Origin of the sequence: Porcincola intestinalis, assembly GCF_009696445.1 — a bacterium.
Taxonomy (GTDB): Bacteria; Bacillota; Clostridia; order Lachnospirales; family Lachnospiraceae; genus Porcincola; species Porcincola intestinalis.
In genome coordinates this window covers 57672-109118 of sequence record NZ_VULZ01000012.1, presented here as the reverse complement: position 1 = coordinate 109118, position 51447 = coordinate 57672, and the positions used below count along the sequence as shown (strand labels likewise).

Genomic DNA, 51447 nt, shown 5'->3' with positions numbered 1-51447 from the left:
GAATAAAATTTGATTCGGATCAAAGATGTTACTGACATCTCTTATCCCTTTTACTGTTTAAAGGTCAGTTCCTTAAATAAAACTTTTCAGAACTTTCAAGGTTGTTTCACTGTTCAGTTATCAAGGTGCTCATAGCCCCGATCAAGCTTACTTGTTTAATGAAGTTTGCTTCTCATCGGCGACTTGAACATAATACCATCCTGCAATACGGATGTCAACACATTTTTTCATTTTTTAAAATATTTTTTATGTCGATTTTTCTGTCCTGTTTTCAGTCCCTTTTGATGACTGCGATCAGCTTTCACTTTTGAATGCATCCAGAAACCGGGAAGGCTTCTGCACCTTGTTGTATCGTTCCCTGACATACAGAATGTGTAGTCTTTTTCTGGCTCTTGTCATCCCGACATAAAAAAGCCTTCGCTCCTCTTCAATCTCCGATTCCAGGGCGGCCTTCTTATAAGGAATCATGCCTTCATTGACATCCACCAGATAAACCTCCTGAAACTCCAGTCCCTTGGCAGAGTGAAAGGTTGACAATGTCACGGCATCCTGCCGCTCTTCATGCATCTTACCTTCCTGATCCTGCAGATCCTGCATCTGCTTCCTGTAGGCTTCAATATGTGCTTCCCAGGCTTCTCCTGTTGAAAAAGGCTTTGAATTCTCCTGGATTTCATTCTCAGTTTCTGTCAGTTCCTCGAGATTCAGTTTCCTTTTCTCCGCATATTCTTTCAGAAAGCGATCGTAGCCGATGCCAAGACGAATATAGTTGAGGGCTGCATAGACTTTCATTCCTGAAATTCTCTCGAGATCCCGCTCCAATGCATCGATCCGGTCTGTCATCCATGGCTTGTCTGAATAATAAGCTCTCAGCGCTTCAAAGGACAGAACAGCCCGTCCATTTGTACGTCTGGATGAGGCTTCCGCTGCCTCGCGGCTGATATATCTGTTAGGGCGGTTGCAGACTCTCAGAAATGTGCCAAGCTCCCTGTCTCCGCCTGCAAGCCGCAGGTAGGCAAGGAAATCTAGAGCTGTAAAATGATCATACAATAGCGGCATGTGGTCGCGCAGATTAACAGGAATCGTAAATTCCATCAGCTTCTCTGCCGGTCCTCTTGCCTGCAGATTCGTACGGGTCAGTATCGCGATCTCTCCCGGGCGGATTCCTTCTTTCATATTGTTTCTGATCGCTGAGACCAGATAAAGATACTCCTCTCCCGGATCTCTGCATTCCAGCACCTCCACCGGGTCTCCCTTTTCCGATACACTCCTCAGATCTTTTTGAAAGCGATGCCTGTTCTGCCTGATCACTGAGAGCGATGCATCTACGATGCATTGGGTAGACCGGTAATTTTCCTGGAGCGTAATGATCCTGGCGTCCGGATAATCCTTAGGAAAATGCAGCATGATCTCCGGCTTCGATCCTCTGAACCTGTAGATCGACTGATCATCATCTCCAACAATGAACAGGTTGTTCTCCGGTGCTGCAAGCTCCCGCACAATTTCGTACTGCAGACCATTGATATCCTGAAACTCATCCACGAGAATATAAGCAAAACGCTTCTGCCAGTTTGCCAAGATATCAGGCCGCGCATGGAACAAATCTGCCGTATAACAGCACATATCATCAAAGTCGATCTTTCGGAGAAGCTGCTTCTGCCTTTCATAATTCCGGCAGATTTTCCGAAAAACCTCTTCCGGGCATGTTGCCGAATAAAAGTAATCCAGATTGATACGTTCCGTTTTCACCTGGGAAATCTCGGCTGACACATCCTGTACCCAGGTTTTGAGATCATCCGTGTCAAGATGAAGACCTTCTGCCATTCCCGACAGGAGGCGAAACTGTTCTTCCTCGCGAAGAATATTTTCTGATGTATAGTGGTAGGCATATTTAAGAATCTGAAAGAATACAGAATGGAAGGTCCCGAAGGTAACTCGCCGGCCCTTTTCCGGAGAGAGCTGTTCAAACCGAGTCCGCATTTGCTGCGCGGCAGCTCTCGTAAATGTGATAACAAGAATCTGTTCCGGCCGTACTCCGGTCTCGATCAGCTGTCTGATCCGGTGGGTAATCACCATGGTTTTCCCCGCACCCGGCCCCGCGAGAATCATCGCAGGGCCGTCCTTCAGATTGACAGCTTTTTTCTGTGACAGACTTAAAGACATATGGTATTAGAAATCCGACAGGTATCTGTCAAGTGCCACATGGATTCTGAGAAGAGATTCGTCTTTCCCGAGAACCTCCATGATCTCCGTTGCTCCTGCAGGCGTCACCTGCCTTCCGGAAACCGCAATCCGGACCGGCCAGATTGTAAAGCCCGGCTTCACTTCCTCACGCTGAGAATAGGCTTTCAAAACCTCATAGAGTGCATCGTTTGACCAGTCCTGCTGAGCTTCCAGAAGCGGCAGAAGGTCTGAGAGGACCTTCTTTGCTTTCTCAGGTGTCACCTTCCATTTTTTATTCTGAAACAGGGAGACATCGTAATCCGGCAAAGCCTCAAAAAATGCGACCATATCGTCGATATCCGGAAAAACTTCAATTCTGGTCTTGACCATATCCGCGATCTTCTTCAGATCCAGGTCCTTTGTGACGACCTTGCGGATTTCCGGAAGCGCACGCTCATAGAAGGATTCCGGGGCCATCGCCTTGATATATTCGCCGTTCATCCATCTCATCTTCTTCATGTCGAAGACCGCTGGCGACTTGCTCATCCTGTGATAGTCAAAGTTCTCAACCAGCTCCTGCAGAGAGAAAATCTCCCGGTCATCCTCCGGGGACCATCCCAGGAGTGCCACATAATTGACAATCGCCTCACTGACAAAGCCAGCGTCAAGCAGGTCCTCAAAGGAAGAATGCCCGCTTCTCTTGGAAAGCTTGTGGTGCTCCTCATCGGTAATCAGCGGACAGTGGACATACGTCGGCACCTCCCAGCCAAATGCCTTGTAAAGCCTGTTGTACTTGGGCGCGGAGGAAAGATACTCATTTCCTCTGACAACATGTGTGATCCCCATCAGATGATCATCCACAACATTGGCAAAGTTATAAGTCGGATACCCGTCGGACTTGATCAGAACCATGTCATCGAGTTCCTCATTCGGGACCTCAATGGTTCCATATATTTCGTCCTCGAATTTCGTGGTACCTTCATTCGGTACATTCTGTCTGATGACAAATGGTTTGCCCGCCTTCAGATTGGCTTCAATTTCCTCTTTTGACAGATGCAGGCAGTGTTTGTCATACATCATGATTTCCTTGCCGTCCACTTCCCTGCGGAGGGAATCCAGGCGTTCCTGCGTACAGAAGCAGTAATAGGCCTCCCCTTTCTCAATCAGCATCTTCGCATATTTCATGTAGATGCCGGCCTTGACGCGCTCGCTCTGAACATACGGGCCGACAGTGCCGGGATTATCTGGTCCTTCATCCGGAATGAGTCCTGTCTCCAGCATCGTCCGTTTGATGATGTCAACTGCGCCTTCCATTTCTCTGTTCTGATCCGTATCCTCGATCCGGAGCATGAACGTTCCTCCGGCGTGTTTTGCGATCAGATAGGAATAAAGCGCCGTTCTCAGGTTACCAACATGCATCCTTCCGGTCGGGCTGGGTGCAAATCTTGTCTTCACGTTACTCATGATTGCTGCCTTTCTTCAATACCAATGTTTACGATTTCTTCCGCTCGATAATCTGGCCGGATATATTCAGGGCGATCCCCATTTCCGCCATCAGGAACCAGAGTGAGGTACCGCCCGAGCTGACAAAGGGGAGGGTGATGCCGGTTGTCGGTATGATGCTCAGCACAACCGCGATATTCAGTACAACCTGAATCGCCACATGCGAAAAAATACCGACCACGATCAGAGCGCCCAGGCGGTCCGGTGCGTTCAGCGCGATGAAAAAAAGTCTGTATAGCAGGTATATAAACAACCCTGTCAGGATGAACGCTCCGACAAGTCCGAGCTCCTCACAAACAATCGCAAAGATCATGTCATTCTCCGCTTCCGGAAGAACGCCAAGCTTCTGCGCACTGTTTCCGAGGCCCTTTCCGAAAAGGCCGCCGGAACCGATCGCATACAGTCCCTGCATGACCTGGTAGCCGCCTTCCTTCTGATATTTCTCAGGATTGAGCCAGGTCAGGATCCGTCTATAGCGGAAACTTGTCGACGATGCCGTCTGAAAAATACTTTTCAGAACCAGATAAACCGGATACACAGCTGCAAGCGCTGCAAAAAACAGCGCGACAAGCCCCCTTGGGTGCGGGTGCGCGACAATTACCATCACAAAACAGATTCCAAAGATAATAATGGCTGTTGACAGATTATCCGTAAATTTGTAGACAAGGAATGCTGTCAGAAGCCCCAGTCCCAGGATTCTTGCCGGCGCCCGTTTGTACTTTCCGAATTTTGTCCCCATCATGGTAATCAGCACAGGGATATACAAAATCACTGCCAGCTTCGCAACCTCAGACGGCTGGAATTGAATAAAGCCAAGGTCAATCCATCTGGTCGCACCATTCACGTTCTTCCCGATGAATCTTGTCGCTATGACAAGCAGGATCGACCCTGCGAACAACAGCCCTGAACCTTTTGCAAGTCCATGATAATCAATTCTGCTGGCCACAATCAGAATCACCATCCCGCCGGCGCAAACCAGAATTTGCTTCATGAAGGGGTGTCCTTTTACCTGCAGCATACTGTACGCCGTCACGGAATACTGCATGACAAGGCCGAACGCTGTCAGAAGAATGACAACAGCCAGCAGGTTGTAGTCAAAATAATCCGCGCCTGCCGCTTCATCTTTCCGGCTGCCTCTCAGCAGGTGAAACCGCCCCCGGGCCGCCCTCACGTTTTCTTGTCTATGTGTCATTCTTCCTCCCGGGCAGCTGAATCTGCCGCACGCATTGGTTCATGGTGCTTTCTCAGTTCTCCCGATCTTTCAGTCTCTGGCATTCATGTAAGGGATCAGTCCGCCTGCTTCGATGATTTTTTGCATGAAAGGAGGAAACGCCTCTCCCTTCCAGGACTCGTTTTTCGTATGATCCGTGATGGTACCGCTGTCAAAGTCGACCGTCACATCATCTCCTGCCTCGATCACCCTTGCCGCTTCCGGGCATTCCATAATAGGAAGACCGATGTTGATGGCATTGCGGTAGAAAATCCTTGCAAATGTCTCGGCAATGACACAGGAAACCCCTGCAGCTTTGATCGCGATCGGCGCGTGCTCCCTGGAGGACCCGCAGCCGAAGTTCTTGTTTGCAACGATGATATCCCCCGGCTTGACGCGGCTGACAAATGTCTTGTCGATATCCTCCATACAATGCGCCGCAAGCTCCTTCGGATCCGACGAATTCAGGTACCGGGCCGGAATGATGACATCGGTATCAACATTATCTCCATATTTAAATACTCTGCCTTCTGCCTTCATCCTTCCACCTCCTCCGGAGAACTGATTTTCCCTGTCAGTGCACTCGCTGCCGCAACAGCAGGGCTCGCCAGATAGATTTCCGAATCCACAGCCCCCATCCTGCCGACAAAGTTCCGGTTTGTTGTCGATATGCAGCGCTCCTTTGAAGCCAGAATACCCATATAACCCCCGAGGCACGGTCCGCAGGTCGGTGTTGACACAACTGCTCCTGACTCTATGAAGGTCTCGATCAATCCTTCTCTCAAAGCGTCCAGGTAAATCTGCTGCGTGGCCGGAATGACGATGCAGCGCACATGGTCCGCAACCTTCCTTCCCTTCATGATCGCTGCCGCAGCCCTCAGGTCTGACAGCCTGCCGTTGGTGCACGAGCCGATAACAGACTGGTCGATCCGGATGTCCCCGACTTTGTCGATGGTCTTTGTATTGGATGGCAGATGTGGGAAAGATACCGTCGGCCGGAGTAATGACAGATCGATCGTGTATTCCTCATCATACACTGCATCCGGATCCGCCTCATACACCTGATAAGGCTTGCCGGAATGTTCTCCGATATATGCGAGCGTCTTGTCATCAACCGGGAAGATCCCGTTCTTTCCGCCTGCCTCGATGGCCATGTTGCAGATCGTAAAGCGGTCATCCATCGAGAGGTTCGCGACACCGTCTCCGACAAACTCCATCGACTTGTAGCGTGCTCCGTCGACACCGATCATACCGATAATATGCAGGATGACGTCCTTCCCGGACACATACTTCGGAAGCTTTCCAGTCAGGTTGAAGCGCAGCGCAGACGGGACCTTGAACCAGGCTTTTCCGGATGCCATTCCGGCAGCCATGTCCGTCGACCCCACGCCAGTCGAAAATGCGCCAAGCGCACCGTACGTGCAGGTATGGGAGTCTGCGCCGATCACGACATCTCCTGCTGTAACAAGTCCCTGCTCCGGCAGGAGTGCATGCTCAATCCCCATCTTTCCAACATCATAATAATGGCTGATCTCATGCCTGATGGCAAACTCCCGGACACACTTGCAGTGCTCTGCAGACTTTATATCCTTGTTCGGGATAAAGTGATCCATGACAAGCGCGATTTTATCCTTGTCAAATACACGGTCATCCTTCAGGTGATCCATCTCTCCGATCGCAACCGGAGACGTAATGTCATTGCCAAGTACAAGGTCGAGATTCGCCTCGATCAGCTGTCCCGCGTGAACCTCCGGAAGGCCGGCTGCCTGCGCGAGTATCTTCTGAGTCATTGTCATTCCCATATTGATCCTCCATATGGCTGCTATACGAATTGCCCGAAGAACATTCCCATTTTAATCAAATCGCGGCAAGAATACAAGCCGATCCCTGCCCGCGCATCTGTAATTGATCGTCATCTCGTGCTCTGCGATCGATGATGCGCGGTCGCCTTCACAAAAAAACGGGGATCTCCCGTCCGGATGCCCGGCCAGGGAAATCTCCGTTTTCATCATCATGCTGCCGGTATGAGCCGGTTCCGGCTTCTGATCAGTTGTTGATCAGCTTGTCCTCGTCCTTCCAGCTGTAAAGCTTGCGGATTTCCTCGCCGACCTTCTCGCACTCCATCTCCTGGTGATGTCTGCGGAGCGCCTTGAAGTGAACCTGACTGCCGGCTTCACTCATATCAAGCAGGAAGTCCTTGGCAAAGGAACCATCCTGGATATTCTTCAAAACCTTCTTCATAGCCTTCTTCGTCTCGTCCGTCACAATCTTCGGGCCAACCATATACCCGCCGTACTCAGCCGTATTGGAGACCGAATACCACATACCGCCGAATCCGGACTGATAGATCAGATCGACGATGAGCTTCATCTCATGGATGCACTCAAAATATGCATTTCTCGGGTCATACCCTGCTTCCACAAGGGTCTCGAATCCTGCCTGCATCAGGGCAGTAACGCCGCCGCACAGGACAGCCTGCTCACCGAACAGATCGGTTTCCGTCTCGGTCTTGAAGGTCGTCTCAAGAAGACCAGCTCTTGCTCCGCCGATTGCAAGGCCATAGGCAAGCGCCAGGTCCTGTGCCTTTCCGGTATAATCCTGCTGGACAGCGATCAGGCATGGGGTTCCTCTTCCAGCCTGATATTCAGACCGGACCGTGTGCCCCGGAGCCTTCGGCGCGATCATGGTCACATCGACGTTTGCCGGCGGAACGATACAGCCATAGTGAATATTGAACCCGTGTGCAAACATCAGCATGTCGCCTTCCTTCAGGTTCGGTGCGATGTCCTTCTTGTACATGGCTGCCTGTTTCTCATCATTGATCAGGATCATGATGATATCTGCACGCTTTGCTGCCTCCGCAGTCGTGTAGACCTCAAATCCCTGCTCCTCTGCCTTCTTCCAGGACTTGGAACCCTCATAGAGCCCGATGATGACCTTGCATCCGGAGTCTCTCAGGTTCAGTGCATGTGCGTGTCCCTGGCTTCCATAACCGATAATTGCAATTGTCTTCCCGTCAAGCAGGGACAGATTGCAGTCTTCCTGATAGAAAATCTTCGCTCTTTCTGCCATGATAATCGCTCCTCTTTTCCTCTTTAATATCTTCCAGTCTGCCTGGAAGATGGATATATATTTCAAGACAGCTGCCTGTCATGAAACCGCATGAAAAGACCGGTCAAAAAAATCTGACATCATCCGACCCTCTTGAGAGCCCGGTAAAGCCGGTTCTTGCCAGCTCCAGAATCTCATATCCGCTCAGAAGCCGCAGAAACGCTTCCAGCTTGTCATGATTCCCTGTCAGCTCGACAATCAAAGAATCCTGCCCGACATCGACAATCTTCCCTCTGAATACGTCAGACAGTGTGACAACGCTCTGACGCTGCTCCGGACTGACTCGTATCTTCACCAGCACAAGTTCCCGTGTCACGGAATTGTCCGGATCCAGCACCTTCAGATCGACGACGTCGACCAACTTCCTGAGCTGCTTGGTGATCTGCTCAAGGACATCATCATCCCCCTCGGCCACAACTGTAATTCTTGAATACCTTGGATCTGCCGTCTCCCCGCCCGTGATACTCTCTATGTTATAGCCTCTCCTGGAAAACAGGCCTGAGACACGCTGCGTGACACCGGCTGTGTTATCCACAAGAAGGGAAATGACCCTTTTCTTCACCTCTGTCATCCTCCTGAATTCTGACAATTTCCTGCATGATAACAAGTTCCATTCCGGTTGTCAATGCAGGAGCGGCGGATAAAAGAAGAAACTTCACAAGAAATCTGTGGTTCCGCAGATTCTTTGTGAAGTTCCTTGATTACTCGAAATTATTTTCGGTATCAGCCGAACTGATTGACAATCGCCCGGCTGACTGCCTGCGCCATATCATCACAGCGCCGATTATAGAACGTCATGTCGTCCTTGTCATCAATGAAGCAGGTCTCAAGCAGCCCATAGCTGATGCCCATCTCCTGAAAGACCCTTGCATTCAGAAGACCGGATGACCGCCAGACGGCCGGACCGCAGATCGGAAGGCCAAGACCGTTGAGTGCTCCGATGATGCTGGAATCGATGTACGTTTCACTCTTTCTCGAATTGACGTACATGAAGGTACCCTTCATCTTTCCGTCGCCGTTATAATCCTTTCCGGATGTTGCTGAAGCGTCAAAATGGACCTCCAGTACATAGTCATACTGCAGAAGATCCGGCAGTCTTCCGTTGCTGCGGAGGGCATTGTACGCCTGGGCTCCATAGGTTCCCTTCCCCTCGATCCTGGACTGAAGCGTCTTCCCGCTGACAATCACTGCATTGAGCGTGTTCTTGACCTGCGAATAACCATCCAGACTGGTATCCAGCATATCTACTTTCACTCTGCCGCTTGCTGACAGCGCTCTGTAGATTCTCGATCCGAAATCTCTTGTATAGGCCTGTTCCTGGATCCAGCTTCCACCCCACTTTCCGAGCGCACCGGAATCTCCCTGCCCATGCCCGCAGATGATCAGAATACTCGCTTTGCCTGTCGATGCCTTCGTTCCGGCTTTCCTGAGGTTCGATACAGAAGCGGAAGTGCTTCCGGCCGCTCCAGCCGCCTCCGCTGCACTCGCCCTCTTTGTCCGTATGCCGCGTGAATTCACTTTCCAGCCATCTGGCGTCACCGTGCTCCTGTACATATTGCCGTCGGCGCCGAAGAAATAATACTTTTTCTTGTACTTAACCCATCTGTTAACCGCCATCTTCCCGTTTTTCAGGAGATAAATACGTCTTCCATCTGCTGTATCAGCAAAGGTCTTCTTCAGCATCAGGCCGCTGACGCCAGCCCTTCTGGAGGTCGAAAAGTAATACCAGCTGTCTCCCACCTGGCAGAGCCCGCTCAACACAGAGCCGTCTTCAGAAAAACCGTACAGCCCGGCTCTGAGAACCTTTCTCAAACCGGCTGTATACATGCGCCCTCTTACACCGATTTTCCCCGTTGTCCGAAAATAATGATACTTACCATGGATACGGATCCACCCGGTCCTGAGATATCCGCTTTTATTGAAGTAATAGGTATGTCCGTTGATCTGGGTCAACCCCGCAGCTCTAACCTTCTGGCCAGTCTCTGCACTTTCGGATGTGTACCAGATTCTGCTGCCTCTCCGGTGCCATCCGTCAGCAGCCAGTGCACTGAACGCCATTAAAAAAGTCAGCAGCAGCACAAGTATCGCTGCCGCCGGCAGCCTTCTGAAACGGACCCTTTTCATAATCTCCTCCGGGAATTGTCTGATTCTCCGTCCTCCATTCTTCTAAATGGAAGGAACTTTGAAACCATTTCATTACAAATTATGACAAAACTGTTACAGCCATTATATGCACCTGTCCCTGTTCCGTCAAGTCTGTAACGAATTCTCCCCGCTGCTGCCGGCTTTCTTCTCCTCATCCCCCAGTTTCTTCACAAGCTGACACAGCCAGTCTTTCATTTTTTCCTCATCCGGCGGGCACCCCGGAAGGCTCCTCTCAAAGCCGGATGTACAGCTGCCAATCCCGAGGCGTCCTCCTTTTCCCCGGAATCCTTGTCCGATACAGATTCCCCTGAGCCTTTCTACGGACACTCCTTCATCCTCCAGTTCTCTTAAGACGGGTACAAGTCTGCCATAGCAGGCCGAACAAGAATCAACCTCATGAACAAGTTCGCTGACATGAATCAGCCCTGCTGTCTTCTCCTTCATCTGGCTGTGCGTCATTCTCTCCGGGAAAGCCTCTGTATTCTCATAGCATACCTTTCCATCCTCTCCCGCCCCCTCTTTCAGAATCCGGACAAACGCGCGTGAAAGATCAGCCATTCCCACCCCGCACTGTTCCGCAATCCGGATGTATGGGACTTCCGACTCGTCCAGATGCATCAGCTGAAGACAGTATGCATCATTGAGCACCGGGTCGACAGCTGCAAAAATACGGTTCTGAGCGACGGGATTACCGCCATCCTCGAATGTCAGGTCGGAGCAGATGCTGTCCGTCAGAATAAAATCCTGGTGAAGCCCCGCAGATAAATGGCCGATCGGTTCAAACAGTCCGATCTGGTGGAACCGGCGTTTCTCCGGGTTCGGTATACACCCCTTCATATTTTTCAGTGCACAGGTCATCCTTGTCTGGCAGTGTCCCTTCATAACCGGAAGGTTGATCAAAAAGTCCGCAGAGAGCGGTTCTTCACAAATCCGGATCTTCATTCCGGCGCAGTCCACAAGCCTGCTTTTATCCTTCTGAAGATCAACGAAGGGAACCCCCAGACGTTTCAGCATCGTATCATACCCGCAGACAAGAAGCGCATCGTTCGTTTTGTCTCCGACCCAGGATCCTTCACAGACGGAAAGATTCCTGAATCCTGCCTCCTGAAGATAACGGATCACACCCTCCACAATCTCCGGGTGTGTCGTCGCTCCCTCACTGGCAGGAACCGGCCCAAGAAGATTGGGCTTGAGGATGATCTTTGCTTCATAGGACGAACACTTTCCCAGAATCATTTCCTTGAGACCTGCCTGCCTGCAGATCTCGTATGCCATATTCTGAATCTGTTCGCCGTAGATAACGATGATCTCATGGTCTCTCATGAACATACTCTTTCTATGATTACTTTTTCTTTCGATGGATCAGATAACTGACCGCAATGTAGATTACCAGAAGGATCGCCAGCACATAGCCCACAAATCCGAGCGCCGGGATGCCGAACAGCTTCGGTTTCATATCGGTTGTGCACAGGATGCTGGAAGAAACCAGCAGCGCCATCACCCAGATTCCAAGATTGAAATGGCGCGACAGCCTTCCCAGAAGCTCCGTCAGCTCCTCCGATGTGTGCAGATCCAGGTTGATCCGGGTCTGCCCGCTCGAATATTCTCTCAGAAGCTTACCGAGCAGGGTCGGAAAATCTGCGAGGTTCTTCGCAGACCTTAGAAGATTCACAGAACCGCTGCGCAGCTCTTCCTTCCAGTTGATATGGTCAAACACCTCCTGCCGGAGTCTTGCCTGCGCAATTTTCACCATATTGACATCCGGACTCACCTGTGAAAGAACCCCTTCGATATTATTAAGCCCTCTTGCAAGCAGCGTCAGGCCATGCGGCATCTGAACCCCATTCTGCTTCATGACATCCATCATGTCCCCCAGGAAGGCTACAATATTGATATCCCCCAGCCCTTTTCTGCCGTAGGAACGCATCAGGCTGGAGATCCCTGTATGGAGCTTCTGTTTGTCGGTCTTGCCAGAAAACTTTCCTATGGACAAAACTGCATCTTCGATCTTGCCGTTGTCGTCTTCTGCGATCCCCTCAATGGCGAGCTGGATTGCCGAGCGGTCGTGCTCCGTCAGACGTCCCATCAGCCCCATATCAATCCATACAATCTTCCCGTCCCTGATCAGGATGTTGCCCGGATGCGGGTCAGCGTGGAAAAAGCCGTCCACCATGACCTGCCGGATCCAGTTGTCGATCAGCTTCTCACCGATTTCATTCAGATCATAGCCCAGCGCCTCAAGGCTTTTCTTATCCGTGATGTCGCAGCCCCGGATGTACTCCATGACGAGAACCCTTTCCGTCGTATACTCGCGATAGAGCTTCGGGACAGCTACAAACCGGACGTCCTCGTTCAGACAGGCAAACTCCTCCATATTGGAAGCCTCTGCCTGGAAATCCATTTCCTCCTGTGTGACCTTCCACAGCTCATCCAGAACATCGTCCAGATCGACCGTTCCCTTCACGATGACATTCGGGACAAACTTCACAGCGCGGTGAAGAAGCCCGATATCCCGCTTCATCGTACTGTATATTCCCTCCCGCTGCACCTTGACGACAACCTCTTCGCCCGTTGCAAGCACCGCCCGGTGAACCTGCGCAATGGATGCAGCGCCCAGCGGAACCTTCTCTATTTTTTTGAAGACTTCTCCGACAGGACGGCCGTACGATTCCTCGATCACACGGATCACCTCGTCGAACGGCATCGCCGGTACATCCGATGTGAGCTTCATCAGCTCATCACAGTATTCCCGGGGCAGGATGTCCGAGCGCATGCTCATCAGCTGCCCCAGCTTGATAAAGGTCGGCCCAAGGTCCTCGAGGATTTCCCTCAGCTTGACCGGTGTCACCCCCCGGGAAATGCTGTGGGCATGAAGAACCCTTGTGATCTCCCGGAGTCTGCCCGCGTAGCTCTCACTGCCCGAATCAGACTGCGGATTTTTCCCGATCGCATCTTCATTGATGCTTCCGTCGGCATACACCGTTCTGTGACGTTCTGATTCCTTCTCCCGGTAGGACGCAATCCGTTCTGTATGAAACTGCTGCTGTTTTTTCCCTGGTCCTGCACTCACTGGTTTTCTCCTGTATCCGCCGCTTTCCCTGAAAAACAAAACCCCGTCAGACAGCTGACGGGGCAGTATTCTTACAGATTCTCATCCTGCTGCTTGTCATCGGCATCGACCTCGGCAAGCCTCTTCTTCAGCTCTTTCAGGTCATCCTCTGAAAGATTCTTCAAGATGGAGGAAACATCCGCGCCGGCATCCTTCTGATCCCTTTGATGAAGCTTCTGGTCCAGGTTGTGCTTCAGCTCCTCATTGAGCGTCTTCCCCTGTTCCACGGTAATTTCACCCTTTTTAATCATGTCCTTCAGCAGCTGGTCTGCCTTCTCGGTTCCCTCCGCCGCCGCTCCGACGCCTGCAAGAAATGCCTTTTTCATCAGATCAACAATATCCGTCATTCTGTACTCCTTTCCGGGTTTTCCCTCAGTGCAGCACTCCAATCCATCTCAGTCCTTTCGGCAGAAATATTACAAGTCCCGCCGCTGCAGCACAGATCGCAGCAATCAGAACCGCTCCGGCTGCCGTATCCTTTGCCTTTTTTGCAAGAGGCTTCCGTTCCTCCGTCACCAGATCAACGACAGCCTCGACAGCCGTGTTGACCAGCTCCAGGGCAAGCACAAGGCCAAAGAGCGTCAGACATATGCACCACTCCAGCGGGCTGATTTTCAAGAATACACCGAAGAAAATGACCAGCCCGGTGAATGTCAGATGAATCTTGATGTTCCTTTCCTCCCGGATACAGGTTCCAATCCCCTGAAATGCATATCCGAAGCTCCTGGCCAGTGAGCTTCTGTTCACCTTCGACATTCTCAGCCTCCATCCACCATTCTGCGTGCAGCAGCTTAATCCAGATATTCCCGCATCGGGCGGTTTTTCTGTTTCAGCTTTCTGAGCGCCTTTGCCTCAATCTGACGGATCCGCTCTCTTGTAACATTCATCTTTTTCCCGACTTCCTCAAGCGTACAGGGATGATCCCCCTTGAGTCCGTACCGATATTCCAGTACCTCCTGCTCACGGGGTGAAAGCTCCGACAGAATCTTCCGGATCTGTTCATTCATCATCGACTGGGCAGCTTCATCCGCCGGAACAGGGGTGGAATCGTCCCTGATGAAATCACCCAGACTCGAATCATCCTCGTCACCGACCGGCGACTCCATGGAGACCGGCTCACGTGAAATTTTCTGGATCTCGCGAACCCTGTCCGGGGTCATATGGATCTCCTCCGCGATCTCGTCTGTCGTCGGATCTCTCCCAAGTTTCTGTACCAGTTCCCTGGATGCCCGGTTCACCTTATTGATATTCTCCACCATATGCACCGGTATCCGGATGGTCCTTCCCTGATCTGCGATGGCTCTTGAAATCGACTGCCTGATCCACCAGGTCGCATAGGTTGAGAACCGGAATCCCTTGCGGTAATCGTACTTCTCAACAGCCCGGATCAGTCCCAGATTGCCCTCCTGAATCAGATCCATCAGGGACATCCCATGTCCGGTATAGTGTTTGGCAATCGAGACAACAAGCCGCAGGTTTGCCTCCTCAAGTTCCCTTTTGGCAGACTCGTCTCCTTGCTCTACTCTCTTGGCAAGTTCTGTCTCCTGGTCCGGGCTCAGAAGAGGGACCTTCCCGATTTCCTTCAAATACATGTGAATCGGATCGGATACGCCAGAGCCTGAGGCATCCGGAGAAACGTCGAGATCTCTTTCCGCCCCGCCAGTGGGAAACTCATCCTCGCCGTCAGCATCCGCCATCCCATCTTCATCATCGAATGAATCGATACCATCAGTCGTCGGAAGAAGAACCTCGACTCCCTTTCCTGATAAATATTCCACGACAGCTGATAATTCCACTTCAGACGGCTTGAGATCCGAGAAAAAATTCTGTACCTCCGAATACTCCAGCGCGTCATCTTCGTTCTTTGCCGCAGAGATCAGCTCCTTTGCTCTTTTGCGAAGAGTCTCCTTCCTTTTTTCAACAGACGGGTCTTTCTGTTTTCTGACTTCCCCCATACCTGATTCTCCTGCACTGTGCCTATATGACATCCGGTTTGAAATGGGCCTTTCTCATATAATTCACAAGAACATGTTTCAATATGCTTTCAATCTTATCAGATATGCACAATCAGTTCAATATATTTTCTCTGTCAGTGCACCTGTGTCTTCTCAGAGTCCTATCAGATATAGTACATGTCATCCGCATTGACATGGTGCTCACTGTAGTAGGCAATCAGACCCGCCAGCGTCTCCTCTTCCAGAATATTGTCAAATGCCTCATTCAGTCTTTCAATCACACAGACCTGAACCGTCTGCGCAATTCCGTCATCCTGCGACTTCTCCGGCTCAATGTGATACGCACCATCAAGCGCGTGCAAGATCTCCGCAACCGTAATTTCAGATGGATCCTTTGCAAGATAATATCCGCCCTGTGATCCCTTGACGCTCTGGATGATCCCGGCTCTTCTGAGACTTGCGAAAATCTGTTCCAGATACTGAGATGAAATCCGGTTTCTCTCAGCGATGCTGGAAAGTGAGATCCGTCCATTCTCAGAATTCATGCCCAGATCAATCAGTGCCCTGAGCCCGTACCTGCTTTTCCTGGATAAAATCACGTTTCTGCCCTCATAGTTAAACAAAAGTCCCTACTCATAGTATACGCCATGATCAGGGACTTATAAACAACGATTATCAGATTACGTTTCAATCACTGCTGAAAAAGCGGAGTCGAGTAATAGCGGTCTCCGGAATCCGGAAGAAGTGCCACGATTGTCTTTCCCCTGTTCTCCGGGCGCTGCGCAAGCCTGATAGCTGCATCCAGTGCTGCGCCGGAAGAAATGCCGACCAGAACGCCTTCCTTTCTTGCGACAAGCTTGCTGCGTTCAAACGCTGCATCATTCTCGACTGTCAGGATTTCGTCGTAGATCTTCGTATTCAGCGTATCCGGTACAAAACCGGCTCCGATTCCCTGAATTTTGTGCGGTCCGCCCTTTCCCTGAGAAAGAACCGGGGAACCTGCCGGCTCCACCGCAATCACCTTGACCTCCGGCTTCTGACTCTTAAGATACTCGCCGACACCTGTCAGGGTTCCGCCTGTGCCGATTCCAGCCACAAAGAAGTCGACCTGTCCATCCGTGTCATTCCAGATCTCCGGACCCGTTGTTGCTCTGTGTGCTGCCGGGTTAGCCGGGTTGGTGAACTGCCCCGGGATGTAGCTTCCCGGAATCTCCTTTGCAAGCTCATCTGCCTTCGCAATGGCACCCTTCATTCCTTTTGAGCCCTCTGTCAGGACAATCTCCGCGCCATAAGCCTTCAGAATATTTCTTCTCTCAACACTCATCGTCTCCGGCATCGTGAGAATGATTCTGTATCCCTTAGCCGCCGCGATCGAAGCCAGTCCGATCCCCGTGTTCCCGGAGGTCGGCTCGATGATGACAGAGCCCTCCTTCAGCAGCCCCCTCTTCTCGGCATCCTCAATCATCGCCTTTGCGATACGATCCTTGACAGAACCTGCCGGGTTGAAATACTCAAGCTTTGCCAGAATCTTTGCCTCAAGGCCAAGCTCCTTCTCGATATTGGCAAACTCCACAAGCGGTGTGTTTCCAATCAGCTCCAGCGTGCCCTGGTAAACCTTTCCCATCTCTGAATCCTCCTTATTTGCTGCAAGTCTATGTCATCTGCTGTTGTTTTTGTTTCATTGACTTTTGTTTCATTGACTGCATTATAAGTCGGATAATATATATATGTCAAGTATGTTTTATAGATTTTATCAGAATTCCTCCAGAAATGAATGTCTAACACCTTCTCTGTCCTTGTAGCCAATCACTGCATTCAGGCTGACATTCTCAACGCTTCTGAACAAATTCGCCTCAATCACCGGATCCTGTCTGGCCAGGTCTGCAATCAGCCGCTTGACATCATCCCGCTTGGATCCGCGCGCGCCGCCGCAGCTCAGGCAGTTTTCCGTGAAGCGGCAGGCACACTGAATGAAGTTCAGTTCATTGGCATCCCTCCAGGCCTTAATGTCCTTCTCCCTGATGAGATACAGAGGGCGGATCAGCTCCATCCCTTCGAAATGCTGGCTCTTCAGTCTCGGCATCATTGTCTCAACTTTTCCGGCGTACAGCATGCCCATCAGAATCGTCTCAATCACGTCATCATAATGATGACCCAGCGCGATCTTGTTGCAGCCAAGCTCCTTTGCATGACTGTAGAGGTATCCGCGTCTCATTCTCGCACAGAGATAACATGGATTTTTATCAATCTCCGCAACCGTATCAAAAATCTCCGTATTGAAAACGGTCAGATCGATACCCAGTATTTTCGCATTGTCTTTTATTATCTGCCAGTTGTCTTCATTGTACCCGGGGTTCATGCACAGAAATACCAGCTCAAACTGGACAGGCCCATGTTTCTGCAGTTCCTGCAGCAGCTTTGCCATCAGAAAGGAATCCTTCCCGCCGGATATACAGCAGGCAATCCGGTCTCCCTCCTGTATCAGCTGATAATCCTTGACCGCCTTTGTAAAGGGCGACCACACCGTTTTTCTGAACCTTTTTATAATGCTTCTCTCGATTGCAGCAGTCTTCTCCGAGCGCTTCTCATCCTGATCCTCCTCCATGAACCGCTGAAGACTCAGACAAAGATAAGCTCTCCAGCCGCCATCCAGGTTTGCCGCATCAATGCCATGGTCCTGAAGCAGGCTGACAATGTCCCTGCTGTGGTCTCCCGTATGGCACATGACCAGGTAGCTCTTTTCCCTGTCAAGTCTCGATATACTGCCTTCCGGGTCGTCTTCAAACTGCCTCTGCGGAATTGAGAGCGCTTCCGGATAACTGCTCCTCAGGAACTCCTCCTGGCTCCTGATGTCAAGCATCACCCACTTCCCACCTGGAGTGATCAGTTTCTCTGCCTGTTCGATTGTCATAGACTTCATCTTCCCTGCTCTGCCCTTCTATTATCTATCTGTTATCTATCTGTCTATCCTGTTCAGTCTTTCGATCAGCTGTTCTTTCTGCATTCCACCGTCGGGCCAAAGTTCGTTCCGGGAAAAAAAACAGGCGGAGAACTTCTTTGTCCCCGCCTGATGTTTACTGCTCTCTCAGCCCTGAATGCCGCACCCCGGCTGACTGATCCCCGGGGCATCGCTGCCTTGTGTCCGATTTCAGCCCCCGATTCAGGTTTCCTGCTGACTGTCCGTGCCGGGTGTCAGCTGATCGGCGCCGGTCCCGGCTGCTTTGTCTTTGACTGCATCTGCAGACAGTCCAGACTCGCTGACCGGCGTGTTCCTGGCATCCTCCGGCACCTCGATGGAAACCGGCGTGTCAAAATCGTAATCCGCTGACGCCCTCAATGTATTCACTGTGACAGAAAGCTGGGGCGGCTCTGATGTGGAGCCAGTATATCCTGCCTTGATGAGGGACTCAATCCTGCTGACCAGTCCGGAGAAATCGCTCCCGCTCAGATCCATCTCCATATGTACCGGAAGGAACGTCTCTGTATTGTAGTCCTCCTTTGTGACGACAGACAGCGACTTCAGGATGGTCTCCGCAATCTGGCGTTTCTGGTCGTCCAGACCATCACCGGATGCATTTGAAAGGCTGGAATTCATGACATCCGTAAGCATCCCGGATAAAAGACTGCCGCTGATCGTGGACGTCATCTCGTAGCATTCCTGATTGCCGGCCGTGACCGCCTCAGGCGTCAGAGTTGTTACCTTCTCAACCTGATCGAGCAGTGCCTGTGCATCGAATCCCTGCTCCTTAAGCTTGCTGTAATCGCCTGATTTTGATGCCGCCAGAGCTTCCTTGACCGTCCGCATCTGATCTTTTCCAATTCTTGACGCTTCCCAGCTTCCGCCATTCCCCGTATCGAGATTCGCATAGATGATACCGCTTCCGTCATCATCCGTCACAAAATACTCTGACAGCTTTGCGTCGACAGTATTCCCCAGTGCGGTTCCCTTCACATTCCCTTCCATCTTCATCTGGAAAGGATCCAGTGTATACGAAATCGTCAGATCTGCGTTGCCGTTTAAGGATGCCTTCGTGGCAGTCGACGATTCCGTCCCAATCTGAAGGGCAGCATCCGCTTCCATCTGCATCGATACCGTCGCACTGTTTTTCGCTGCCTGTGCCTCCTGACTCTTTCTGTGCAGTTCCTGCACGGTCATGGCAGAGTCGAATCCGGAAAGCATTATGGCCGCAGCCGCCGTTCCGGCAATAAGTCCCAATGCAATATGCTTCTTCATAAATTCTCCTTTTATATCTTCCCTGATATACGCCCCTCTTTCTATCACATATGGGCAACCTTGTCAAAAACATCCGTGATGGTCTGATCGGGCGCAGGTGTCAGAAGACTAACAACCACATTGACAAGGCAGGAAATCAGAAATGCCGGGAGAAGCTCGTAGATATCAAATCCGCCGCCCAGCGGACGTACAAGGAATTTCCAGACAAAAACCATGGCTCCTCCCGCTGCCATCCCGCAAAGCGTGCCCTGCCTGTTGGATCGTCTCCAGTACAGAGACAACAGGACAGCAGGTCCGAATGCTGCACCGAATCCCGCCCATGCAAAACTGACAATCCTGAAAACCGAGTTGTTTGGATTCCATGCCAGAACAATTCCAATAGCGGCTATGATACCAAGCGTCAGCCTTGCGATCAGCATCTCCCCCTTCGCGTTCATCTTCCGATTCAGAAAACCGCTGACGATATCTTTCGATACAGAAGAGGAAGCCGCCAGAAGCTGAGAATCAGAAGTAGACATGGTCGATGCGATGATTCCGGACAAAATCACACCTGCAATGAGTGCCGGTCCGAATCCAAATTCGCTGAGTCTGTGAGCAATCCGTACAATGACGGTCTCAGCTGCACTGGAATCCGGAAGTACCTCGATTGTGCCTGCCCTGCTCATTCCCAGGCCGATGATTCCAATCAGGATCGCTGTCCCCATCGCAATGACAACCCACACGCTTGCAATTCTTCGTGACAGCTTCAGCTTCTTCTCATCCCTGATCGCCATAAACCGCAGAAGGATATGCGGCATTCCAAAATATCCAAGTCCCCACGCCAGCGTGGAAACAATCGTAAGAGCAGAGTATGGTCCTGAGGTTCCCAGTGCCCAGAAGTTATGGGCATCCGGAATATGACTTCTGAAGAGGGACAGATGCCCGCTCAGCTGTTGAGCGTTGGATACGACTGCAGCCCATCCTCCTGCCTGGCTGATTCCAAATACAAGGACGACAATCAGCGCAATGGTCATAATGATGCTCTGTATGAGATCCGTCAGGCTGGCCGCCAGAAAGCCGCCCGTCATCGTATATCCGATGACAATCAGGGCCCCGACAATCATGCTGACATGGTAGTCCAGAGAGAACAAGGAAGCAAACAGTTTCCCGATCGCAGCAAACCCGGATGCCGTGTATGGAATAAAGAAGATCACGATGATGAGGGCCGCTATCAGCGTCAGAATCTTCTTCCTGTCCCCATACCGGTTGGAAAAATATTCCGGAACCGTGATCGCATCCCCTGCTTCAACTGTGTAATTGCGAAATCTCCTTGCAACAAACAGCCAGTTCAGGTAGGTTCCCGCAGCAAGGCCAATCGCAGTCCAGAAAGGTTCCGCCAACCCCGACAGGTAGGCGAGTCCCGGCAGCCCCATCAGCAGCCAGCTTGACATATCCGACGCTTCTGCGCTCATCGCTGTGACCAGCGGTCCAAGCTGTCTGCCGCCCAGGTAAAAATCCCCGACACTGCTGTTCTTTTTCGAAGTAATAAACCCGATCAGCAGCATCCCAACCAGATAGGCGATGATTGCAATGATGATTCCGACCTGCGATGATATTGAACCCATACTTCCCCTCTCTTTGCCGGCTGTTCAGCCCTCTGTATTCACTGGCCCATACACTTTCTTATGCTGTCGATTTATCAAGCTATCACGGCAAAGTATGAGCCCTGTTATGGAGCGGATTATAGCACAACCGATGTATTTTTCAAATATGTATCGTGATATTGGGAATATAAAAGAACATTTTCCGAACAGATTGATATTTTAGAAATATTTTTGAAAGAAAAACCGCCGCATCTCTGCGGCGGTCTGTTTCCTGAGTGACTGAAAAATCTGATCAGCAGGAGGTCTCACTTACTTTGCATAATCCACAACACGGGATTCACGAATAAGACTGACCTTCACCTGTCCCGGATACTCCAATTCGGATTCGATCTGCTTTGCAATGTCCCTGGCAAGGAACGTCATATCTGCATCACTAACCTGATCCGGAACAACCATAATACGAATTTCTCTTCCGGCCTGAATGGCAAATGACTTCTCTACTCCCTTGAAGCCGTTCGCAATATCTTCCAGTTGCTTTAGTCTGTTGGTGTATGTTTCGAGGGTTTCCCTTCTTGCCCCTGGACGAGCCGCAGAAATTGTATCTGCAGCCTGCACAATACAGGCAATCAGAGATTCCGGTTCTACGTCGCCATGGTGAGACTCCACAGCGTTGATGACGATCTGATTCTCCTTGTACTTCCGGCAGAGATCGGCACCGATCTGCACATGTGTTCCTTCCACCTCGTGATCGATGGACTTTCCAATGTCATGCAGAAGCCCGGCTCTCTTCGCCAGCCGGACATCGACTCCAATCTCAGAAGCAAGCAGACCGGAAAGATGCGCCACCTCAATGGAGTGCTTCAGCGCATTCTGACCGTAGCTGGTTCTGAACTTCATTCTTCCCAGCAGCTTTACCAGCTCCGGATGAATGCCGTGTACACCTACCTCAAGGCAAGCCTCATCGCCGGCTTCACGGATCTCGTTCTCTACTTCCTTCTTCGCCTTCTCGACTGTCTCCTCGATTCTGGCCGGATGAATCCGCCCGTCCACAATCAGTTTTTCAAGTGCAATACGAGCCACCTCACGGCGGATCGGATCAAAGCTTGAAAGAACGACAGCCTCCGGAGTATCGTCAATAATCAGGTCCACACCGGTCAACGTCTCAATTGCCCGGATATTGCGGCCTTCCCGGCCGATAATACGACCCTTCATCTCGTCGTTCGGCAGCTGTACAACTGAGATAGCTGCTTCCGCGACCGTGTCCGCTGCACAGCGCTGAATCGCCTGGACGACATACTCCTTGGCCTTTCTGGCCGCGTCCTCTTTCGTCTGGTTAATCAGCTCCTTGTAAAGCTTTGCAGCGTCTGTCTTTGCTTCTTCTTCAACAGATTTTAAAAGATATTCTTTTGCCTGGTCGGAGGTCAAACCCGAAATTCGCTCGAGTTCCTGCTGTCTCTGCCCGAGCAGCTTGTCTGCTGCGGACTGCTTCTTTTTCAGCTCTTCCTCTCTTGCTGCCACACTGCTCTCGCGACGCTCCAGAGCTTCTGTCTTCTTGTCAGCGGCCTCATCTTTCGCCATGACCCGCTTTTCAAGGCGCTGCACCTCGGCGCGGCGATCTCTTGCTTCTCTCTCGGACTCATTCTTAATCCGGAGAGACTCTTCCTTCGCTTCGACAAGGGCTTCACGTTTCTTTGTCTCTGAGAGCTTCAGCGCATCATCAACAATCTTTCTTGCCTTCTCTTCCGCATTGCCAATGGTCGCTTTATCTGCTTCTTCGCGGCGGCGGATTACGGTTTTTGAAGTCAGAGGGACTGCGATTGCCAGTGTGATTGCAACAGCGATTAAAACAGCTAACGCAATCGGCACAGGAGCACCTCCTTACAATATTTAGTTGTCATGTAACTACAACTTCTATTATTGTACTTTTTTTCACAGGCTGTGTCAAGCTGGCGGAAATTTTCGGTCTGGCCACCATGCAACCAGTAATCATGCACAAACCACTGTTCCCTGATGGCCAATCCCGGTCAGATTCAGTCCTGTCCCTGAAGCTCCCGCAGCACACTTCTTATGTCCGCAGCTTCAAATCCCTTCCGCATCAGGTAGCCTGTCAGCTTCTGCTGCTCATCCCAGGATGCATGCGCGGCATCATATCCCCTTTTCCGAACCAGCTTTCGGATTGCTCCAACGTCTGCTGAACCCTGTAGAAAAGGAGCGTTTGCTTGATTCTCTTGTCCGACAGCAGAATATGCCTCACGAATCACATCTGAGTCCACCCCTTTTTTCTCGAGCTCCAGTACGATCACTTTTCTGCTTTTTCTTCCCGACTGGTGGCGAATGTAATTTTCTGCATACCGTTCGTCATCTGTATAATGGTAGGAAGCCACATATGCAAGCGCTTTTTCTGCGATCTCCTCCGGGTATCCGTCATGTCTGAGCCTGTCGCGAAGCTGGTGGACCGTTCTGTCAGAGGTTTTCAGAAGATTCATGCACCTGAGCTTTGCCCTTTTGACGAGCACATCGTCATGGATCTCTTCCAGAACTTCTTCCGGAATCTCTTCTCCCTCACGGATATGGTATTTCCTGAGCTCACCTGCATAGAGTACAAATGAACTTTCGTCCTCAAGCACAATCTTTCTTTTTCGATCTGTCATCCTGAGGATTTCCGCTGCAATCATCCGCCTTCTCCACTCCCCGCACGCTTTTTCCTGCATCTCCGGCTCATCCTATTCACGATGGCATCTCCCCGGAAATGTTCAGTTTCTCACTCTCTGTCAGCTGATTCCTCTTCCATTCGGAACGCCTCCGGCTCTTCCGAAGGTAACGAAGGTTGTGTATCGCTTTGTGTCTTCTGTTCACCCTGTTCTTCGCCGTCCGGATCGATTCCATAATGGACACGGACCTTATGGGAGATCTCTTCCATCAACTCCGGGTGATCAGCGAGGAACTGCTTTGCGTTCTCACGTCCCTGCCCGATTTTGTTTCCTTCATAGGCATACCAGGCTCCACTCTTGGCCACAATGCCGACATTTGCAGCCAGATCCAGTACATCTCCCTCTCTGGATATGCCCCTCCCAAACATGATATCAAACTCCGCTTCCTTGAACGGCGGAGCAATCTTGTTCTTCACAACCTTGATCCTGGTACGGTTTCCAATCACATCCCCCTGCTGGCGAATAGCCTCGATCCTTCTGACATCCAGTCGTACGGAAGAGTAGAACTTCAGTGCTCGGCCGCCTGTCGTTGTCTCCGGGTTCCCGAACATCACACCAACCTTCTCCCGAAGCTGATTGATAAAGATCACAATGCAGTTGGACTTGCTGATCACACCTGTCAGCTTGCGAAGCGCCTGGCTCATCAGCCTGGCCTGAAGTCCGACATGGGAATCCCCCATATCGCCATCAATCTCCGCCTTCGGAACCAGTGCTGCAACCGAGTCGACAATAATAATGTCGACGGCTCCGCTGCGGACCATCGTTTCGCAGATCTCAAGCGCCTGCTCCCCGTTATCCGGCTGAGAAATATACAGATTATCAATATCCACTCCGATGTTCTTCGCATAGACCGGATCCAGCGCATGTTCGGCATCAATAAAGCCGGCAATACCGCCTCTCTTCTGCACTTCCGCCACCATGTGAAGCGCGACTGTTGTCTTTCCGGATGACTCCGGCCCGTAGATCTCAACAATTCTTCCTCTCGGAATCCCGCCATGCCCCAGCGCAATATCCAGGCTCAGGGATCCCGTCGGGACGGTTTCAACATTCATGTTCGTGCCGCTGTCCCCCAGCCGCATAACGGAGCCCTTTCCGTATGCTTTCTCTATCTGGGACAGTGCTGCGTCCAGCGCTTTCATCTTCTCCGCGTTCACATCGCCTGCTTCAGCCATCGATGCAGTATTCTTCGTTGCCTTTGCCATATCTTTCTCCTGTACACAGTCAGTCTTGTTTTTTCGAACTAATGTTCGATCCTAATATTACAGAGAAACGTCATCCCTGTCAAGTCGTAATATCAGTGTCCTGAAGTTTCCATGAATCCTGAAAGTCGATTGATTCGAAAGAATCATATATAGAGCTGAAAACAGAAACGGAGATAACAGAACTGTCATCTCCGTTTATATCGAATATCACAAAGTATGTCAATCTCAAAAAAGATCAGTCTTCCTCGTCATCGGACAAATTCCCCTCTGCAGACGTTACTGTCTGATTCCCGGAATTTATTTCATCTGATGCAGAGGTGCCGGCAGCTTCTTCCCCTGTTTCCTGTCCGGCAGCGGCCGCCTGGATCTGGGTATCCAGAGAAGCAAGCGCTGCCTCCTTTGCCGGCCGATACTGGGCATCTTCCTGTTCCCAGACCACATAAGCCTCATCCCCGCGGTGATCCGTAAACTGATAGTGCTGTGTCAGATAATCCAGCAGATAGTCCGTGTACTTCACGGCCCCAAGCAGATTGGTATGATGCGCATCATAATAATCCGTAGAAGAATCAATTCCGAGCTTTTCCTGATCCTTATTTGCATTCAGGAACGGAACATTGTACTCCTGCGCGATTGCTGTAACTGCATTCAGTTCTCCCATATCATCCTGTGTATAGGCGTACGGTGACGCAACAAGGATAACCTCCTGCCCAATCTTCCTGCAGTAGCTGAGCAGCTCCCGGAGCGCATTCTCTCCCCCTTGTGCCAGTTTTGTCTGATAGTGCTCGTCATACGGGATCGCACTCTGGGGCACAACCCGGTCTCCTATCGCATATCCCATAAACTGACTGGCATCGACAGCGGAAAAATCTCTCTTGCCACCCTTGATCACTCGCTTCCAGTTAGAACTGTCAAAAAGCCGCCAGTAATTCTCATGATTCATGATCAATGTCAGATAATACGACAGCTGATCAGATGAAAAGCGGATTCCTGTCATCTTATTATAATGATTCAGGATTTCCCATCTCTTGAACGGATTCGCATAGTTCTTGATATAACGATACATGTTTGTCGTCATACCGTTCATGGATCGTGAACCAAGAAATCCTCTCACCTCGATCAGGGCAACCTTGGGGCTCTGGTGTTTGAGCAGATCCTTCAGTGAAAAAATGGTATTCTCCCCGACAGCCCCGGCAATCCCATACGCATAGGAAGAAATGCCATACTTTTCCCATGCTTCCATTGAATCATAATAGCGGTATACCGTGCTTGCACCGATCACAACCGCGTCAACCGTATTCTCCGGGAGGTTCTCGTAATCATACAGACGATAGGACTTCGGCCGGTCATAAAGCAACGTCAGAAACTGAAAGATCAGCGCCGTCACAACCAGAAAAACAATAATCTTCACCAGCTGCGGCGCCGTGATCGGTTTCTTCCTGTTTTGTGTCACTTCTTTCATCCTCAAATGACCTTATCTCCCTCAAGCAGTTCTGACGCAAGCTTCTTCCTCTGCAGTTTTCCGTTATAAGACCGCGGTATCTGATGGCAGATCACAATCTTCTGAGGTATCTTGTCCGGATCCACACGTCTGCGCAGATACTGCATCATCGCCTTGTGGTCGAATGTTTCCTCGTCCGTATCCACGACCAGAATCGGAACCTCTCCTGAAACCTTGTCTGGCTTTGCAATGCAGGCACAGTCCAGAATCCCCGGGTAGTCTGCTGCCACCTCCTCTATTTCGTCAGGCGCAATCTTGATCCCGCGGAAATTGATGACATCGTCAGCTCTTCCGAGGACATAGACATATCCCTTGTCATCGATATATCCCTCGTCCTTTGAGAAGATATACCCATCCTTCATAACGCTTTCTGTCAGTTCCTTCTGCTTCCAGTAGCCCTTCATATTCATGGCGCCTCTGGTCGCAATCAGTCCTGTATGCTTTTCATCAGAATGAATGATTTCGTGGTTTGCATTCGTCACGAAGAACTGCGCGTTCACAGCCGGTTTGCCGATGCAATGCTTCCTGTCTTCATTCCCGGAAAAATCCAGAAAACAGCTTCTCCCGGACTCTGTAGAGCCATAACAATTGTAAAGTCGTGTCCCTGGAAATGTTGCTCTCAAATTTTCCTTGATCTCGTCATTCAGGTAAGCAGTCCCGACCTGCACATAGTCCAGCTGACCGGCAAACTCCGAAAATCTTCCTCTTGAAAGCTTGAGGAGCACCGATGCCGCAGTTGGTGAAAGATCAATCGCCGTCGCATGATAATCCCTCATCAATTCATAGATTCTGCGCACCTGTGTCACACCGCGGACAAGAAGCGCTGCTCCATGTTTGGAATAAATCGCATAGAGTGTACGGATCGCATGGGCATGGCTGAGCGGCAGGGGGATCAGCTCCCTGTTTCCATCGCGCATATGAACCCCTTCCGCAACATTCTGGGCAAGCGCAACATCATTCGCATGGGTCAGCTCCACACCCTTTGACTTTCCAGTCGTCCCGGTTGTGAAAAGGATCTCGGCAGTTTCTTCTCCGGTCGGCACATAGTACACAGCGTCCCTTACCGGTTCACCTTCTGACAGTTCCACATAAGAGGCCGCTATTCTGTTCAGGTCCTCCGAAGCAGGCTTTCGGTCTGATACAAACAATACCGGATCCGTCTCCTGATAGATACTGAGAATCCGCTCATCTGCTGCATCATCCTCTACAGGAACAAAAATCGCGCCGATCAGCCAGCAGGCGATTTCAAGTGACAGGTAATGTGCCTTTCCATCATACGAAGCTATGACACATCTTTCGAGATCTGCTCCTTTTGCGCGAAGGAACGCTGCTGCTCCCTCTGCATCTCTCATCATCTGCCCATAGGTATGCTCCCCGTCTGCATCAACGATGCAGAGTGCATCTGGAGAATTCTTCGCAGCTTCCCTGAAAATCGACAACACTGAAGTAAACACCGTACACCTCCATCCGTTACTTGCTTAAAAGCCCATATAAATAAAGGACGCTGCATTGTATCCCGGGCCATACTTTCCACACAGAATGACAAAGAAAAAGAGGAAAAGATAGATGCTCCACCGGAAAACAAGATTCCTTCCGGCCAGATGCGCCCTGATCTGCCATCCCCGCTCCTTCATTACCGAAGTCAGGAATAGAAGAAAAAGCCCTGCAAAACCGATCAAAAACTCTATTTTCCCCAGCCCATAAGTAAAGACTGTATGCCGGAACACACCAAGACCAGGACTCGTCAGCATTTTTTTCAAAATCACCGCAGCTGCCCCAAGGGAAGGCGCCTTCACAAACGTTCTCGGAATAATCCCACACAGGAGGAATGTTCTGAGGATCCGGAAAACATGGAACTCAGGGGAATCTGGATCAAAGTGAAGCACCTTCAGCATCCTCGGATACACTGGCTTCAGAATGACACTCAGAATGATGATCCCGCCCTGCCAGGCTCCCCAGAGCATGTAATTCCAGCCCGTCCCATGCCAGAGCCCCGTTGCAATCCAGACGAGAATCAATGCGCAGACCGTCGTCGTATTCTGTCCTGCAACAGCGCCAAATTTTTTCCGCATGGCTCTCGAAAACTTCTTCACGAATCCGGAGATCGATACAGGCATATACAGATAATCGCGGAACCAGGCGCCGAGTGTAATATGCCATCTTCTCCAGAAATCATCAACGCTCGTTGCAAAGTAGGGTTGCCGGAAATTCTGTTCAATCTCAATTCCGAAGATCTGCGACATTCCTCTGGCAATGTCAACACAGCCAGAAAAATCTGTATACAACTGCACCGCATACAGGAACATCGTAAAAAGCAGCAGACTGCCTGACGCATTCTGATAATTTGCCAGAACATTCGTCACAAACGGGCCGAACCGGTCCGCAATCACGAGCTTCTGAAAGACTCCCCATAAGGCGAGCTGTACGCCAAAGCACACTCTCCTGTAATCAAAGTAGTGAAGCTCTCTGAACTGAAAGCCCAGCCTGTCATACCGGGCAATCGGTCCCTGAAGAATATGCGGAAAATAGCAGACATACAGAAGATAGCGGAAGAAGTTCTTCTCAGCCGGATATCTCTTCCAATATACATCCAGGACATACCCGATCGTGGAAAATGTATAATAGGAAATTCCAAGCGGGATAATGACTGTCAGTGCAGGGCTTCCACCCGAAGCAGCAGAGAAGAACAGCGCCGCCACTTTCCGGGCAAATTTTGTATATATGAGATATGCAAGAACCACCGCGACAACGATCCACATGACTTTTCTAGCCGAACGCTTCTCTTTCCTGCGGATCGCCTTTTTCTCGTCTTTTCTTTCTTCAGAAGCCAGTGCAAGCGCTGCTCTTTCATGAATGCCAGAGATCATCCGTGCACCGACGTAAGTAATGGCTGCCGTGCCCATCATAAAAGGCAGGTATGACAGGCCTGCCTTTGCATAAAATATAAGACTCGCTGCCAGAAGAACAACCCATCGTGCCTTCGCCGGTACAATAAAGTAAACAACCGCGACAGCTGTCAAAAATACCAGAAAATAAAACGATATGAAAGTCATCTCAGCTCTCTCACTGCTCGTCCTGAAGTCTTTCAACCAGTTCTGTCATCGCATCGACCGAGTTGAAATTTTCCGGTACAATATCGTCCATATCGATTTCAATGTTGAACTCGCTTTCCAGCTCCGAGATGAGCGCAGTCAGCGTCAGGGAATCGATTACCTTGTCGTCGATCAGCTTTGTCTCGGACACATAGTCAACAGAATCATCCATGCTCTTCAGAATATTCAGTATCCTGTCTTTCATCTTTTTTCTCCTCCATTCAATACCTTTTTCACTAGTTTCGAAACAACACTGTTATAGACCTGATAACCCTTGCTGCTTGGGTGAAGCCTGTCGGATGCAAAATAAGATGCCTTCGGTTTTCCATTTTTATCCAGGAACTTCGACGCAAGATCAATGTAAAACACATTATCCGTCTCACTGCAGTACTTTTTGATCAGTCTGTTGGCTGTTTTTTCCTGCGGCCAGGCTTTCTTCCGGCTTGGCGTAACCGGGATGGACATGTAAAAAACCGGAACATGATCTCCCAGATCCCGTCTGATAGAAGCAATCAGATTCTGAACCCTCTCAGCACATGTTTCCCCACGAATCCTTCCGGTACTGCCAATATCATTGCTGCCAACAAGAAGAATCACCGCATCAGGATGATAGGGTATGATCAGCTTCTTGTATAAGGTCATCCATTCCTGTGCCGTTGTGCCCCCAATCGCGTTGTTCACTACATTAAAGCCCGAAAACGCCTGGGAAACGGACCGCCACCGATCTGCGGAAGAACTCCCGGCAAGCAGGATTGTTTTCTTCCTTCTGGAAGAAGACACCTGGTTTCTCTGACTTCCGGCATTCTTGATGTTCTTCGCAGAAATGATCCTGGATTTCACACTGGCATCCAGAGCCCCCCTGGAAGGAATCACATAAACCACCATATGACAGGTCTTTTTCTTCCAGGTAGCCGTGATCACGGTATAACCGCGCTTATAGGTGGACAGCACGCCCTTTTTACTGACACGCGCCACCTTCGGCTTGGATGACTTAAAAGTCACGCCTGCTGCCTCTTTGTTTATTGTCAGTTGAACGGACCTGTTGCGGACTACCTGGCAAAAAGGCGACGCAAAGTAGATCGTCTTTCCCTTTTCCTTCGTGTATTTTCTGACCAGCCTCTTCACCTTGGATGGGATCTTCACGTTTTCTGCCATCACGATTCCCATATCCGTGTTAACATCCGTATCCTGAGCAGCCGGGAATTCTGCCTGCGATTGCTGCAGACTCGGCCATGTGGGATCATCCGCCGCCATAGCTGGAAATGTACCTGACACTGCCATGAGTCCCACGATCAGAAAACAGACCATTCTGTTTATGAATGAACGCATGAAGCTCCCTCCGAAAAATCAGACAAGCGCAGCAAATACCAAACATTATAATAGGCGATTGACTTTCTTAAATCAACCGTAATTTTTCTTAATTATCCTGTAACATTTCAAATCGTTTATCCAGATGTCATTAATACTTCTCTCTTGTCTCATTCCGATAGCGCTCCGGGATCTCTGTATCCAGGTCGGGAATCCTGGACTTGATTGCCGCGATCAATTCGTCAGCCTCCTTTTCCCGGTTCGGAATGAGCTTCAGGATTCCGTCATTTCCATATGCGATAACGACGCCCCGTGAAGGATAGGTTCCTGCGCAGCTGCATCCTCCCTTGATCTGAAAATCGTGCGGATACGCCTTTATGATGGATGAAAATGGAAGATATTTTATTGAAAACAAGCCGTTTGTCTGAAACAGCGCCTTTTCTCCAATCCTCCACTTTTCAATTTTCTGTGCACGTTCAAAATCTGCCTCCAGCTCATGAGCCGGAAGCTCCTTTTCAATAGCAGTATACTTCATCAGTGTGAAACCTCCGTTGGTTCAGCAATTGATCCGTCTTTTTAGTCACTTTCATCTGGCAGAATCTCCAGATCCTCCGGCAGACCGTAAAAACTCTTATATCCTCTCACGTTCTTTTTTTCGACTGCGCTGATGTCATGAACATATTCCTCATACTCGAGCGGGTGCAGAACCACTGTTTTTGTGCCTTCTTCTGCCTGCTGCCGGATCTGTTCCAGCCGCTGCCGGTCCGCCCGATCGATCTGCCGGTAGATACAGGTATCATACAGGCAAAGTCCAGCCGCTGCCAGCCCCAGGATCATCCCGGCTGTCCTGCTTCTCCACACTCTTCTGCTCTTATCCGGAAGTGTTTCCACCAGCATGCAGCTGATCAGCACCAGAAATACGTACGCTCCAAAAAAGACTCTCGGGGTGATCGGTTTGACCACTATAAACGGCCCGTCCACCAGACAAATACTCAGGATCAGGAACAGGATTCTTCCAAAGTTTTCACGCACCCTCAGCAGTATTATGGAGGTAATGAGGAGCGCTGCGACCGAAAGAATGCACAGGCCTGTTCCGACGAGTGACCACAGGCCCTTCGCAGGCATACGGCCTGATCGAAGTCCTACAGCCGCGGAGAACAGAGCCATGATTCCTTCCGTTCCGGCACAGCATACCGCCGCCAGCCGTTTTCCCCGGCCAAGCTCATTCCTTTTCCCGAATGCAAAAAGCAGAAATAGAACAAAGAGCAACACGTGCAAGAACGTCCAGGAACAATAGCCGAACACGCAGATTCGCCCAATCCCCTTGAACATCGTCTTCACCAGATTGTCTCCGTCTACCTGACGGTACCAGTCTGTCCCATCCGCCACCTGCCGATAAGCGCTGTTTGAAAACATCCACGCCGCTCCTGCCAGACAGCCCAGCAGATATCCCAGGGGCTGCAGACAGACGATTCGTTTCCCTCTTTTCCCAAACTTCCGATATGAATATACAGCCGTCACAGCGGCCAGTACTACGTTGTAGATGGTAAAGTGTTCCACGATCAGGGTGTTCGCCAGCCCCAGAAGTGCCAGCAAAGCTACCTGCACCACGCATTTTTTCGGCTCTTTCTGCTTCAAAAACCGGAGGAACCAGGCCATATAGATCATCGTAAAGGTTACGCTGGTCACATAATTGGCATAGCCGGAGACCCAGCCGACCGTCTGGCTGAACATCGGAAGCGGCGAAAGGAACAGGGCCGCCGCCGTCAGCAGATCCGCATATTCATACCCGGAGATCTCCCGGACCAGAAAGCACAGCAGCGTCAGCACTGCGCCCATGAAAACGGTTTTCAGAATCTCGGACCTGGTCAATGTCATAATAATCAGGTAGCCCAGATATCGTCCCCCGTATCCATCAAAAAAATTTTTCAAACGCGACACTCCCATCGCGCTCCCCCACCGAAGATCATCATCGGTATACGGAATAAAACGGCACATCACGCAAAACAGGACCAGCATGCAGCCCATGCGGATCGCTATCGCTCTTTTCTGTCTATTCTGCAAATCGATTCCTCCTTACCTCAGCCGGTGCCGATCGTCCCCGATGCAGCAGTTGTCTCCCAGGTAAGAATCCTAACAAAAAGTTAGATTCGGTTTTTGAAAAAATATAGAAAAATCGCACTCAATGGTATGGGTTGTATAAATATAATCATATAATCATGATACGCATTTTTATACAATTATGAACAAAATGTGTCTATAATTTTTTTGGCAAAATGTGTGGTAAAATTATTTTCAGGGTGTTTTACAGAAACCAGAAAAGGCTGCATGTGCAACATAAACACTTGCACATGCAGCCTCTCACTTTAAGCCGGAACCCGGGCTTGAACCGGGGACCTACGCATTACGAATGCGTCGCTCTACCAACTGAGCTAATCCGGCTTAGTATAAACGCCGCCTCGGAACAGAGTCCGTCACGAATTGTTCTCACTCCTCAGCAACGTTGCCATTATATCGGCTCTCCCCAAAATTTGCAAGTACTTTTTTGTTATGTTTTACGACCATGTTTTACGATGTACGTTTTGCGTTTTTCAATGATTTGCGAGGCCACGGTTCTGCAAACCATGCCATACTTCCCGCTGCACAGGGAGGCTTCCCGCTGCACAGGAAGCCTCTTTCACAGGGTTCTGGTTTGTTTCAGATTTTTCCAAGTTTTCTGAGAATCTTCTCCGGCGTCATCGGCCAGCTGTCCATCCAGACGCCGCAGGCGTCATGGATTGCAATCCCGATGGCCGGCGCCGCGCCGTTGCAGGCAATCTCGGATATGGATTTGGCGCCGAACGGCCCGTATTCATCATTTACATCGATCAGCACTGCCTTGAAATCATCCGGCTGCTCCCAGACCATCGGTACGCCGTAATCCGTCATATTGGCATTCAGACAGACGCCGTTCTTGTCAAGAATCATCCCCTCATAGAGAGTATGACCGATTGACTTGAGCGCTGCACCGTACATCTGGCAGAGCGCCAGCTCCGGATTGATCGGTGTTCCGGCATCCTGAAGTGCGTAGAACTTCCGGACTTTGATCTCCCCGGTACGGACGTTGACAGCCACCTCTGCAAAGTGAGCGCCGTACGGCACGGAGGATGCCGTTGTCACATACGAACCATGCGCGACAACCATCCCTCTGCCGCTTCCGCTGCAGGCCGTGTGGGAGAGCTCCCCATAGCTGAGTACTGCACCGGTCTTCCTCGAGAACACCTCGCCCGGCATCCGGAGATCAAGGTCGGTCTCCTCCTCCCCGAGCTGAAGCGCTGCCTCTTTCAACACCCCCTCCTTCAGCTTCTTTGCCGCATCCAGTGCCGCATTTCCGCTGAAGAACGTACCGGAGGACGCATAGGAACCGGTGTCAAATGCGGCTGCGTCGGTGTCCCCTGACAGAACCGTCACATGCTCCATCGGCATGCACATAACCTCGCTGACAATCTTGGCGCAGACAGTGTCCAGCCCTGTCCCGATGTCGGCACACCCACTGTTAAGAATCACTGTCCCGTCTGTCTCCATCTTGGCAATCGCCTCGGCATGATCCAGCCCCGGCAGACCGCTGCCCTGCATGATCATGGCAAAGCCTTTTCCAATCCTGACATCCGGATCGTCAGACTGCTCCCTGACGCCCCAGCGGATCATATCGCAGCCTTTTAAAATTGCCTCCCTGAGGCCGCAGGAGCCGACCGGAACCACATTGCCCTCCCGGCCTTCACCAAGTCCTTTCAGGATATCCAGCCGGTATCCTGTCTCGACATGGTTCTTCAGGACCATTTCTTTGTAGTCGCAGCCGAGCTTGTCTGCAAGCTCCGCCATTGCCATCATCAGCGCATAGTTGCCCTTCGGCGTCCCATATCCCTGATAGGCGCCGGCCGGCGGCGTGTTGGTGTAGTAAACCTTCAGGTCGTATGCCATATTCGGACACTTGAACAGCGGCAGCGTCTTGGAGCAGCTGTTCATCGGGACGGTCAGGCAATGGTTTCCGTATGGACCGGTGTTGGCGCGCACTTCCATGAAGATGCCGGTGATCCGCCCGTCCTTCATACCGGCCATCTTCACACGCATCCGCATCGGATGACGGGTCGAGCAGGCAATGAATTCCTCTTCCCTGGTATTTCTGCAGTAAACCGGCCGTCCCGTCACGTAGGCCGCATATGCAGTCAGATCCTCGACCAGGATATCCTGCTTCGAGCCATAGCCGCCGCCGACTCTGGTCTTGACAACATGAATCCGGTTCTCGGGCAGCCCCGTGACCCAGCCCACAATCCTGCGCACGTGATACGGCACCTGGGTGGACGCATAGACGGTCAGACGGCCGCCCTCCATTCTTGCGAAGCAGACATGCGGCTCCAGCGGTGTATGCTGGATCTGGCTGGTCTGGTAGGTTCGCTCTACAACAGCGTCCGCCTCTGCGAACGCTTTCTCCACATCCCCGATACCGCCCCTGTTGGACGCTGCAATGTTGTGATGAATATCTGCGCCGAGTGGGAACTGATAGACCACCTTGCCTTCCCGTGGATCCTTCGATGCCTGATCGTTGTAGGAATCCAGATCCGCCGGTGCACCGGCACGGTATTCCACCGGACCATTGTGTACGGCCGGTGCGCCTTCCGCCATGGCTTCCTCGACAGTCAGCACCGGTTTCAGCACTTCATACTCGACATGAATCAGATTCTTCGCCTGCTCGGCGGCTTCCTTTGTCTCCGCGACAATCCCCGCGACCCGGTCTCCGACATGGCGGACCTTCCAGTTAAACAGCCTCCTGTCATGTGGAGACGGCTCCGGATTCCCCTGCCCCGCCTGCATATAGTAGATGTCCGGACAATTGGCCGCCGTGATGATCTTCACGACACCCGGAACCTTTTCCGCCTCAGCTGTGTCAATCGATTTGATGTAGGCGCTGGCATAGGGAGACCGCAGGACAACCAGGACACAGGCGTCAGGTGAAACATAGTCCTCGACATACGCCCGCTGACCGCTGACGAGTGCCGGACCGTCCACCTTGCCGTCCGGCGTCCCGATCTCTCTGAGCTGCTCGCGGAAGATCGGCGCAGTTTTGGTCTCATAGTGGCCAAGCTTTCTTCTCTCCCGTACCAGCTGAACTGCAAGGAAGTAATGCTCATATGATGCATCCCGGATAAAAATCCCTGAAAGCGCATCCTCGATCTCTTCCTTTGTCGGATCCGGGTTGTTCTCCAGCAGCCATGTCAAAAGCAAAGCCGCCGCCGGTGCGTTGTAGGCGCTCTGCACAACCCCTGCATCGATCATTGCCTGCTGTACATCCGACAGATGGCCGGCGTCACCAAGCCCGTCCGGTGTCAGAATGTCGCAGCCATCAGCCTCCCCTGCAAGATACAGATTCGAATAGACAGGTGTCCCGTCAACCAGAACCGTATCACTTCCGCAGAACCCCTCGGAGTCGTCCGAGTCGCGGACGCAGACATGCCCCGCAGAAACCAGCAGCTCCCGCAGGCTCATCATCGGATCTACATCAAAGGTTCTCGGTACATGGTTGATCACACAGGATATCTTCATGCTTCCGTTTCCCCCTTTCTACCATCCGTCCTTTGGCCGGATGAAATCCTCTCTTTCAGAGATCGGTACAGATTCTCAAGGGTTACCCCCAGCAGATACCGCTTGTAAGCCGTGCTCCCGTACAGATCATCCGGGATGTCCAGCCCTGCCCAGCTGTTTGCAAAGCGCGCAAATGTCTCTGCATTCTCATCCTCTCCAAGGCTGTCAGAGAATTCCTTCGGGAAGAATACCCCGGCATTCTTTAGAGAGACGCCCACTCTGAAACGACCGTCCGCATATCCCATCGCTGCCGTCAGATAAGAGTGGCTCTCTGCTGTGTTTGCATACCGCTTCGAGACAACGCAGATATCTGTTCTGACCATAATCGCCGTGATCAGGTCTTTCTGGTATTCCTCCCGGTGCTGCAGATAGCGCCGGATGCAGATGGCCTCGCGTACCGGCTGATCACCTCTGACCTGTGAAGCCTCTTCCAGATCCGATCCGTTCTTGTCAGGGCATCCGAACCGATCCTGTACTGATTCACCAGAATCCGGTTTTGCCCAGTGCAAAAGCTCCAGCTTCGCATGCGCGGCGATCAGCGTTGCCGCCAGATAAGAGTCATCCCGCATGAGCGCCACATTCCCGCCGATGGTTGCCATGTCCCGCTTTGTTCTGGATGCCATGTACCGGAGAGCTTCCTTTAGATACGCCGGCACCAGGTCCGATCCCAAAGCCTCCTGGAATGTTGTCATGCTCCCGATGCGGACAGCCTCTGGTGTCTCTCCAGAGACTCCCTTCAGCTCCGGGATGTTTTTCAGCATGATCAGCCGGTCTGCGCTTCGCTCTGTTCCGGAGCGCAGAAGCTCTGTGCCACCGGCCAGATATGCGGATGAGGCATCCCTCATGATGACCGCCTCAGAAGCTGAAGCAGCTGCGCACAGTTCTCTGCTCATGTACATTTCCTCCTCTCAGGAATAAAAGTTCTGAAGCCATCATAACACAAGATGAGACGGACTTGAAGGGGACTTGTTTAATCAATATTCCAATACATAACTTCCGTCATTTTCAGCCATGGAAATATCCGGAAAACAGTAGTAGAATCTTTGATGTTTGAAATTCATAGAAAGATATGAGTGTCAAAAGTACCTTTTGCCACTCATTTATGATTACGCGTGGTTTCGTTGCTCCGCAACTCCCACCACGCTGCCACATGAGGCATTCTCGTGCCGCCTGCGCGCCACTTCATGCCTCATGTGGGGCGTGTCAATAAGTCCTGCCACCACTTGCATGCAAGCATGTGTGGTGGAGGACTTTTGACACACTGTAATCGTAGAAACGGAGTTCAGCTATGTTATCCCACACCATGAAAAGAGCCTGGCACCTGATGATGCTGTTCTGCTTTCTGTTTCTATTATCCTTCCCATTGTTCCCATTGCATGCAAATGCAATGAGTGTTCCCCGAATCTGTGTTGTCGATACACGGCGCAGCAGCGATGCTGCCTCCCTCATGTCGTCCATCAGAAAAAACGGCGGAACCCCTGTACTCGTCACCACGAAAAAGAAGATTCGCGCAGCCTCCTACGACGGGCTTGCGCTTCCTGGTGGCGGCGATGTCAACCCTGCCCTATACCATGAAAAAAACAGAGGATCGAGAAATGTCTCTTCTGCCCGGGACAGTCTTCAGCTTTACGCCATCAGCCAGTTTGTCCGTGCACGAAAACCCATTCTGGGTGTCTGCCGGGGACTTCAGCTTCTCAATGTCTACTTCGGAGGGACCCTGTACCAAAACATCGGAAGGAGTCACCGGATGAAACAGATGAAGGTTTCTGTGACCCCCGCCAGCGCGCTGTACCACACGCTCGGTCCCACTGCCACACTGCTCCATGCGCACCATCAGTCTATCAAACGGCTCGGCAATGGTTTGATCGCCACACAGTACTCGACTGACAAAAAGAGATGCATCGAGGCCATCCAGCACGAAACCCTTCCAATCTATGCATTTCAGTATCATCCGGAGCATGGCAGCAGAAAAAATGCTGGAAAAAAGATCATCCGATGGTTTATCGTTCAGTGCAGATAACCGAAAAATCTGCCATCAGTAGAGGATAATAACTATGAAAAAACTTGCGATTATCGGAGCTTCCTACCTTCAGGAGCCTCTGATCAAAAAGGCCAGGGAGCTTGGTTGTCAGACCCATGTGTTTGCATGGAAGACCGGTGACATCGGCGAACGGACAGCTGATTTCTTCTATCCGCTTTCAATCGTCGAAAAAGAGAAGATTCTGGAGAAATGCAGAGAGATCGGGATCGATGGCATCTGTACGATTGCATCCGACCTTGCAGTCGTTACTGTAAACTATGTTGCGGAAAAAATGGGGCTTCCGGGTAACTCCATGGAATCAACAGAACTTTCCACAAACAAGCATCTGATGCGGAAAGCCTTCGATCTGAATGGAGATCCTTCTCCCAGAAGTATCCTCGTCTCGTCCATATCCGACCTGGAGGGCATAAAGCTCTGCTATCCGGTCATCGTCAAGCCAACCGACCGATCCGGGAGCCGAGGAATTACGGAGCTTTTCTCTGAGCAGGGGCTGGAAAGCGCCATCGAAGAAGCAAAAGCGGAGAGTTTTGAAAAAAAGGCACTGGTCGAGGAATTTGTGACAGGACAGGAGTACAGCGTCGAATTTCTGTCCTTTCGCGGAAACCATCACTTTCTTGCAATGACCCAGAAGTATACGACAGGCGCGCCGCACTTCATCGAAACCGGACATCTGGAGCCGGCTTTCGTAGACCCGGAGACAGAAAAACGGGTCATTCAAATTGTCACACATGCACTGGATTCTCTGAAGATTCAGAATGGCGCCTCTCACAGCGAATTGAAGATCAATTCGGATGGAGTAATCCGCCTGATTGAGATCGGCGGAAGAATGGGCGGAGACCTCATCGGAAGTTCGCTTGTCAATATCTCTACAGGGATCGACTTTATTGAACAGGTAATCCGGATTGCACTGGGAGAAGAACCGATTCTTGTGCCTTCCAGGAAGAAGGAAGCTGCCGCTGTCCGCTTCATCTTCAGTCAGAAGGATATTGCGGTATTCGATCGCCTTAGAAATGAACACCCGGAGTACCTCCTGTCATACGAAATTCATCCTGTGACATCGGAAGCTGTGACAGACAGCGCCTCCCGGTTCGGCTACTTCCTGTTCAAGGCCGAAGACAGGGAAGCACTCCTTCCCTATCTCCCTCAGCCCGATGCCCTGTGAGCTCCTTCAACTTGTTTTCTCAGTCGGAAGTCCGGCTTCCCTGGCCGTTTTCCGGTAAAATCTGACGTTCCGTCTTTTGTACGCTGCCTGTGTTCAACTCATCTCTGACGACATAGAGTGGCGAATGGTTTTCTGTCATGATGATCTTTCCGATATAGCTTCCGATAATCCCGAGCATCAGAAACAGGAAGCCGCCCGTAATCAGGATCACAACCATCAGAGATGGCCAGCCGATTTGAAGATCCTGGTTCATCAGCTTCTGAACCAGAATGACAATCGCCCAGACGAAGCCTGTCACTGAAAACAAAGCGCCGAGCCAGGTTGCCAGGTGAAGCGGAATGACAGAGAAGCTCATGAACGTCATGAACAGCTTCATTTCTTTTCTGAATGTGTAGTTGGAGCTTCCGACCTCCCGCGCATAGTGGTCGACCTCCACATCCGCCATTCGTCTGGTTGTCCTGGCAAACAGAAGCTGGATGAAGGCGTCCGTTCCCCGGTACTTTCTCACTTCATCGATGACATATCTTCTGGCTGCCCAGAACGCGCTCATCTCGACCCCCTTGGGACGGTCAGTCAGACGGAACAGCAGCCACTGACTGATCTTTCCGGTCAGATTCTTGAACCACCCAAACTGCCTTTTCCTGTACTTTCCGAAGACGACATCATAACCATCCCCTTCCAGGAGCTTGTCGAGCAGCTGATGGATCTGAGCCGGATGGCTCTGCAGGTCATCATCAATCCCGCAGACCACATCCCCTGTCACATACTGGAACGCACACATCAGCGCGCCATGCTGGCCGAAGTTCTTTGCAAGGTTAATTCCCTTGACATTCGGGTACTTTTCACAGATCCCCTGTATGGTATTGAACGTCCCGTCCCTTGAAAAATCATTGACGAGAACCATCTCCAGCTCCCAGCCGTCTTTGTTGTTGAACTCCTGCATACAAAGATCCACAAGCTTTCCGATTGTATGCTCGGAATTATAGCATGGGACAACGATCGATAGCTTCATAATTATCCTTACTCCCTATACTCAAGATGAATCTGGCTCAGCACTTCTCTTTCCAGCTTTCTGCAGGCTTCGATACTTTCCCCTCTCACAATCAGCTGGCCGATCCTGTCCCTTCCGTTTGTGACCTTCTGCACATGGCTTCCTTCTGAGATGTTAAAGGAAAGATCCACGACACCATCCGGCAGCTCGCCGGGTGCCGGCACATCGATGCGGCTCACTATCCCCTCCCTGTCCGCAAACAGCAGCCTGCTCACATTCGGGGTGCGCTGTTTTGCAGGAGTCTGGAACATCTCCGAGACATCAATCCCCATCGCAGCCTTCACGATCGCCTCATAATAATCAATCCCGTAATAGATGCCGACTGTGTCCGTGATACAGGTGGCGCCGGCCCGTGCTGTGGCTTCAATCACATAGACTTTCCCATCCTTATACATGCAGTCCAGATCCATCGCACAGTTGTCGAAATGAAGCGCTTCTGCAACTGCTCTCACGAGATCCTCGATCTTCCCCCGGATCGATTCTCCCTGCGCCCAGGGGACATAATGCCCGATCGGGAACGGCGGATTGCCATCCAGAAGATCATTGCCGAGCGGCAGAACATAAGCCAGCTTTCCGTTCGACATCATGGCCTCCACGCCGAACATCGTTCCCTCCAGGAACTCCTCCAGAATGCAGAAATTCTCCTTTGTCGCCGCCATCGCATATTCATATGCCAGAGTCGCCTCTGCTTCGTTGTCCGCCCTCCGGATTCCGCGGCTCCCCATCTGGTCTGCTGCCTTCAGGATCACCGGATACTGCATGCCTGAGAGTGCCTTTTTCAATTCATCCTGAGAATGTACAAAGCAAAACGCCGCCGTCGGAACACCATGCTCCCGGTATGCCTGCTTCTCGACCGCCTTGTTTCTGGCCGCCTTTGCGGCAAATATTCCCGGGCCCGAAAGATGCAGGCGCTCATTCACAACTCCCATCGCCTCAACCCCGAGATCCATACAGCAGGTTGTCACACCGTCGACCCGTTTTTCCTCTGCAGCTCTCAGCACTTCCTCCGGATTTGTGATATCGGCGTACACTACGTCATCCGCATAATCAAACCCCTGGTAAGGTCCTTTGATCGAGACCGCCGTCACATGCAGGCCAAGCCTTCTGGCTGCCTTCATCAGGGGAATCTGGGAGTAACTGGCCCCCAGTACCATCATTTTTTTCTGGCTCTTCATCATGATCCAAGTTGCTCCGTTCATTCTATCGCTCTTCTTGCATGCCTGTGAAACAGTATAATACCAGGAGCTCACCTCCGCAACAAAAGTGCCTGATACAGACAAGTGCTGGTGCAACTGCTGGCACAAGTGCTGACACAAAAACGCCAGGCATACCGCCTGGCGCTTACATATAAAATCTGTACGAACTGTTTATTTTGCCCCGCCCAGATAAGCGTTCTTCACCGCTGGGTCATTCGCAAGGTCAGAAGCCTTCCCTTCCATCGTGACGTTTCCGGTTTCAAGGACATACCCTCTGTCGGCAATGTTCAGTGCCATCTTGGCGTTCTGCTCAACCAGAAGGACCGTGACGCCCTGATCCTTGTTGATCGTCTCAATAATCCGGAAAATTTCCTTTACCAAAAGCGGCGACAGCCCCATGGAAGGCTCATCGAGCAGGAGCATCTTCGGCTTTCCCATCAGTGCGCGGGCGATTGCCAGCATCTGCTGCTCGCCGCCGGACAGAGTTCCAGCGGGCTGGTTCTTCCGTTCCTTCAACCTTGGGAACAAGCCGTAGACCATGTCAAAGTCCTTTGCGATGGCATCCTTCCCATCTTTTCTTGAATACGCCCCCATCTCCAGGTTTTCCGACACACTCAACCCGGAGAAGACACGCCGGCCCTCAGGGCACTGCGCAAGTCCCAGAGATACGATCTTGTGTGGCTCCATCTTCGATATTGTTTTTCCGTCATAGACGATCTTCCCAGTCTCCGAGCGCAGAAGCCCGGAGATCGTATGCATCGTCGTCGTCTTGCCGGCTCCATTTGCACCAATCATGGTGACGATCTCACCTTCATCCACATGGAAGGAGACATCCTTGATGGCGTGGATGGACCCATAGTATACGTTGATATCTTCTACCTTCAGCAGTTCATCCATCAGTCTTCGTCATCTCCTCCCAGATAAGCCGCGATCACTTCCGGATCGTTGGATACCGTCTGCGGATCGCCGTGGGCAATCGTCTTGCCATACTCCAGCACCGTGATCTCCTCGCAGATTCCCATGACAAACTTCATATCATGCTCGATCAGGAGGATGGCGATTCCGAAGTCGTCGCGGACCTTTCGGACCGTCTCCATAAGCTCCTGCGTTTCGTTCGGATTCATGCCGGCAGCCGGCTCATCGAGAAGCAGCAGTTTCGGGTCTGAAGCAAGGGCACGACAGATCTCAAGCTTTCTCTGCTGTCCATAAGGAAGCTGAGACGCTGCATAATCCGCCTTGTCTCCGATCCCGAAGACGTCCAGAAGCCTGCGCGCCTTCTCATTCATCTCCGCTTCCTTGTCCCTGTACTTCTTCGTCCGCAGCACGCCGTCGAGCATGCTGTAAGTGACCCGGTTGTGCATGCCGACCTTGACGTTGTCCAAAACAGACATGGCATTGAACAGCCTGATGTTCTGGAACGTTCTTGCAATTCCGGCCTTCGAGATGTATTCAGGTCCCTTTCCGGTTATGTTGACGCCGTCAAAAGTAATGATGCCCTCGGTCGGCGTATACATGCCGGTCAGCATGTTGAAGGCAGTTGTCTTCCCGGCACCATTCGGACCGATCAGCCCGTACAGGTGACCGCTTTCTATGCTCATGTTCAGCCCCTGGACAGCCTGCAGGCCGCCGAAGGAGATTCCGAGATTCTTTACCTCAAGCAGTGCCATTCCCGATCACCCCTTCTTCTTTCCGGCATCTCCCGTCCCCGTACCTGCTTTCCCGGAGCGGAGCTTCAGTGCCAGTCTCTGCCTCCACATCACGAAGGCAGGTGCACGGTTGAAGAGCATCATGACAATTAGTACAATCGAATAGATGAACATCCTGTACTGACTGAAGCCTCTCAGAAGCTCCGGCAGTACCGTCAGCACGACTGCCGCAATGATGGCCCCGGGGATGCTTCCCATCCCGCCGAGGACAACCATGACCAGGATGTTGATGGAAAGGTTGTAGTCGAACTTCTTGGCGACAAGAGACGCAAAATTCAGCGCATAGAGGACACCAGCAAATCCCGCAATCACAGCAGAGGAGACAAACGCCATCAGCTTGTACTTTGTATGATTGATTCCGATTGACCTTGCCGCAATGTCATCGTCCCGGATCGCAGTGATCGCCCGCCCGGCCCTGGAGTTCATCAGATTCAGAACAAAAAGAAGCGTCAGCGCGATCAGCAGAATGCCGACCGAAAAAACAGAAAACTTTTTGATGCCCGTGATACCCATCGCGCCCTTCATCAGCACCTTTCCCGTTGGTTCCATATTCAGGGAAAACTGATCCTTCAGGGAAAAATGAAGCCCGGCGCTGTCTGCTCCAATGTAAAGAGAATTCAGGACATTCTTCAGAATCTCACCGAATGCCAGCGTGACGATGGCCAGATAGTCTCCGGAGAGTCTCAGAACAGGCACGCCGACGATCACGCCGAAAATTCCGGCTGCAAGTCCGCCGATCAGGAAAGCCAGCACGATCGCCACCCCTTCCGGCATCCCCGCCCCGGCTGTGTTGTAGAAAAAGACGCCTGCAAATGCCCCTGCGCTCATGAATGCGGCATGTCCCAGGGAAAGTTCCCCGAGGAAACCGACAACCAGGTTCAGGGAAATTGCCATCATGATATATGCGCAGACCGGGATCAACAGCCCGGCTGCCTTCGATGAAAGACCGCCGGAGAACTTCACAGCCTCGATTGCGCCCCAGAACGCTCCGACCAGGAAGAAGGATGTGAGATATGTTCTGGCTGCCTTGCTTATTTTTTTCTGTTTCGCCATATGTTCACCTCACACTTTCACAGTTGCTTTCTTCCCGAGAAGGCCCGATGGCTTGACAAGAAGGACAACGATCAGAACCAGGAACACAATTGCATCAGACAGCTGCGTTGAAATATATGCTTTGGAAAGGTTCTCGATAATGCCAAGAAGGATTCCGCCGACGAAAGCGCCGGGGATGGATCCGATCCCTCCGAAGACAGCTGCTACGAATGCCTTGATGCCCGGCATTGCACCGGTTGTCGGAACCAGCGTCGGATACGAGGAAAGAAGAAGCGCTCCTGCAATGGCCGCCAGTCCGGATCCGATTGCAAAAGTCAGGGAGATGATGGCATTGACATTGATTCCCATCAGCTGCGCCGCTCCTCTGTCCTCCGAAACCGCCTGCATGGCATGACCTGGCCGGGTATTATTGACAAACCAGATCAGCACAAACATGATCACGAGCGAAGTCACAATCGTCACAATTGTCTCCGCAGAGATCTGCAGACTGCCGCCAAACAGATTCAAGGCCGGAAGACTGACGATGGACGTGAAGGACTTCGGCTCAGACGACCACAGAAGCATCGCTCCATTCTCAAGGAAATAGCTTACGCCGATGGCTGTGATCAGCACAGCCAGAGATGCTGCCCCTCTCAGCGGTCTGTATGCGATCCGTTCAATCGTAATGCCCAGAAGAGTACAGACGACAATCGCAAGAATCATTGAAAGCCAGGGATTCATACCGCCCTGGCAAAACGTGAAGAACACAACATATCCACCGACCATGATGATATCGCCATGGGCGAAGTTCAGCATCTTGGCGATGCCGTACACCATCGTGTATCCCAGGGCGATCAGCGCATACACGCTTCCCAGTGATATGCCTCTGACCAGATAAGATAAAAACTGCATCTCAATCCTCCTGCGGCTCAAACGTCATTCATCAGGCAGGAAGAAGGGGGCTGCATACCGCCAGCCCCCTTTCCTGGAAAGCCAATCGATTACTCTGACTCTGTCTCAGCTTCGGTGGAAGCGCTGACGCTTTCGCCGTCGATCGGCTGATACTCACCATTCTCGATGATCATGCCCTTCGGCTCCTTGCTGACGGCGCCGGAAGCATCCCAGGTCATCCCGGTACCGGTCAGGCCGTCATAGGTGAAGCTCGGATCCGTGATCGTCGCCTTGAGGGCATCGCAGATATCGGAAGCGCTCATATCGGCCGTGATCCCTGCCTTCTCTCCGGCCTTGGCAAGAACCTTGATGACATCATAGGCATCTGCAGCGAACTGGTTCGGTGTATCACCCTTTGAGACTTCCTTGTACTTGGCAACGAAATCCTGCGTAGCCTTGTCAGCGGAGGTTGCGACGAACGGAGTCAGCAGCATGACACCCTCAGCAAGGGAAGTATCAAAGCCCTCGACACCGAGGATTCCGTCAAGCCCATCGCAGCCGAAGAACTTCGGCTTGTAGCCCATGTCGTTTGCAGCCTTCAGAATCTGGCTGGCCGGTGTGTAGTAAATCGGAAGGAAGACAAGATCTGCGCCGGCATCCTTGCAGGCCTGAACCTGCGTGGTCAGGTCCGTAGAGTTATCATCCGTGAAGGCTTCATTCGCGACAACCTGAAGGCCGACCTTTGATGCCTCAGCCTGGAAGTTGGTGTTAATTCCGCTTGAGTACGCATCGGAAGAATTGTAGATCACACCGATCTTTGTTCCGAGCTTCTTGCTGGAGATATAGTCTGCCGAAGCAGTTCCCTGGTTCGGGTCTGTAAAGCAAATCTGGAAGACATTGTCACCTGTATCGATGACATCCTGTGAGGAAGCGGACGGTGTCATCATGAACATGTTGTCATTGACCGCCTCTGCGCCGACAGCCAGGCACGGGTTCGTGGTGACGGTTCCTGCCAGAATCTGCATCCCCCAGTCCTTCAGGCTGTTGTAGGCATTGACAGAGGTCTCGGCATCATGCGTGTCATCCTCGAACTTCCAGTCAAACTGGATGGCTCCTCCTGCCTTATTCACCTCGTCCACAGCAATCTGCTCACCATACATGGCAGCTGTGCCGTAGATGGCAGCCGGCCCGGTCGTAGGCCCGATTCCGCCGACCTTGATCTGATCAGCAGCAGAAGCGCTGACTGCGAAGGAAGCAGCCAGTACGCCGGACATCGCAACACATACAAATTTTTTCATAATCATGTCCTCCTTTATGAGTTGAGCGTATTGTATCACCGCTGTCGCACTGCTTTCAAGGGTACAATGTGCTGTTTTTGAAAAATATTTCGATTTCTTTTAGGTGAGAATGCACAACAATAATTTGTTCCTCCGGATTATTGATCCAATTATTTTTCGTGTTCCTGTTTTTTATAGAAATAATTACACGCTTCCATCACAAATCAGGCCCCATCCGTCAATCCCGCAAGCGGATGAAATTCGATATTTCCCCCGGATTATCGAAAAATTGTCTGAAGATCATGGAACACCAGAAGGAGTGCCAGCCCCATCAGCACCATAAATCCGGCATAATTGACCGCCTGCTCGAACTTTCTGTCAGGCTTCCGCCGGGTCACCGCTTCCACCACCAGAAACAGAAGTCTCCCGCCGTCCAGCGCCGGAAGCGGCAGCAGGTTCATGACACCGAGATTTGCCGACAGCAGGATTGCGACTTGGAGCACATTCAGCCATACATACAGGGCCCCGTCCTCCCTCGATTCCTCCACCGTATCACTGATTGTCTTGACAATCCGGACTGGTCCTGAGACGTCATCTGCGGAAACCTGCCCTCTCAAGAGCATACCGAGGCTGTCGAAGGTGATCCGGATCCAATATCCTGTCTCAAGGAAACTGTAGCGGACCGTTGTCAGACCCCCACCATGAAGTCTGTACTGGGAGGATGTTGAGATTCCAAGCAGGTACCGGCCGTCAGCACTCTCTTCCGGAACGATCTGAGCCGATCTTTCTTCTCCCTCATGTGTCCAGTGGACAGTGACCGGATGACCGGATGAAAACGCCGTGCTGTGCAGCATGGGATAGACCGAAATATCTCTTTGGAGGGAGATCGCAGACCGTCCGATCTTCGTGATCCAGTCCCCTGCCTCGATACCGGCCTGCGCAGCCGGCGATCCATCCTCGACCTCAAGAACGACCGGCGGGTCATATCCTGCCTGCCCGATCAGGAAAAGTGCAAAGAGAAAAGCCAGAAGGAAGTTGAAGATCGGTCCCGCCGCCACAATCAGCATCCGCTGCCAGACCCGTTTGCTCTCAAACGAGTCGCCGGTTCCGTCTCCAGCCTTACCATCGTCCGACCCGCCCTCCTTTTTGTCTTCCTTTTCTTCTTCCTCTGAAAACTCTCCCTTCATCTCGCAGCTTCCTCCAAACGGAAAAAGCTTCAGAGAGTATCTTGTTCCGGACCTGCGTGATACATGTGAAAGGAGGCGGGGTCCCATCCCGAGCGAAAATTCAATGACACGAACCCTGCAGAACCTTGCAAGGAGAAAGTGCCCGAATTCATGGAACAGAATCAGGACACTGAATACAATGATCGCAATGAGGATATTCATCCGGTTCTCTCAATCCTTCCTCAATCCTTGTCCCAGACGGTTCTGATGTGCTCCATCACACTCTTCTGTACATCCAGGATCTCCTGTACCGTCGGGTTCGGGATAACCTTATGCATGCTGCAGCATTCCTCGATCATTTCATAAATCTGAAGGAAAGAAATCCTTCTGTCCAGGAACCGCGCGACAGCTGCCTCATTGGCAGCGTTGAAAACCGTCGGCATCGAGCCGCCCTTCTTCATCGCGTCATATGCAAGCGGAAGCCCTCTGAAGGTTTCCATGTCCGGGCGGGCAAAGCTGACGCTCCCGAGCTTAAAGAGATCCAGACGCTCTGTCCCCATCGACCGCCTGTCAGGATAAAACATTGCATACTGAATCGGAAGGCGCATGTCCGGCATTCCCATCTGAGCAATCACCGCCCCGTCCACAAACTGAACGGCGGAGTGAACGATGCTCTGTCTCTGGATCACGACCTCGACCTGGTCTGCCGTGACGGAGAACAGCCAGCCTGCCTCCATGACCTCGAGCCCCTTGTTCACCAGCGTGGCTGAGTCAACCGTGATCTTTCTCCCCATATTCCAGTTCGGATTCTTCAGGGCGTCCGAAACGGTAACCGTTTCGAGCTTTTCCGGACTGTATCCGTAAAATGGTCCTCCCGAGCAGGTCAGGAGAATCTTCTCGATCCGCCCGGGATTTTCGCCGTTCAGACACTGGAAGATGGCGGAATGCTCCGAGTCGACCGGATACAGATGCACATGGTACTGACGAATCAGCGGCATGATCAGATGGCCGGCGCAGACCAGTGTCTCCTTGTTTGCAAGGGCGATGTCCTTGCCCTCCCGGATTGCCGCGATGGTTGGAACGATCCCGATCATGCCGACGATCGCGCCGAACACAAGGTCTGCCTCCTGAACGGTTGCGGCCTCGATCAGCCCCTCCATCCCGGAGACAACCCGGACGGATGTATCTGCCACTTTCTGTCTGAGCTCACGTGCGTCCGCCTCGTCCCAGACCGCTGCGATGCGCGGCTCAAACTCCCGGATCTGCTCCTCCAGTTTCCGGATGTTTCTTCCCGCTGCAAGCGCCGCCACCTTCACATCGTTCTGGTGTCTGACCACGTCCAGCGTCTGGGTCCCGATGGAGCCCGTACTTCCAAGTATCGATATCGTTTTCATCTCTCTTCCTCCAAACCTCGGCTCTTCCGCCAAGGATTCTGCCTTCATCTTGTGGTCCGCACCCGATGATGAGCGGCCGCCTTCGCAGAAACAGCCCGGAAGAATCTTCCGGGCTGTCAGTCTTCCACCTTCTGCTCTGGAATCTCAGATTCGCGGATCAGAACCGCAGGACGCTGCAGAGAAAATAAATGATTGGCGCCGTGATGATCACGGAGTCAAAGCGATCCAGAATTCCGCCGTGTCCCGGAATCAGATGACCGTAATCTTTGATCTCCATGTTGCGCTTGATCGCCGAAGCCGCCAGATCACCAACCATGGAAATCAGCGCGCCGATGGCGCACACCACTATATACACAAGGACAACATTGATATCCGCGCTGACCTTTCCTCTGATGCAGGCCCCGTAGATTCCGCCGAAAAGCGCCGCCCCGATGACACCGCCGACTGCGCCCTCGACCGATTTCTTCGGGCTGAGTACCGGTGCCATCTTGTGTCTTCCAAACAGCCGGCCGACACAGTACGCCGATGTGTCACATCCCCAGGAGCACAGCAGGATCAGCCATACATGCCATCTTCCGTCCGGAAGCTCCCTCGTCTGATAGATGAAGCTCAGGCAGACAGCCACATACACGATGCCGAAGAACGCAGCCATCACCTGATCTGCATGATACTTCGGATAGGTAAATACATATACAAAGAGCAGGATGATCAGGCCCGCCGCCAGGAAGGAGACGTAAAAATGATCAAAGCGCTCACCGTACACATGTCCGAGCCAGACCGCCACATACCAGAGCACCGCCCCGGCATAGGCTGCGGTGGTCAGACTGTTCGTCCCCTTCTCTCTGATCTTTACCGCGCGAAACAGCTCGAACATCCCGATCAGCGAGATGGCAAGCATCGTCAGGAGAAGCAGCGGTCCTCCCACATGATTCACCAGAAGCGCAATCGCAACCAGCACAATTCCGCTTATGAGCCGTGTTATAAACATTGTTCTTTCCTTTTCAGCCTTTATGGAGCCTTGCTTCCTGCGGGCTGTCCTCCTCTCCTGCGTTCAGCCCGCCGAAACGGCGGGTTCTCTGCTGATAAACTTCCACTGCCTTCTCCAGATCCTTTTTGGAAAAGTCCGGCCATGGAACATCGGTAAAGTAAAGCTCCGCATAGGCCAGCTGCCACAGCAGATAGTTGCTAAGCCGCTGTTCCCCCGCTGTCCGGATCAGAAGGTCCGGATCCGGAATATCGGCAGTATCGAGCATCGCTGAAAATGACTCCTCCGTAATCTCGTCCAGAGAGTGGATGGAGCCATCCCGGTATGCCTGCGCCGTACGGCGCACAGCCCGGACGATCTCATCCCTGCTGCCATAGTTGAGGGCCAGCTGGAAATTCAGCCCCGTGTTGTTTTTGGATGACTCGACCAGCTCCCTCAGGCTTGCCTGAAGCTGTGCGTCAAGCGCCGTGGGATCCCCGATCACCCGGCATCTCATGTTGTTTTCCCTTGCCTGACGGATGCAGGTCCGTGTGTAGCTGTGAAACAGCTTCATCAGGGACGTGACCTCCTCCGGGTTCCGTCTCCAGTTCTCCGTGGAGAACAGATAGACGGTCAGGTACTGAATTCCCATGTCATCCGCCGCGCGGCAGATTGTCTCGACATTCGCCGCTCCTCGGACATGTCCGTAATTTCTTGGCATTCTTCTGGACTTTGCCCAGCGCCCGTTTCCATCGAGGATGATTGCTACATGACGCGGTACATCCATGCTGATTCCTCCCCTGCATCCGATGTCAGAACCATACTCAGGCAGCCCCGGCATCCATTCAGCCGCCTGAACGGTGACCTTCTCCGCACCCTTTCCTGACAGCTCCTCCAGTCCGCAGTCAGTCCACGCGGCCCTGCGCAACTCAGTCTGTGCGGTCCTGCGCAACTCAGTCTGTGCGGTCCTGCACGGTCAGACGGTCATGACTTCCTTCGTCTTTGCCTCGATCGCCTTGTCGATCTCCTTGATCTTCTTGTCTGTCTCTTTCTGAAGATCATCCTGCAGATCCGCCAGCTCATCCTCCGAGATCTCATCCTTCAGCTTCTTGAAAGCCTTGTCGGCG

Annotated in this window: 44 protein-coding genes and 1 tRNA gene (1 of these 45 cut by a window edge); 2 read left to right on the top strand and 43 right to left on the bottom strand. The window is 51.7% G+C overall.

The features are described 5' to 3' along the window. Positions 1-294: 294 nt before the first annotated feature. The 31 genes from FYJ35_RS11085 to FYJ35_RS10935 all read right to left on the bottom strand — a co-directional run bounded on the left by FYJ35_RS11085 (position 295) and on the right by FYJ35_RS10935 (position 37333). Positions 295-2160 carry an ATP-dependent helicase gene (locus tag FYJ35_RS11085; protein ID WP_154526520.1) on the bottom strand — a complete coding sequence of 622 codons (1866 nt, stop codon included), beginning with the start codon at positions 2158-2160 and terminating at the stop codon, positions 295-297. A gap of 6 nt (positions 2161-2166) precedes the next feature. Continuing rightward, positions 2167-3624: a glutamate--tRNA ligase gene (gltX, locus tag FYJ35_RS11080; protein WP_154526518.1), complete on the bottom strand. Its 1458-nt coding sequence runs from the start codon at positions 3622-3624 to the stop codon at positions 2167-2169. Positions 3625-3652: 28 nt separating this feature from the next. Further along, positions 3653-4855 (bottom strand): FtsW/RodA/SpoVE family cell cycle protein, encoded by a 1203-nt coding sequence (locus FYJ35_RS11075; RefSeq protein WP_154526516.1) that lies wholly within the window; start codon positions 4853-4855, stop codon positions 3653-3655. Positions 4856-4924: 69 nt separating this feature from the next. Further along, on the bottom strand, positions 4925-5413 hold the full coding sequence (gene leuD / locus FYJ35_RS11070; protein WP_154526514.1) for a 3-isopropylmalate dehydratase small subunit: 489 nt from the start codon (positions 5411-5413) through the stop codon (positions 4925-4927). After that, positions 5410-6675, bottom strand: coding sequence for a 3-isopropylmalate dehydratase large subunit (gene leuC, locus FYJ35_RS11065; RefSeq protein ID WP_154526512.1), 1266 nt, complete (start codon positions 6673-6675; stop codon positions 5410-5412). The genes leuD and leuC overlap by 4 nt, the downstream gene beginning before the upstream one ends. A 244-nt stretch (positions 6676-6919) precedes the next feature. Next, positions 6920-7945 carry a ketol-acid reductoisomerase gene (ilvC, locus tag FYJ35_RS11060; RefSeq protein ID WP_154526510.1) on the bottom strand — a complete coding sequence of 342 codons (1026 nt, stop codon included), beginning with the start codon at positions 7943-7945 and terminating at the stop codon, positions 6920-6922. 103 nt (positions 7946-8048) lie between these two features. Beyond that, the gene (gene ilvN / locus FYJ35_RS11055) at positions 8049-8546 is read right to left on the bottom strand and encodes an acetolactate synthase small subunit (RefSeq protein WP_277067121.1); all 498 of its coding nucleotides are present in this window, start codon (positions 8544-8546) and stop codon (positions 8049-8051) included. A gap of 161 nt (positions 8547-8707) precedes the next feature. After that, on the bottom strand, positions 8708-10108 hold the full coding sequence (locus FYJ35_RS11050; RefSeq protein WP_154526506.1) for an N-acetylmuramoyl-L-alanine amidase: 1401 nt from the start codon (positions 10106-10108) through the stop codon (positions 8708-8710). A gap of 126 nt (positions 10109-10234) precedes the next feature. After that, on the bottom strand, positions 10235-11452 hold the full coding sequence (locus tag FYJ35_RS11045; protein ID WP_154526504.1) for a DUF362 domain-containing protein: 1218 nt from the start codon (positions 11450-11452) through the stop codon (positions 10235-10237). Positions 11453-11471: 19 nt separating this feature from the next. Beyond that, positions 11472-13076 (bottom strand): ABC1 kinase family protein, encoded by a 1605-nt coding sequence (locus tag FYJ35_RS11040; RefSeq protein WP_277067129.1) that lies wholly within the window; start codon positions 13074-13076, stop codon positions 11472-11474. A gap of 194 nt (positions 13077-13270) precedes the next feature. Then, entirely contained in the window at positions 13271-13585 is a 315-nt protein-coding gene (locus FYJ35_RS11035) for a phasin family protein (protein WP_154526501.1), read from the bottom strand. Between the two features lie 25 nt (positions 13586-13610). Further along, the gene (locus FYJ35_RS11030; protein WP_154526499.1) at positions 13611-13994 is read right to left on the bottom strand and encodes a diacylglycerol kinase family protein; all 384 of its coding nucleotides are present in this window, start codon (positions 13992-13994) and stop codon (positions 13611-13613) included. 35 nt (positions 13995-14029) lie between these two features. After that, positions 14030-15193, bottom strand: coding sequence for an RNA polymerase sigma factor RpoD (gene rpoD, locus FYJ35_RS11025; RefSeq protein ID WP_154526497.1), 1164 nt, complete (start codon positions 15191-15193; stop codon positions 14030-14032). Between the two features lie 164 nt (positions 15194-15357). Further along, positions 15358-15792, bottom strand: a complete 435-nt coding sequence (locus tag FYJ35_RS11020) for an RrF2 family transcriptional regulator (RefSeq protein ID WP_277067128.1) — start codon at positions 15790-15792, stop codon at positions 15358-15360. 92 nt (positions 15793-15884) lie between these two features. Then, a complete protein-coding gene (gene cysK, locus FYJ35_RS11015; RefSeq protein ID WP_154526493.1) occupies positions 15885-16817 on the bottom strand; it encodes a cysteine synthase A in 933 nt (310 codons plus the stop codon). 129 nt (positions 16818-16946) lie between these two features. Next, the gene (locus FYJ35_RS11010) at positions 16947-18113 is read right to left on the bottom strand and encodes an ATP-binding protein (protein WP_154526491.1); all 1167 of its coding nucleotides are present in this window, start codon (positions 18111-18113) and stop codon (positions 16947-16949) included. Positions 18114-18353: 240 nt separating this feature from the next. After that, positions 18354-19427 carry a DUF6612 family protein gene (locus FYJ35_RS11005; RefSeq protein ID WP_154526489.1) on the bottom strand — a complete coding sequence of 358 codons (1074 nt, stop codon included), beginning with the start codon at positions 19425-19427 and terminating at the stop codon, positions 18354-18356. Positions 19428-19471: 44 nt separating this feature from the next. Beyond that, positions 19472-21031, bottom strand: coding sequence for a sodium/proline symporter (locus FYJ35_RS11000; protein ID WP_154526487.1), 1560 nt, complete (start codon positions 21029-21031; stop codon positions 19472-19474). 288 nt (positions 21032-21319) lie between these two features. Continuing rightward, entirely contained in the window at positions 21320-22876 is a 1557-nt protein-coding gene (rny, locus tag FYJ35_RS10995) for a ribonuclease Y (protein WP_277067116.1), read from the bottom strand. A 164-nt stretch (positions 22877-23040) separates the two neighbouring features. Next, on the bottom strand, positions 23041-23721 hold the full coding sequence (locus tag FYJ35_RS10990) for a regulatory protein RecX (RefSeq protein ID WP_154526485.1): 681 nt from the start codon (positions 23719-23721) through the stop codon (positions 23041-23043). A gap of 50 nt (positions 23722-23771) precedes the next feature. Continuing rightward, positions 23772-24923, bottom strand: a complete 1152-nt coding sequence (recA, locus tag FYJ35_RS10985) for a recombinase RecA (RefSeq protein WP_328597081.1) — start codon at positions 24921-24923, stop codon at positions 23772-23774. A gap of 235 nt (positions 24924-25158) precedes the next feature. After that, positions 25159-26388, bottom strand: a complete 1230-nt coding sequence (locus FYJ35_RS10980) for a hypothetical protein (protein ID WP_154526483.1) — start codon at positions 26386-26388, stop codon at positions 25159-25161. Continuing rightward, positions 26385-27875 (bottom strand): class I adenylate-forming enzyme family protein, encoded by a 1491-nt coding sequence (locus tag FYJ35_RS10975; protein ID WP_154526481.1) that lies wholly within the window; start codon positions 27873-27875, stop codon positions 26385-26387. Before FYJ35_RS10975 ends, FYJ35_RS10980 begins: the two co-directional genes overlap by 4 nt. A 24-nt stretch (positions 27876-27899) precedes the next feature. Then, positions 27900-29474, bottom strand: a complete 1575-nt coding sequence (locus FYJ35_RS10970; RefSeq protein ID WP_154526479.1) for an MBOAT family O-acyltransferase — start codon at positions 29472-29474, stop codon at positions 27900-27902. A 10-nt stretch (positions 29475-29484) separates the two neighbouring features. Next, positions 29485-29718 carry an acyl carrier protein gene (locus FYJ35_RS10965; RefSeq protein ID WP_154526477.1) on the bottom strand — a complete coding sequence of 78 codons (234 nt, stop codon included), beginning with the start codon at positions 29716-29718 and terminating at the stop codon, positions 29485-29487. Beyond that, on the bottom strand, positions 29715-30842 hold the full coding sequence (locus FYJ35_RS10960) for a GDSL-type esterase/lipase family protein (RefSeq protein WP_154526475.1): 1128 nt from the start codon (positions 30840-30842) through the stop codon (positions 29715-29717). The genes FYJ35_RS10965 and FYJ35_RS10960 overlap by 4 nt, the downstream gene beginning before the upstream one ends. Before the next feature lie 130 nt (positions 30843-30972). After that, positions 30973-31356, bottom strand: coding sequence for a DUF6709 family protein (locus tag FYJ35_RS10955; RefSeq protein ID WP_154526473.1), 384 nt, complete (start codon positions 31354-31356; stop codon positions 30973-30975). A gap of 41 nt (positions 31357-31397) precedes the next feature. After that, entirely contained in the window at positions 31398-32885 is a 1488-nt protein-coding gene (locus FYJ35_RS10950; protein ID WP_154526471.1) for a DUF6056 family protein, read from the bottom strand. Between the two features lie 305 nt (positions 32886-33190). Further along, positions 33191-33263: transfer RNA gene (locus tag FYJ35_RS10945), tRNA-Thr, on the bottom strand. A gap of 255 nt (positions 33264-33518) precedes the next feature. Continuing rightward, positions 33519-36401 carry a molybdopterin-dependent oxidoreductase Mo/Fe-S-binding subunit gene (locus tag FYJ35_RS10940; protein WP_154526469.1) on the bottom strand — a complete coding sequence of 961 codons (2883 nt, stop codon included), beginning with the start codon at positions 36399-36401 and terminating at the stop codon, positions 33519-33521. Then, the gene (locus FYJ35_RS10935) at positions 36398-37333 is read right to left on the bottom strand and encodes an FAD binding domain-containing protein (protein ID WP_205839815.1); all 936 of its coding nucleotides are present in this window, start codon (positions 37331-37333) and stop codon (positions 36398-36400) included. The genes FYJ35_RS10940 and FYJ35_RS10935 overlap by 4 nt, the downstream gene beginning before the upstream one ends. Before the next feature lie 494 nt (positions 37334-37827). On the opposite strand from FYJ35_RS10935, the gene FYJ35_RS10930 reads away from it, so the two are divergent. After that, positions 37828-38460, top strand: coding sequence for a gamma-glutamyl-gamma-aminobutyrate hydrolase family protein (locus tag FYJ35_RS10930; RefSeq protein ID WP_205839814.1), 633 nt, complete (start codon positions 37828-37830; stop codon positions 38458-38460). Positions 38461-38494: 34 nt separating this feature from the next. Further along, the gene (locus FYJ35_RS10925) at positions 38495-39643 is read left to right on the top strand and encodes an ATP-grasp domain-containing protein (RefSeq protein ID WP_154526463.1); all 1149 of its coding nucleotides are present in this window, start codon (positions 38495-38497) and stop codon (positions 39641-39643) included. Between the two features lie 19 nt (positions 39644-39662). On the opposite strand, the gene FYJ35_RS10920 is transcribed toward FYJ35_RS10925, so the two are convergent. The 12 genes from FYJ35_RS10920 to frr form a co-directional block, all read right to left on the bottom strand. Continuing rightward, positions 39663-40655: a glycosyltransferase family 2 protein gene (locus FYJ35_RS10920; RefSeq protein ID WP_154526461.1), complete on the bottom strand. Its 993-nt coding sequence runs from the start codon at positions 40653-40655 to the stop codon at positions 39663-39665. Positions 40656-40663: 8 nt separating this feature from the next. Next, positions 40664-41893 (bottom strand): ATP-grasp domain-containing protein, encoded by a 1230-nt coding sequence (locus FYJ35_RS10915; protein WP_154526459.1) that lies wholly within the window; start codon positions 41891-41893, stop codon positions 40664-40666. A gap of 168 nt (positions 41894-42061) precedes the next feature. After that, entirely contained in the window at positions 42062-42787 is a 726-nt protein-coding gene (locus FYJ35_RS10910; RefSeq protein WP_154526457.1) for an ABC transporter ATP-binding protein, read from the bottom strand. Then, positions 42787-43557 (bottom strand): ABC transporter ATP-binding protein, encoded by a 771-nt coding sequence (locus tag FYJ35_RS10905; RefSeq protein WP_154526455.1) that lies wholly within the window; start codon positions 43555-43557, stop codon positions 42787-42789. The genes FYJ35_RS10910 and FYJ35_RS10905 overlap by 1 nt, the downstream gene beginning before the upstream one ends. 6 nt (positions 43558-43563) lie before the next feature. Next, positions 43564-44649 carry a branched-chain amino acid ABC transporter permease gene (locus FYJ35_RS10900; RefSeq protein WP_154526453.1) on the bottom strand — a complete coding sequence of 362 codons (1086 nt, stop codon included), beginning with the start codon at positions 44647-44649 and terminating at the stop codon, positions 43564-43566. A 9-nt stretch (positions 44650-44658) separates the two neighbouring features. Then, positions 44659-45540, bottom strand: a complete 882-nt coding sequence (locus FYJ35_RS10895; protein ID WP_154526451.1) for a branched-chain amino acid ABC transporter permease — start codon at positions 45538-45540, stop codon at positions 44659-44661. Positions 45541-45629: 89 nt separating this feature from the next. Continuing rightward, positions 45630-46817: an ABC transporter substrate-binding protein gene (locus FYJ35_RS10890; RefSeq protein ID WP_154526449.1), complete on the bottom strand. Its 1188-nt coding sequence runs from the start codon at positions 46815-46817 to the stop codon at positions 45630-45632. Positions 46818-47074: 257 nt separating this feature from the next. Continuing rightward, positions 47075-48184: a M50 family metallopeptidase gene (locus tag FYJ35_RS10885; protein ID WP_154526447.1), complete on the bottom strand. Its 1110-nt coding sequence runs from the start codon at positions 48182-48184 to the stop codon at positions 47075-47077. Positions 48185-48204: 20 nt separating this feature from the next. Further along, the gene (locus FYJ35_RS10880) at positions 48205-49356 is read right to left on the bottom strand and encodes a 1-deoxy-D-xylulose-5-phosphate reductoisomerase (RefSeq protein WP_154526445.1); all 1152 of its coding nucleotides are present in this window, start codon (positions 49354-49356) and stop codon (positions 48205-48207) included. 157 nt (positions 49357-49513) lie between these two features. Next, positions 49514-50344, bottom strand: a complete 831-nt coding sequence (locus FYJ35_RS10875) for a phosphatidate cytidylyltransferase (protein WP_154526443.1) — start codon at positions 50342-50344, stop codon at positions 49514-49516. A gap of 13 nt (positions 50345-50357) precedes the next feature. Continuing rightward, positions 50358-51107: an isoprenyl transferase gene (locus FYJ35_RS10870; protein WP_154526528.1), complete on the bottom strand. Its 750-nt coding sequence runs from the start codon at positions 51105-51107 to the stop codon at positions 50358-50360. Positions 51108-51296: 189 nt separating this feature from the next. After that, positions 51297-51447 carry the 3' end of a ribosome recycling factor gene (gene frr, locus FYJ35_RS10865; RefSeq protein WP_154526441.1) on the bottom strand. 398 nt of this gene lie beyond the right edge of the window, so only the last 151 of its 549 coding nucleotides appear in the window; its start codon lies off the right edge, out of view; it ends in the stop codon at positions 51297-51299.

Excerpts from the sequence above, each read along its gene's own strand:
- FYJ35_RS11085 (WP_154526520.1), bottom strand. The coding sequence starts at position 2,160 with ATGTCTTTAAGTCTGTCACAGAAAAAAGCTGTCAATCTGAAGGACGGC.
- gltX (WP_154526518.1), bottom strand. The coding sequence starts at position 3,624 with ATGAGTAACGTGAAGACAAGATTTGCACCCAGCCCGACCGGAAGGATG.
- FYJ35_RS11075 (WP_154526516.1), bottom strand. The coding sequence starts at position 4,855 with ATGACACATAGACAAGAAAACGTGAGGGCGGCCCGGGGGCGGTTTCAC.
- leuD (WP_154526514.1), bottom strand. The coding sequence starts at position 5,413 with ATGAAGGCAGAAGGCAGAGTATTTAAATATGGAGATAATGTTGATACC.
- leuC (WP_154526512.1), bottom strand. The coding sequence starts at position 6,675 with ATGGGAATGACAATGACTCAGAAGATACTCGCGCAGGCAGCCGGCCTT.
- ilvC (WP_154526510.1), bottom strand. The coding sequence starts at position 7,945 with ATGGCAGAAAGAGCGAAGATTTTCTATCAGGAAGACTGCAATCTGTCC.
- FYJ35_RS11050 (WP_154526506.1), bottom strand. The coding sequence starts at position 10,108 with ATGAAAAGGGTCCGTTTCAGAAGGCTGCCGGCGGCAGCGATACTTGTG.
- FYJ35_RS11045 (WP_154526504.1), bottom strand. The coding sequence starts at position 11,452 with ATGAGAGACCATGAGATCATCGTTATCTACGGCGAACAGATTCAGAAT.
- FYJ35_RS11035 (WP_154526501.1), bottom strand. The coding sequence starts at position 13,585 with ATGACGGATATTGTTGATCTGATGAAAAAGGCATTTCTTGCAGGCGTC.
- FYJ35_RS11030 (WP_154526499.1), bottom strand. The coding sequence starts at position 13,994 with ATGTCGAAGGTGAACAGAAGCTCACTGGCCAGGAGCTTCGGATATGCA.
- rpoD (WP_154526497.1), bottom strand. The coding sequence starts at position 15,193 with ATGGGGGAAGTCAGAAAACAGAAAGACCCGTCTGTTGAAAAAAGGAAG.
- cysK (WP_154526493.1), bottom strand. The coding sequence starts at position 16,817 with ATGGGAAAGGTTTACCAGGGCACGCTGGAGCTGATTGGAAACACACCG.
- FYJ35_RS11010 (WP_154526491.1), bottom strand. The coding sequence starts at position 18,113 with ATGAAGTCTATGACAATCGAACAGGCAGAGAAACTGATCACTCCAGGT.
- FYJ35_RS11005 (WP_154526489.1), bottom strand. The coding sequence starts at position 19,427 with ATGAAGAAGCATATTGCATTGGGACTTATTGCCGGAACGGCGGCTGCG.
- FYJ35_RS11000 (WP_154526487.1), bottom strand. The coding sequence starts at position 21,031 with ATGGGTTCAATATCATCGCAGGTCGGAATCATCATTGCAATCATCGCC.
- FYJ35_RS10990 (WP_154526485.1), bottom strand. The coding sequence starts at position 23,721 with ATGCAGGAAAAAGCGTGCGGGGAGTGGAGAAGGCGGATGATTGCAGCG.
- recA (WP_328597081.1), bottom strand. The coding sequence starts at position 24,923 with ATGGCAAAGGCAACGAAGAATACTGCATCGATGGCTGAAGCAGGCGAT.
- FYJ35_RS10970 (WP_154526479.1), bottom strand. The coding sequence starts at position 29,474 with ATGACTTTCATATCGTTTTATTTTCTGGTATTTTTGACAGCTGTCGCG.
- FYJ35_RS10965 (WP_154526477.1), bottom strand. The coding sequence starts at position 29,718 with ATGAAAGACAGGATACTGAATATTCTGAAGAGCATGGATGATTCTGTT.
- FYJ35_RS10960 (WP_154526475.1), bottom strand. The coding sequence starts at position 30,842 with ATGCGTTCATTCATAAACAGAATGGTCTGTTTTCTGATCGTGGGACTC.
- FYJ35_RS10955 (WP_154526473.1), bottom strand. The coding sequence starts at position 31,356 with ATGAAGTATACTGCTATTGAAAAGGAGCTTCCGGCTCATGAGCTGGAG.
- FYJ35_RS10940 (WP_154526469.1), bottom strand. The coding sequence starts at position 36,401 with ATGAAGATATCCTGTGTGATCAACCATGTACCGAGAACCTTTGATGTA.
- FYJ35_RS10935 (WP_205839815.1), bottom strand. The coding sequence starts at position 37,333 with ATGAGCAGAGAACTGTGCGCAGCTGCTTCAGCTTCTGAGGCGGTCATC.
- FYJ35_RS10930 (WP_205839814.1), top strand. The coding sequence starts at position 37,828 with ATGAGTGTTCCCCGAATCTGTGTTGTCGATACACGGCGCAGCAGCGAT.
- FYJ35_RS10925 (WP_154526463.1), top strand. The coding sequence starts at position 38,495 with ATGAAAAAACTTGCGATTATCGGAGCTTCCTACCTTCAGGAGCCTCTG.
- FYJ35_RS10920 (WP_154526461.1), bottom strand. The coding sequence starts at position 40,655 with ATGAAGCTATCGATCGTTGTCCCATGCTATAATTCCGAGCATACAATC.
- FYJ35_RS10915 (WP_154526459.1), bottom strand. The coding sequence starts at position 41,893 with ATGAACGGAGCAACTTGGATCATGATGAAGAGCCAGAAAAAAATGATG.
- FYJ35_RS10910 (WP_154526457.1), bottom strand. The coding sequence starts at position 42,787 with ATGGATGAACTGCTGAAGGTAGAAGATATCAACGTATACTATGGGTCC.
- FYJ35_RS10905 (WP_154526455.1), bottom strand. The coding sequence starts at position 43,557 with ATGGCACTGCTTGAGGTAAAGAATCTCGGAATCTCCTTCGGCGGCCTG.
- FYJ35_RS10900 (WP_154526453.1), bottom strand. The coding sequence starts at position 44,649 with ATGGCGAAACAGAAAAAAATAAGCAAGGCAGCCAGAACATATCTCACA.
- FYJ35_RS10895 (WP_154526451.1), bottom strand. The coding sequence starts at position 45,540 with ATGCAGTTTTTATCTTATCTGGTCAGAGGCATATCACTGGGAAGCGTG.
- FYJ35_RS10890 (WP_154526449.1), bottom strand. The coding sequence starts at position 46,817 with ATGAAAAAATTTGTATGTGTTGCGATGTCCGGCGTACTGGCTGCTTCC.
- FYJ35_RS10885 (WP_154526447.1), bottom strand. The coding sequence starts at position 48,184 with ATGAATATCCTCATTGCGATCATTGTATTCAGTGTCCTGATTCTGTTC.
- FYJ35_RS10880 (WP_154526445.1), bottom strand. The coding sequence starts at position 49,356 with ATGAAAACGATATCGATACTTGGAAGTACGGGCTCCATCGGGACCCAG.
- FYJ35_RS10875 (WP_154526443.1), bottom strand. The coding sequence starts at position 50,344 with ATGTTTATAACACGGCTCATAAGCGGAATTGTGCTGGTTGCGATTGCG.
- FYJ35_RS10870 (WP_154526528.1), bottom strand. The coding sequence starts at position 51,107 with ATGGATGTACCGCGTCATGTAGCAATCATCCTCGATGGAAACGGGCGC.